The sequence below is a fragment of the Bradyrhizobium sp. CCGUVB14 genome (genome assembly GCF_024199935.1).
Lineage (GTDB): Bacteria > Pseudomonadota > Alphaproteobacteria > Rhizobiales > Xanthobacteraceae > Bradyrhizobium.
In genome coordinates, this window is the sequence record NZ_JANADS010000001.1 from 7,761,431 (window position 1) to 7,818,890 (window position 57,460).

General features: G+C 64.0%; 49 protein-coding genes (2 of these 49 cut by a window edge). 23 read left to right on the forward strand and 26 right to left on the reverse strand.

The genetic code is table 11. From position 1 onward, the window contains the following. Positions 1–448, forward strand: the 3' portion of a protein-coding gene (locus NLM32_RS36290) for a mandelate racemase/muconate lactonizing enzyme family protein (RefSeq protein WP_254133491.1). It extends 656 nt beyond the left edge of the window; only the last 448 of its 1,104 coding nucleotides appear in the window; its start codon lies off the left edge, out of view; the stop codon is at positions 446–448. 9 nt (positions 449–457) lie between these two features. On the opposite strand, the gene NLM32_RS36295 is transcribed toward NLM32_RS36290, so the two are convergent. Beyond that, the gene (locus NLM32_RS36295) at positions 458–808 is read right to left on the reverse strand and encodes a hypothetical protein (protein WP_254133492.1); all 351 of its coding nucleotides are present in this window, start codon (positions 806–808) and stop codon (positions 458–460) included. Between the two features lie 183 nt (positions 809–991). On the opposite strand from NLM32_RS36295, the gene NLM32_RS36300 reads away from it, so the two are divergent. Beyond that, on the forward strand, positions 992–1,216 hold the full coding sequence (locus NLM32_RS36300; protein WP_254133493.1) for a hypothetical protein: 225 nt from the start codon (positions 992–994) through the stop codon (positions 1,214–1,216). Between the two features lie 279 nt (positions 1,217–1,495). On the opposite strand, the gene NLM32_RS36305 is transcribed toward NLM32_RS36300, so the two are convergent. Next, entirely contained in the window at positions 1,496–2,152 is a 657-nt protein-coding gene (locus NLM32_RS36305) for a glutathione S-transferase family protein (protein ID WP_254133494.1), read from the reverse strand. Positions 2,153–2,272: 120 nt separating this feature from the next. On the opposite strand from NLM32_RS36305, the gene NLM32_RS36310 reads away from it, so the two are divergent. Continuing rightward, entirely contained in the window at positions 2,273–3,496 is a 1,224-nt protein-coding gene (locus NLM32_RS36310; RefSeq protein ID WP_254133495.1) for a polyhydroxyalkanoate depolymerase, read from the forward strand. 3 nt (positions 3,497–3,499) lie between these two features. On the opposite strand, the gene NLM32_RS36315 is transcribed toward NLM32_RS36310, so the two are convergent. The 8 genes from NLM32_RS36315 to NLM32_RS36350 form a co-directional block, all read right to left on the reverse strand. Beyond that, complete coding sequence (locus tag NLM32_RS36315) at positions 3,500–6,874, reverse strand: adenylate/guanylate cyclase domain-containing protein (protein ID WP_254133496.1); 3,375 nt, start codon at positions 6,872–6,874, stop codon at positions 3,500–3,502. A gap of 294 nt (positions 6,875–7,168) precedes the next feature. After that, a complete protein-coding gene (locus NLM32_RS36320; RefSeq protein ID WP_254133497.1) occupies positions 7,169–7,684 on the reverse strand; it encodes a hypothetical protein in 516 nt (171 codons plus the stop codon). A gap of 337 nt (positions 7,685–8,021) precedes the next feature. Continuing rightward, positions 8,022–9,890, reverse strand: coding sequence for an ABC transporter ATP-binding protein (locus tag NLM32_RS36325; protein WP_254133498.1), 1,869 nt, complete (start codon positions 9,888–9,890; stop codon positions 8,022–8,024). A gap of 9 nt (positions 9,891–9,899) precedes the next feature. Beyond that, positions 9,900–10,826 carry a glyoxylate/hydroxypyruvate reductase A gene (locus NLM32_RS36330; RefSeq protein WP_254133499.1) on the reverse strand — a complete coding sequence of 309 codons (927 nt, stop codon included), beginning with the start codon at positions 10,824–10,826 and terminating at the stop codon, positions 9,900–9,902. Positions 10,827–10,833: 7 nt separating this feature from the next. Beyond that, a complete protein-coding gene (locus NLM32_RS36335) occupies positions 10,834–12,162 on the reverse strand; it encodes an FAD-binding oxidoreductase (protein ID WP_254133500.1) in 1,329 nt (442 codons plus the stop codon). A 40-nt stretch (positions 12,163–12,202) separates the two neighbouring features. Then, the gene (locus NLM32_RS36340; protein WP_254133501.1) at positions 12,203–13,078 is read right to left on the reverse strand and encodes an ABC transporter permease; all 876 of its coding nucleotides are present in this window, start codon (positions 13,076–13,078) and stop codon (positions 12,203–12,205) included. A gap of 4 nt (positions 13,079–13,082) precedes the next feature. Continuing rightward, positions 13,083–14,033 (reverse strand): ABC transporter permease, encoded by a 951-nt coding sequence (locus tag NLM32_RS36345; protein WP_254133502.1) that lies wholly within the window; start codon positions 14,031–14,033, stop codon positions 13,083–13,085. A 27-nt stretch (positions 14,034–14,060) separates the two neighbouring features. After that, positions 14,061–15,752 (reverse strand): peptide ABC transporter substrate-binding protein, encoded by a 1,692-nt coding sequence (locus tag NLM32_RS36350; protein ID WP_254133503.1) that lies wholly within the window; start codon positions 15,750–15,752, stop codon positions 14,061–14,063. A gap of 201 nt (positions 15,753–15,953) precedes the next feature. Between NLM32_RS36350 and NLM32_RS36355 the strand changes: the two genes are divergently transcribed. Together NLM32_RS36355 and NLM32_RS36360 are read left to right on the forward strand one after the other, a co-directional pair. Continuing rightward, complete coding sequence (locus tag NLM32_RS36355) at positions 15,954–16,589, forward strand: cupin domain-containing protein (protein ID WP_254133504.1); 636 nt, start codon at positions 15,954–15,956, stop codon at positions 16,587–16,589. 136 nt (positions 16,590–16,725) lie between these two features. After that, positions 16,726–18,579, forward strand: a complete 1,854-nt coding sequence (locus NLM32_RS36360; protein ID WP_254135507.1) for an ATP-binding protein — start codon at positions 16,726–16,728, stop codon at positions 18,577–18,579. Positions 18,580–18,598: 19 nt separating this feature from the next. Here NLM32_RS36360 and NLM32_RS36365 read toward each other — a convergent pair whose 3' ends face one another. Then, positions 18,599–19,624 carry an AraC family transcriptional regulator gene (locus NLM32_RS36365; RefSeq protein ID WP_254135508.1) on the reverse strand — a complete coding sequence of 342 codons (1,026 nt, stop codon included), beginning with the start codon at positions 19,622–19,624 and terminating at the stop codon, positions 18,599–18,601. 185 nt (positions 19,625–19,809) lie between these two features. On the opposite strand from NLM32_RS36365, the gene NLM32_RS36370 reads away from it, so the two are divergent. Continuing rightward, complete coding sequence (locus NLM32_RS36370; RefSeq protein WP_063689614.1) at positions 19,810–20,259, forward strand: cupin domain-containing protein; 450 nt, start codon at positions 19,810–19,812, stop codon at positions 20,257–20,259. A gap of 108 nt (positions 20,260–20,367) precedes the next feature. Continuing rightward, positions 20,368–21,861, forward strand: coding sequence for an NAD(P)/FAD-dependent oxidoreductase (locus tag NLM32_RS36375; RefSeq protein WP_254133505.1), 1,494 nt, complete (start codon positions 20,368–20,370; stop codon positions 21,859–21,861). Here NLM32_RS36375 and NLM32_RS36380 read toward each other — a convergent pair. After that, on the reverse strand, positions 21,858–23,420 hold the full coding sequence (locus NLM32_RS36380; RefSeq protein WP_254195000.1) for a TadE/TadG family type IV pilus assembly protein: 1,563 nt from the start codon (positions 23,418–23,420) through the stop codon (positions 21,858–21,860). The two genes, NLM32_RS36375 and NLM32_RS36380, sit on opposite strands and share 4 nt — an antisense overlap. 323 nt (positions 23,421–23,743) lie before the next feature. Here NLM32_RS36380 and NLM32_RS36385 point away from each other — a divergent pair, with 323 nt between their 5' ends. After that, positions 23,744–24,817, forward strand: a complete 1,074-nt coding sequence (locus NLM32_RS36385; RefSeq protein WP_254133507.1) for a hypothetical protein — start codon at positions 23,744–23,746, stop codon at positions 24,815–24,817. Here NLM32_RS36385 and NLM32_RS36390 read toward each other — a convergent pair. Next, the gene (locus tag NLM32_RS36390; protein ID WP_254133508.1) at positions 24,814–26,184 is read right to left on the reverse strand and encodes a cytochrome-c peroxidase; all 1,371 of its coding nucleotides are present in this window, start codon (positions 26,182–26,184) and stop codon (positions 24,814–24,816) included. The two genes, NLM32_RS36385 and NLM32_RS36390, sit on opposite strands and share 4 nt — an antisense overlap. Positions 26,185–26,201: 17 nt before the next feature. Further along, positions 26,202–27,899, reverse strand: a complete 1,698-nt coding sequence (locus NLM32_RS36395; protein ID WP_254133509.1) for an alkaline phosphatase family protein — start codon at positions 27,897–27,899, stop codon at positions 26,202–26,204. A 232-nt stretch (positions 27,900–28,131) separates the two neighbouring features. Between NLM32_RS36395 and NLM32_RS36400 the strand changes: the two genes are divergently transcribed. Further along, on the forward strand, positions 28,132–29,307 hold the full coding sequence (locus NLM32_RS36400; RefSeq protein WP_254133510.1) for a YncE family protein: 1,176 nt from the start codon (positions 28,132–28,134) through the stop codon (positions 29,305–29,307). 4 nt (positions 29,308–29,311) lie between these two features. Here the strand turns inward: NLM32_RS36400 and NLM32_RS36405 are convergent, their stop codons facing one another. Both NLM32_RS36405 and NLM32_RS36410 read right to left on the reverse strand, forming a co-directional pair. Beyond that, complete coding sequence (locus NLM32_RS36405; RefSeq protein ID WP_254133511.1) at positions 29,312–30,565, reverse strand: S9 family peptidase; 1,254 nt, start codon at positions 30,563–30,565, stop codon at positions 29,312–29,314. Positions 30,566–30,605: 40 nt separating this feature from the next. Then, a complete protein-coding gene (locus NLM32_RS36410) occupies positions 30,606–31,397 on the reverse strand; it encodes an ABC transporter substrate-binding protein (RefSeq protein ID WP_254133512.1) in 792 nt (263 codons plus the stop codon). Positions 31,398–31,654: 257 nt separating this feature from the next. Here NLM32_RS36410 and NLM32_RS36415 point away from each other — a divergent pair, with 257 nt between their 5' ends. Then, the gene (locus NLM32_RS36415) at positions 31,655–32,848 is read left to right on the forward strand and encodes an efflux RND transporter periplasmic adaptor subunit (protein ID WP_254133513.1); all 1,194 of its coding nucleotides are present in this window, start codon (positions 31,655–31,657) and stop codon (positions 32,846–32,848) included. A 10-nt stretch (positions 32,849–32,858) separates the two neighbouring features. Next, complete coding sequence (locus tag NLM32_RS36420) at positions 32,859–36,017, forward strand: efflux RND transporter permease subunit (protein WP_254133514.1); 3,159 nt, start codon at positions 32,859–32,861, stop codon at positions 36,015–36,017. Between the two features lie 180 nt (positions 36,018–36,197). Here NLM32_RS36420 and NLM32_RS36425 read toward each other — a convergent pair whose 3' ends face one another. From NLM32_RS36425 to NLM32_RS36445, 5 genes are all read right to left on the reverse strand, one after another. Continuing rightward, entirely contained in the window at positions 36,198–38,465 is a 2,268-nt protein-coding gene (locus NLM32_RS36425; protein ID WP_254133515.1) for a cation:proton antiporter, read from the reverse strand. Positions 38,466–38,582: 117 nt separating this feature from the next. Then, complete coding sequence (locus NLM32_RS36430) at positions 38,583–38,927, reverse strand: hypothetical protein (RefSeq protein WP_254133516.1); 345 nt, start codon at positions 38,925–38,927, stop codon at positions 38,583–38,585. After that, complete coding sequence (locus NLM32_RS36435) at positions 38,927–39,592, reverse strand: imm11 family protein (RefSeq protein ID WP_254133517.1); 666 nt, start codon at positions 39,590–39,592, stop codon at positions 38,927–38,929. The genes NLM32_RS36430 and NLM32_RS36435 overlap by 1 nt, the downstream gene beginning before the upstream one ends. A gap of 746 nt (positions 39,593–40,338) precedes the next feature. Beyond that, positions 40,339–40,593, reverse strand: coding sequence for a hypothetical protein (locus NLM32_RS36440; RefSeq protein ID WP_254133518.1), 255 nt, complete (start codon positions 40,591–40,593; stop codon positions 40,339–40,341). Positions 40,594–40,916: 323 nt separating this feature from the next. After that, a complete protein-coding gene (locus tag NLM32_RS36445; RefSeq protein ID WP_254133519.1) occupies positions 40,917–42,089 on the reverse strand; it encodes an MFS transporter in 1,173 nt (390 codons plus the stop codon). A 51-nt stretch (positions 42,090–42,140) separates the two neighbouring features. Between NLM32_RS36445 and NLM32_RS36450 the strand changes: the two genes are divergently transcribed. The 4 genes from NLM32_RS36450 (at position 42,141) to NLM32_RS36465 (ending at position 47,484) form a co-directional block, all read left to right on the forward strand. Next, entirely contained in the window at positions 42,141–42,980 is an 840-nt protein-coding gene (locus NLM32_RS36450; protein WP_254133520.1) for a helix-turn-helix transcriptional regulator, read from the forward strand. 261 nt (positions 42,981–43,241) lie between these two features. Then, positions 43,242–44,591, forward strand: coding sequence for a malonyl-CoA decarboxylase (locus NLM32_RS36455; protein WP_254133521.1), 1,350 nt, complete (start codon positions 43,242–43,244; stop codon positions 44,589–44,591). Positions 44,592–44,848: 257 nt separating this feature from the next. After that, positions 44,849–46,288, forward strand: coding sequence for an MmgE/PrpD family protein (locus NLM32_RS36460; RefSeq protein ID WP_254133522.1), 1,440 nt, complete (start codon positions 44,849–44,851; stop codon positions 46,286–46,288). Between the two features lie 8 nt (positions 46,289–46,296). Continuing rightward, positions 46,297–47,484 carry a DUF418 domain-containing protein gene (locus NLM32_RS36465; RefSeq protein WP_254133523.1) on the forward strand — a complete coding sequence of 396 codons (1,188 nt, stop codon included), beginning with the start codon at positions 46,297–46,299 and terminating at the stop codon, positions 47,482–47,484. 125 nt (positions 47,485–47,609) lie between these two features. On the opposite strand, the gene tarD is transcribed toward NLM32_RS36465, so the two are convergent. The 5 genes from tarD to NLM32_RS36490 form a co-directional block, all read right to left on the reverse strand. Beyond that, a complete protein-coding gene (gene tarD, locus NLM32_RS36470; protein ID WP_254133524.1) occupies positions 47,610–48,779 on the reverse strand; it encodes a D(-)-tartrate dehydratase in 1,170 nt (389 codons plus the stop codon). 194 nt (positions 48,780–48,973) lie between these two features. Continuing rightward, positions 48,974–49,231 carry a DUF3297 family protein gene (locus NLM32_RS36475; RefSeq protein ID WP_254133525.1) on the reverse strand — a complete coding sequence of 86 codons (258 nt, stop codon included), beginning with the start codon at positions 49,229–49,231 and terminating at the stop codon, positions 48,974–48,976. Then, entirely contained in the window at positions 49,228–49,704 is a 477-nt protein-coding gene (locus tag NLM32_RS36480; RefSeq protein WP_254133526.1) for a glutathione peroxidase, read from the reverse strand. The genes NLM32_RS36475 and NLM32_RS36480 overlap by 4 nt, the downstream gene beginning before the upstream one ends. A 2-nt stretch (positions 49,705–49,706) precedes the next feature. Beyond that, positions 49,707–51,107: an amidase family protein gene (locus NLM32_RS36485; RefSeq protein ID WP_254133527.1), complete on the reverse strand. Its 1,401-nt coding sequence runs from the start codon at positions 51,105–51,107 to the stop codon at positions 49,707–49,709. Between the two features lie 80 nt (positions 51,108–51,187). Continuing rightward, positions 51,188–51,445: a DUF6894 family protein gene (locus NLM32_RS36490; protein WP_254133528.1), complete on the reverse strand. Its 258-nt coding sequence runs from the start codon at positions 51,443–51,445 to the stop codon at positions 51,188–51,190. Between the two features lie 247 nt (positions 51,446–51,692). Here NLM32_RS36490 and pqqA point away from each other — a divergent pair, with 247 nt between their 5' ends. The 8 genes from pqqA to NLM32_RS36530 all read left to right on the forward strand — a co-directional run. Further along, positions 51,693–51,773, forward strand: coding sequence for a pyrroloquinoline quinone precursor peptide PqqA (gene pqqA / locus NLM32_RS36495; protein ID WP_007595659.1), 81 nt, complete (start codon positions 51,693–51,695; stop codon positions 51,771–51,773). 118 nt (positions 51,774–51,891) lie between these two features. Next, on the forward strand, positions 51,892–52,821 hold the full coding sequence (gene pqqB / locus NLM32_RS36500; protein WP_254133529.1) for a pyrroloquinoline quinone biosynthesis protein PqqB: 930 nt from the start codon (positions 51,892–51,894) through the stop codon (positions 52,819–52,821). After that, entirely contained in the window at positions 52,818–53,597 is a 780-nt protein-coding gene (pqqC, locus tag NLM32_RS36505) for a pyrroloquinoline-quinone synthase PqqC (protein WP_254133530.1), read from the forward strand. Before pqqB ends, pqqC begins: the two co-directional genes overlap by 4 nt. An 11-nt stretch (positions 53,598–53,608) precedes the next feature. Next, a complete protein-coding gene (pqqD, locus tag NLM32_RS36510) occupies positions 53,609–53,920 on the forward strand; it encodes a pyrroloquinoline quinone biosynthesis peptide chaperone PqqD (protein WP_254133531.1) in 312 nt (103 codons plus the stop codon). Beyond that, a complete protein-coding gene (pqqE, locus tag NLM32_RS36515; RefSeq protein WP_254133532.1) occupies positions 53,917–55,110 on the forward strand; it encodes a pyrroloquinoline quinone biosynthesis protein PqqE in 1,194 nt (397 codons plus the stop codon). Before pqqD ends, pqqE begins: the two co-directional genes overlap by 4 nt. Further along, positions 55,100–56,086 carry a prolyl aminopeptidase gene (gene pip, locus NLM32_RS36520; RefSeq protein WP_254133533.1) on the forward strand — a complete coding sequence of 329 codons (987 nt, stop codon included), beginning with the start codon at positions 55,100–55,102 and terminating at the stop codon, positions 56,084–56,086. The genes pqqE and pip overlap by 11 nt, the downstream gene beginning before the upstream one ends. A 154-nt stretch (positions 56,087–56,240) precedes the next feature. Beyond that, the gene (locus NLM32_RS36525; protein ID WP_254133534.1) at positions 56,241–56,918 is read left to right on the forward strand and encodes a DUF4286 family protein; all 678 of its coding nucleotides are present in this window, start codon (positions 56,241–56,243) and stop codon (positions 56,916–56,918) included. A 240-nt stretch (positions 56,919–57,158) separates the two neighbouring features. Beyond that, positions 57,159–57,460: the 5' end (the start) of an FAD-dependent oxidoreductase gene (locus NLM32_RS36530; protein ID WP_254133535.1), read on the forward strand. Its footprint extends 1,498 nt past the window's final position; 302 of the gene's 1,800 nt are visible here — the first part of the coding sequence; the start codon lies at positions 57,159–57,161; its stop codon lies beyond the right edge, outside the window.

A 57,460-nucleotide genomic window follows, 5' to 3' on the forward strand; every position in this document is an offset into this window, starting at 1 on the left:
GGAGGAGCCGGTCTGGCCGCCGGAGGATTTTGCTGGGCTCGCCGAGGTCCGCAGCAAAGGTGGACTTGGCGTCGCGGCCGGCGAGAATGCCTGCACGGAATATCAATTCCGCCAGATGATGGATGCGGGTGCCGTGAGCCATGCGCAGCCGTCGGTGATCAAGGTCGGCGGCATCACGGAATTTCTGAAGGTTGCGCGGCTCGCCGATCAGCGCGGCGTCAAGATCGTCCCGCATTCCCCTTACTTTGGTCCGGGCCTGCTGGCGACCTTGCATCTGCTGGCGACGCGCGACGACGGGCTTGTCGAGATGTTCTATCTCAGGCGTGAGGCCTGCCTCTGGGGCGGCCGCGCCGATGTCGACACGACCGGACATGTCGCGGTACCAACGGGCCCGGGACTCGGCCTTGATCCCGATCGCGGCGTGATCGAGCGCTACCGCGTGGCGTGATCGCTGCCGCTACTTCGCAGCATCCTTCGGCGGCGGCGCGTCCTGCTTCTTCTTCAGATCCTCCGCCTGTTTCACTTGCGCCGCCTGCAGATCGCCGATGGTCTTCTGCAAGCCTGCAAGCGTCACCTTCAGCGTGTCGATCTGGCGGTTGGCAGCGTCGATCTTCTGTTGGTGATCGAGATTGAGCTTGCTGATGGTCTTCTGGAGGAAATCGACATTGCTCTGGAGACAACTGGTGCGCCGCTCCATCGTCTTCTCCACCGTGCAGATCTCGATGCCGGGCACGTCCTGCGCCAGCGCCGGCGTATGCGCGACGAGCGGTAACATGGCGAAACACACGGCAGCGATCCGGCACAGCATCCAGGTTCCTCTTCAAATTAATCACGGCAATGTGCGCCGATTGCGCGCGCCTTCCCGAAGCTACCACACTCGCACCGCATTCTCGCGATGAGCTTGGCTTGTTCCCTTGGACGGGGAGCGGTGAACCGCACGCGGAAGAAGTAGGCGCTCTTTCCGCGGCTTTGATTAGGGGAGATTTTTGGAATGGCAACGCGCGATAGACGTTTGGCAGAATTCGATGGCGCCGGAGAGCCACCACCTGGCCTGCCGGTCGAGGTGCTGTGTGAGGATCACAGCGGGACATATCAACTGCCGTTCGCCTGCCGCTATGTCGAGGGCCGCTGGCAGAATGACGCGGCCGGCGTCCCGGTGGAAGCCACCGTCATTGGTTGGCGCGTGCCGCGCGTGAAGCATTCCGGCGTGGCCTGACGGTTTGGTTCTGTCTCAAAATGCAACGGGGCCGCGCTCCGCCTTAACGAACGGAACGCGGCCCGAACGAATCACGTCCGAATCAGCCGTTTGACGCTGTACGCGGCTGTTCACGGCTAGATGTCGACAAGGCGCCGCCGGGGCGCACAATATCTGCGCGGTGCGAGATGCGCCCTCGCCAGATACCGGCCGCAAAAGTTAACGATGGCAAAGACATGGAGGTCGGCGAGACGCAGGCCGCCGCCGCCCCGGAAACAGGCAGGACCGTAGGCCGCCTGCCTAATATTCGACCTCGAGCTCCTCGATCTCGGCCGGCTCTTCCTGCGCCGCCGCGATCCATTCCCTCATCTCGGGCATCGCCATGATGGTATCGGCATAGGCCTTCAACCGTGGCTCGAGCTTGACGTCATAGGTGACGAAGCGCGTCACCACGGGCGCGTACATCGCATCCGCCATGGTGCGCGTCTCGCCGAACAGGAACGGGCCGCCGGATTTCTCCAGACAGTCGCGCCAGATCGACCAGACCCGGTCGATGTCGGCCTGCGCGCGCGACCAGATCTTGAAGCCGGGGAAGTGGCCCTTCAGATTGACCGGCAGCGAGGCGCGTAGCGTGGTGAAGCCCGAATGGATCTCGCCGCAGATCGAGCGGCAATGCGCGCGCTGGACGCGATCCGCCGGCAACAGGCCGGCGTCCGGCATCACCTCGTTGAGATATTCGGCAATGGCAAGCGTATCCCAGACCGTGGCGCCGTCGTGGCGCAGACAGGGCACCAGGATCGAGGACGACAGCAGCAGGATTTCGGCACGCGCCGAGGCGTCATCCGGTGCGGTGACGATCTCCTCGAAATCGAGCCCGGAGAACTTCGTCAGCAGCCAGCCACGCAGCGACCAGGACGAATAGTTCTTGCTGCTGATGGTCAGTGTCGCCTTCGCCATAGGGCCTTCCCTCACGTTTACGGCCAAAGGAGCAGCAAGCGACGTGCCAATTTGAGGGGCGGCCAGTGTCCGTCTGGCTCCGATATTGCATGGCAACATCGGAGAGGTGGGCGCTTCAGTATGATGTCGATGTATTATCAGGCTTTTCAGAACCAGATGGACCTGACGGCGCCGTGGCGGGCGGGCGCCTCGTCTGCGCTCAAATTCCTCGATCTGGTGCCGCAGGGCATGTCCGACAGGGTGGTCGGCCGGCTCTCGGCGGCGCTGGAGTTGATCTCCCGCTCCACCCTCACCTATCACCGCCCGGCCTACGGCATCGACAGCGTGATGATCGGCAATCGCGAGGTCGGCGTCACCGAGGAGATCGCCTATGCGACGCCGTTCGGCTCGCTGCTGCACTTCAAGAAGGACGGCGTGACCGAGCAGCCGCGCATGCTGCTGGTGGCGCCGATGTCCGGACATTTCGCCACGCTCCTGCGCGGCACCGTGAAGACGCTGCTGCAGGACCACGACGTCTACATCACCGACTGGCACAATCCGCGCGACATTCCGCGCAGCGAGGGCCGCTTCGGGCTCGACGACTACACCGAACACCTGATCGACTTCCTCGGACAGCTGGGTCCGCGCCCGCATATGGTGGCGATATGCCAGCCGTCAGTGTCGGCGCTCGCGGCCGCCGCGATCATGTGCGAGGGCAATCACCCGTCGCGGCCGGCGACGCTGACGCTGATGGCCGGGCCGATCGACACGCGGATCCAGCCGACCAAGGTCAACGACTTCGCCAAGAGCAAGCCGATCGAATGGTTCGAGCAGAACCTGATCAACTACGTCCCGGTGCAGTGCCGCGGCGCATTCCGGAAGGTCTATCCCGGCTTCGTGCAGCTCACCGCCTTCGTCTCGATGAACCTCGAGCGCCACATCAAGCAGCACATGGATCTCGCCAACCACATCGCCAAGGGCGAGAAGGAGAAAGCGGCAAGCATCAAGACCTTCTACGACGAATATTTTGCGGTGATGGATTTGCCCGCCGAGTTCTACATCGAGACCGTGCGCGACGTGTTCCAGGAGCACCTGCTGCCGCAAGGCAAGCTGATGCATCGCGGCCGCCCCGTCGACACCAAGGCCGTCAGCCGCATGGGGCTGATGACGGTCGAGGGCGAAAAGGACGACATCTGCTCGATCGGCCAGACGCTCGCCGCGCAAGACCTCTGCACCAGCGTGCGCGCCTATCGCAGGGTCCATCACATGCAGGCCGGTGTCGGCCATTACGGCGTCTTCTCGGGCAAGCGCTGGAATAACGAGATCTACCCGCTGCTGCGGGATTTCGTGCACGTGAATTCGTGACTATCATTCCCCGCCGCCAAGACGACCCGCCGCGGAAACGGCACGCGCCTCACGCTCCTGCGCAAGCAGCTCTTTCGCTTCCATCAATTCAGGAAGGTTGCGCTCGGCCTCGAACTCAGCGAACACCGGCGCGAGCACTTCATAGACCGCACCGGCTCGGCCGTTTGTCCTGTGCAGGCGGGCAAGTCCAAGCGCGCTGCGCAGCTCGAAGGTCTTCGTCCGCTGGTGTCGCGCGATTTCCAACGCTCGCCTGAGGTCGGCTTCGGCCCTGGATTCGTCTGAAGAATCCTGACGCCATAGCAGCTTTCCGCGGACACGATGCAGCTCGGCATCAAGCCAATGCTGGCCGGACTGTCCGGTCCGGGCGATCAGTTCGTTCAGGATGTCGAGCCCTGTTTCGACCTGGCCCATCTCCGCATTCGCCACGGCGACATGCAGCCCCCAGAACGGTTCGCAGAGGTAGCAATCGTTCTCGTGCAGCAAGGTCCAGCCGTGACGCATGTCCGCCAGTCCGGCCATTCGGTCGCCGGCGCGCCACTTGGCCAGTCCGTTCAGGTAGGTGCCCGCGGCCACATACAGCGGCATGGTGTGGTCGCGCGCGAGACCGAGCGCCAGGATCGTCTCGGTTTGCTGCAACATGCCCCCGCATACGCCGTCGAACACAGCGCGATGAACCAGCGCATTGGCCCGGGAAAGCGCCCGTTTTTCTCCCGACGCACCCACCGCTTCGGCGGCGAGCTCGCGCGCGCGTGCAGTGAGACCGAGCGGCCAGAGCACCAGGGCAAGAAATCTCATGATCACGAACGGCAGATCCAGTGTCGAAGCCCTGAATGTCGCCGGATCCGGTTCGGCAGCATAGATGGCCAGCGCCCGCTCAAGATGCGTTCGCGCGTTCAAATAGTCGCCGCCGAACCAGCAGGTGACGCCGCTCGTCCATTGGGCAACCACGGCCGCCACCGGCGAGTCCGGCCGTCGATCCGCGGCGCCCCTGATGGCGTCCACAAGCTCCCGCATCGGAGCGAATTCGCCGTGTGTCAGGCAGGCATTGAAGAGCCCCGAATGAACAGGCGCAAGTTCAACGGGATCATCGATGTCGGCTGCGAACCGGCGCGCACGCGTCCATGCCGCGATCGTTTCGGGAGCGCTGTGCCCGAGGCTGCCCCTCAGTGCGCGGCCGTACGAGATCTGCAGATGCAGCCTGGTCATCATCCGGCGGGGGTCATCCGGCAGCTCGTCGGCGGTCGCGACGGCCTTGCCGAGATGCGCGACCGCCTCGGAATAGGCAGAGCGTTTCAGCGCCTGCTGGCCCGCCTTGCGCCACCATTCGAGGGCTACCTCGCTCAGCCCCGCTTCGGTGAAGTGATGCGCCAGAACTTCCGGCTCGATCTCGGCGACGACCGGAAACTTCTCACGCAGGACCTCGCCAATTCTTGTGTGAAGCAGGTGCCGTTTGCTTTTGAGCAAACTCTCGTAGGCGGCCTCCTGAACGAGGGCGTGCTTGAAACTATAGCTTGCGTCGGGCGGAACCCCACGGCGAAGCAGCAGTTCGGCTTCTTCAAGTTGTCCCAGCGCGGCACTCAGCGTCAGATCATCGCGTCCCGCCACATACTTCATGAGCGCGTATGAGAAATCGCGGCCGATGGCGGCACCTATCTGCGCCACCTCCTTGACTGGAGCGAGCCGGTCGAGCCGCGCCATCAGCGAATCCTGCAGCGTAGCGGGAATTGCGAGCGGCGGGAGCGGACTATTCAGGCGATAGCGCCCGGCATCTTCGACCAGCAGGCCGGACTCCAGCACCATCTTGGTCAGTTCCTCGACGAACAGCGGGACACCATCCGTCCTGTCGATGATCTGCTTCATCATCTCGCGTGGCAGCTGGCGACCGACAACCACCTGTTCCACCAGCGCGCGCGTGTCCTGCCGATCGAGCCGGTCGAGACGCAGCAGGCCGACATTGGCAAGGCCCGACCAGGACGGCTCGAACTCAGGCCGGGATGTCATGAGCATGAGGATCGGCAGTGCCCTGATCCGATCGACCGCGAGATCGAACAGCTCAAGGGTCGTGGCATCGGCCCAATGCAAATCTTCGCAGATAATCAGCAGAGGCTGACCTCGCGCCAACCCCTCGAGCTGATCGAGAAGGGCGGCAAACGTCTGTCGCCTCTGCTGCGCCGGACTCAAGCCGAGGGGTGGGCAATGGTCGCCGGTCGGAAGCGAAAGCAACGCCGCAATGAGCGGTGTTGCCCGGGCGACCTGCTGGGTTCCAAGCGCCAGCATGGCCTCGAGCTTGCTGAACCTTTGTTCCGGCGTGTCGTGCGCGCGGATTCCGGCGGCGCGCTCGAGCTGTGCGACAAAGGGATGAAGCGCGCTGTTGGTATGATAAGGCGAACACTGATATCGCACGCGACGGTGCGTCCCCAACGAGGGACTTTCGGACAGCGTTGCGACGATGCGCGACTTGCCGATACCCGCCTCGCCGGAGATCAATACGATCTGGCCGTGACCTTGCCATGCGTCTCGCTGGCGCGAGAGAATGAATTCGATCTCATCCTTGCGGCCGACAAAGCCGATCGAGCGCGCGGCACGGACCGCCTCGAAACGGCTCTCGGATGCGGTCGCGCCTTCCACCGCCCACACTGCGACGGGTTCGCCTATCCCCTTGACTTCGCGGCGGCCAAGATTGCGAAACGTGAAGAGATCCCCAAGCAGCCGGCGGGTCGATGACGCAACGACGACCGCCCCGGGTTCCGCGAGGCTCTGAAGCCGAGCAGCGAGATTTGGCGTGTCGCCGACGGTCGCATGCTCCTCCGACGCATCTCCACTGATGAGGTCGCCCACCACCACGAGACCGGTCGCAACTGCAATCCGCAGCTCCACCCGTTCGCCGGCGCCTGTGTCGAGCTGGCGAATTGCGGCGATAATGTCGAGGCCCGCGCGCACCGCGCGCTCCGCATCGTCTTCGTGGGCGCGCGGATAGCCGAAATAGACGAGTATTCCGTCGCCGACGAACCTGGCTATGCTGCCGTCATAAGCCGCAATGACCCGCGCACATGCGGCGCGGTAGACCCGGATCACTTCCCACATATCCTCGGGATCGAGGCGCGCCGAGAGCTTGGTCGAGCCGACCAGATCGCAAAACATGACGGTGAGGTGGCGCCGCTCGGCGTCGTGAGGAGGAGCCGGCGATGCGATCAATGCGGCCGGATCGAGGTCGGCAATGGCTCGTTGCATCTTGCGGCGATGACCGAGCAGGACTCCGAGCTTGTCGAAGTCTTCGTCCATCAGCTCGGGGAGGACGCCAACGTCGATCCCGTTTTGGGCAAAACGCTCCGCGTATTGCCCAAGCCCCAGCTTCTCGAGCCACTCCGCAATCTGCATGGCTCACCCATCTTATGACTGGCGATTAGCAGAATTTTGGACCACGGCCGCGGCGAGACAATATCCCAACGCCACCATGATGGCACGTCTTGTTTGCCCTGCGAAAATTAGGTTACTCGTTACCGATGACGCTTCGGTCGGGACACGACCCGATGTGAACGGCCGCGCTACCAAACATCGCCGACACGCAGCGTTTGACAGCGGAGGTTGCGATGATTAGTCACGCCTCACTCCAGCTCTGAAGCCGACCGACTGCACCTGGTGCTCACATGCAATGCCAAGGAGACGTCTGCTTCATTGCTCGTTCGTCGGCGCCTCATGGCTGCGAGCCATCGTGCCCGCCGCAACCTGAAGCGAAGATCCGACCGCCCAGCAGACCGCAACAAAGCCTATCAGGGCGTCGGGTAGATTTTGATCAAGGACAAGAATGCTTACGGAAAGAGTTGCGGCAATCGCCGTGCCGAACGTTCCGGCCGCGCTCATGATTTCAGCCGGCTCAGAGCCGTTCCATTCTTCCGAGATGCTCGATTTCGGCCGCCGCGCGAGATTGCCGGACAAGTCAATTCCGACATAAAAGCTGAGAGTTCCGTAGAGCATCGTTATCAGCACGATCCAGCCGCTCTCAAACAGCCCATCTTTCTGACGCAACAGGGTCGCCCCCACATAGAGACCGCAAGAGGCTCCAACGGCCGCCAGCCCAATTCTTTCAAGGGTATGGGCAGACTTGATCAGGCTGGAACGGGCGATCCCGAGACCGCTGACGTACCTTGTGAGGGAAAATGCGGTCGAACTTGCACTGGTATTCTTCATTGGGGGCTCCTTATGAGCAATTGGCAGTCTACTGGCCGACCCGAATAGAATCTGCCGGGACGCGGTTCTCGATGCCCTTGATTCCAATGTCAGAAAGATCTGTGCTGAGTGATGGGGCTGACTTGCTCGCGAAGGCGAGAGCCAATCCGAGGCTGCGCGCACGCCGCTGCGCAGGCATTGCAACTCACCCGTGCCTGTCAGCCAGCTCCGGGTGCGGCAATTTCTTGCTGGAGTGATAGTTCAAATCGTGAGGGATGAACTATGAAGCGGTTCACAGATCACTGTTCTCTGCCGCGCCATCCAGTCACAATCTCCGGAGGACGTGCGAAGCTCGCAGTCAGCCCGACCACTCCTCGCCCCACGCCTGCACGACATGGCCGGGCGAGACTTCGCGATATTGTCGGATCGGCGGTTGATAGTCCGGTGCACGCACCGGGCTTCTGATTTCGTCGTTGGCCACTTCGCGCTTGCTGCCGCGGCGTGCGGGGTCGGGCACGGGAACGGCGGCCATCAGCCTCTTGGTGTAGGGATGCTGCGGGTTGCCGAACACCGCAGCGCGCGGACCTATCTCGACGATCTCGCCGAGATACATCACCGCGATGCGGTGGCTCATGCGCTCGACCACGGCGATATCGTGGGAGATGAAGAGATAGGCGAGCCCCATGCTGGCCTGAAGGTCGAGCATCAGATTGACGACCTGCGCCTTGACCGAGACATCGAGCGCGGAGACCGCCTCGTCCGCGACGATCAGCTTTGGCCCGAGCGCGAGCGCACGCGCGATACAGATGCGCTGGCGCTGCCCGCCGGAGAATTCATGCGGGAAGCGTGCGGCCATGTCGGCGGTGAGGCCGACGCGCACGAGCAGGTCGGCGACCTTGTCGCGCGCCTGCGACGCCGAGGCGAGGCCGTTGGCCAGCAGTGGCGCCGCGATCGCCGTTCCCGCCGACATCCGTGGATTGAGGCTCGCGAACGGATCCTGAAACACGATCTGCATGTGCTTGCGGAAATCGCGCAAGGTGCGACCGCTCATGGCGAGCACATCCTGGCCGTCGATCAGGACGGTGCCGGCATCCGGCTCGGTCAGCTTGAGGATCGATCGCCCCGTCGTCGACTTGCCGCAGCCGGATTCGCCAACCAGCGCCAGCGTCTCGCCGGCGCGCAAGGTGAACGAGATGTTCTCGACGGCATGAACGCGGCCGGAGACCTTGCCGAACAGACCCGCGCGGATCGGAAAGCGCGTGGTGAGGTTTGATACCTCGAGCAGCGGACGCTCCGCGCTCGACACCGTATCGGGCGTCTCCGCCGGTTCGTCCGAGGTGCCCGTGACCTTGTCGACGATGGGAAAGCGCATCGGCCGCGTCCGGCCGTCCATCGAGCCGAGCCGCGGCACGGCGGCGAGCAGTGCACGCGTATAGGGATGCGAGGGTGCGGCGAAGATGCGCGACGTCGCGTCGGTCTCGACAGCCTGTCCGCCATACATCACCACGGTACGATCCGCGATCTCGGCGACCACGCCCATATCGTGGGTAATGAAGAGGATCGACATCCCCTCCTCCTGCTGAAGCTCCTTCAGCAATTCCAGGATCTGCGCCTGGATGGTGACGTCGAGCGCCGTGGTCGGCTCGTCCGCTATCAGGAGTTTTGGCTTGCAGGCCAGCGCCATCGCGATCATCACGCGCTGGCGCATGCCACCGGAGAAACGATGCGGATGCTCGTGGAAGCGCGATTTTGCAGCGGGGATACGGACACGATCGAGCAGGCGGATGGTCTCGGCCTCGGCCGCCGCACGCGACAGGCCGCGATGCTGGATCAGCGCTTCCGCGATCTGGAATCCGATGGTGAGCACCGGATTGAGGCTGGTCATCGGCTCCTGGAAGATCATCGCGACATCGTTGCCGCGGATGTCCTTCATATCAGCTTCGGGCAGCGTCAGCAGATCGCGGCCGACCAAATTGATGCGACCTTCGATGCGGCCGCTCTCTTTTGGAATGAGCCGCATGATCGAGAGCGCGGTGACGCTCTTGCCCGAACCGGACTCACCGACGATCGCGACGGTCTCGCGTGGCGCGATATCGAAGGAGACGTTGCGAACGACCGGGATCCATTGCTGGTCGCGCAGGAAGGACGTAGTCAGGCCCGAGACCGACAGCACGGGCGCCAGCGCGCCGGCAACGATCTGATCGGGTCTGCTTGCGCCGATGCTCATGCAAGTATCCTAGTAGCCGCGATCGCGGTCGATACGCCCCGGTAGGGGCTCGCCGCGGCGGTGGCGTGCGATGGTGTCGAGCACGTAGTCGACCGCGGTTTCCGGCTTCGTCGTGCTGGCGATGTGCGGCGTGAGAAGAATACGCGGATGACTCCAGAACGGATGGCCCGCGGGCAGCGGCTCGGGCTCGGCGACGTCGAGCACGGCGGCCGACAGCACGCCGCCGTCCAGCGCCGCGACGAGGTCGGCCTCGACCAGATGGCCGCCCCGCCCGACATTGAGCAGCCGCGCGCCGCGCGGCAGACGCGCAAACAGATTTGCGTTCAGAATGCCGCGCGTCTCCGATGTCAGCGGCAGCAGGCAGACGAGGATGTCGGCCTGCCCCAGGAAATCCGGCAGGGCCTCCGCACCCGCATAACAGGTGACGCCCGCGATGCTGCGTGGCGAACGGTTCCAGCCGAGCAGCGGAAAGTCGAACGATTTGAGCCGGTCGAGCACGGCCTGGCCAAGCAGACCGAGCCCCATCACACCGACACGCCGTTCGCCCGTGTGCGTCACGGAGAGCTCGCGCCAGACTTGATCGCGCTGCTGGCCGATGAACTGCACGAGATCACGATGCAGCGCGAGCACCGACATGCAGGCATATTCGACCATGCGCTCGGTGATACCGGGTTCCATCATGCGGACCAGCGGGACATGCGGAGGTAGTTTCGTGATGTCGAACTGATCGACGCCGGCGCCGACCGAGAACACCAGCTCGAGATTGGGGAACGTCGCCGCAATATTGTCGGGCGGCTGCCAAGCCACCAGATAACGCACCGCCTGGGGATCGCCGATATCCGGCCAGACCCGGAACGGCACGTCCGGCGCGCGCTCGGCGAAGAAGCGGGCCCACTCCGCGCCGCGCGCCATGTTGGCCTTGTAGAGAACCGTCATGCCGCCCTCAGAATGGGCTGACCGGCGCGAGCCGCCGGCCGTCGATCATGCGCTTGTGGCTGTAGGCTGCGGGATCGACCAGCGGGGTCGCGCCGGTCACGATATCGGCGGCGAGCTTGCCGGCCGCAGGACCGATGCCGAAACCATGACCGGAGAAGCCGGTCGCGAGGAAGAAGCCGGGCAGCGCGTCGACCGGCGAGATCACGGGAATCGTGTCCGGCGTACAGTCGATGGTCCCGCCCCAGGCCTCCGCGATCTCGATGTCCTTGAGCTCCGGGTTTGCCTTGATCAGCGAGGCCAGCGCCGCAGTGACCAGTGACATATCAGGCTCGGGATCGCGCACACGCTCGGTCTCGAACGGCGACGGCTTGTCAAAGCTCCAGCTGGTGCCGCGCATGATCTGGTCGAAGAACGACTTGCCGAACGACAGTTTGAGCCCACCCTTGCGATGCTGATAGGTCGGCCAGAACGTGCGCGCGTAGCGGAACAGGTCGGGCGACAACTCCACCGTGCCGCGGTTGCGCAGCGCCAGCGTGAAGCCACCATCGAGACGGCGGCGGATGCAGTAGAGATCGGTGCCGAGCGCACCGGAGGTGATCTCAGGTGCCGGCGTGGTGCGGCATGCGGTGGCGTTGACGAGACCGATCGGCAACTCGATGCCGTGACGGCGGCAGAACAGCGACGACCACGCGCCACCCGACAGCAGCACCGCTTGCGTGCGAATGGTGCCCTTCTCGGTGACGACGGCGCTGACGCGTCCTCCTTGTGTCTCCAGCCCGCGCGCGGCGCAGCCCTGATGAATCGTGACGCCGTGCTTTCGCGCGGCCGTCGCCAGCGCAGGCACGGCCATCGACGGTTCGGCGCGGCCGTCGCTCGGCGTGTGCAGCCCGCCGACCCATTTGTCGGTATTGCCCGGCATGCGTTCGGCGACCTCGGCCGGGGTCAGCACGGTCGAATGCACCTGCATTTCGCGCGCGACCGCCGCCCAGCGCTCCCAGCTCGCGAGCTCGTCCTTGCTCTTCGTCAGGAACAGCACGCCGGTGCGGCGGAAGCCGGCATCGACGCCGGCGTCGTTCTGCATATCCTCCCACAGACGTAGCGCCTCGCGCGCCAGCGGAATTTCCTCACGCGCCCGGCCCTGCTGGCGGCACCAGCCCCAATTGCGGCTCGACTGCTCGCCGCCGACATGACCTTTCTCGACCAGAGCGACGGAGAGACCCTTCTTCGCCAGATGATAGGCCGCCGAGACGCCGATGACGCCGCCGCCGATGACGACGACGTCCGCCTGCGCCGGCAGGCGTTCGTCGCTGTTTATACGGTTGAGCGGCGGGGACATGATGCACTCCTGGAGATCAGTTCGGTCGAGAGCTTGCTCGTCATGAGATGTTCATTCGCGGATCGAGCGCGTCGCGCAGGCCGTCACCGAGGAAGTTGAAGCTCGTCACGGCGAGCGTGATGGCGACGCCCGGCGCGATCGCGAGCCACGGCGCGCTGGTGAGATAGATCTGCGCATTGTTGAGCATGTTGCCCAGGCTCGCGGCCGGCGGCTGGATGCCGTACCCGAGATAGCTGAGATAGGATTCCAGCAGGATCGCCTGGGCGACATTGAGCGTTGCCGCCACCAGGATCGGCGCGACCGCGTTGGGCACGAGCTCGCGGAACATGATCCGAAGGTTCGACGAGCCGAAGGCGAGCGCGGCCACCGCAAACTCGCGCTCCCTCAGCGAGCGCACCTGCGCCTCGACGACGCGCGCCACCAACATCCATGACGTCGCCGCGATCAACACGGCGGTCGTGACGAAACCGGGCTCGGTGAGCGCCGCCAACGCCAGCAGCAGGAAGATGGTGGGAAAGCACAGCACGGCGTCGACCAGCCGCATCAGCACCGCGCCGACGACGCCGCCATAGAAGCCGGCGAAGGCGCCGACGACGATGCCGACGGCCATCGCAATCACCATTGCAACGAAGCCGATCGACAACGAGACGCGCGCGCCCATCATCAGCCGCGCCAACACGTCGCGGCCGAGTTCATCGGTCCCGAGGATGTGCGCCCCCGAGAGCGGCGGGGCAAACCGTTTCATGATATCGATATAGGTGTCGTCGAACGGCAGCAGATAGGGACCGAACGCCGAGCCGAGCACCAGGACGAGAATGACGATCGCGCCCGCGAGCGCGAGCCGGTGGCGGCAGAAGCGTTGCCAGGCGCCCTGACCGGGGCCGGATTGAGCGGTGGACAAGACTGCGGTCGCCATCGCTTCAGCCCACCCGAATGCGCGGATCGACGACGGCATAGAGGATGTCGGCAACCAGCGAGCCGATCAGCACCATGACCGCAGAGAACATCAGGATGCCCATCACCACGGGATAGTCGCGATAGCCGATGGAATCCAGGAACAGCCGCCCCATGCCGGGCCAGGTGAACACGGTCTCGGCCACCAGCGCGCCGCCGAGCAGCGTCGGAAACTGCAACCCGCCCACCGTGATCATCGGCAGCAGCGCATTGCGCAATGCGTGCACCGTGAGAATCCGCCATTCCGGCATGCCCTTGGCTCGCGCGGTGCGGATGTAATCCTGGTTGATCACTTCAAGCATGGAGGAACGCATGAAGCGACTCCACATCGCGGTCTCGACCAGCCCCAGCACCATTGCCGGCGCGATCAGATGATGCAGCAGGTCGAGGAAGGAGCCATCGCCGACGGTCGCGCGGTTTCCGGCCGGCAGCCAGCCGAGCGTCACCGAAAACACATAGATGGTGACGAGGCCGAACCAGAACGTCGGGATCGACAGCGCGATCATGGCGCCAACGGTGGCGAGCGAGTCGAACAGCGAATATCGCCTCAGCGCGCCCAACATGCCGATCCAGCAACCGAGCAGCACCGCGATGATGGTCGCCGTCACCATCAGCTCAAGCGTCGCGCCAAGATGTGACGAAATCACCGACAGCACCGCCTCGCCGTCGCGATAGGACTTGCCCCAATCGCCTTTGAGCATGCGGCCGAACCAGTCGAGATACTGGATCGGCAGCGGGCGATCGAGCCCGAGCTGCCTGGTGACGCGGTCGAGATCCTCCTGCGTCATCTGCGCGGACACGGCGAATTGCGAGAGCGGACCGCCGGGCGCCAGATGCAAGAGGGCGAAACCGATCGCCGAGACGATCACCAGCAGCATGACCGCCTGTGCCAGGCGATTGGCGACGTAGCGAACCATCTCAGACGATCTCGCGAATGGAACGCATCAGGCCCAGTACCATTCGCGGATGTTCCAGCAATTGATCGAGGTGTTGATGTTGGGACGGAAACCCTGCAGCCCCTCCTTCACGCCCTCGACGATGTAGCCCTGGAACAGCGGCAGGATCGCGAGGTCGTTGCGGATGAGCTTTTGCAGGTCACCATAGGTGGTCTTGCGCTGCGCGAGATCGAATTGCTTGGCGCCTTGCGCGAGCAGACGATCAGCCTCGGCGTTCTGGTATTGATAGGTGTTGTAACCGCGGCCGCCCTTGGCAGGGATCGCGCCCGATCCGAACCGCGGCGTCACGTCGGGGTCGCTGCCCAGCATGAAATTCACGCCGACGATGACCGAATTGAACTTCGACTGCTGCCAGAAGTCGCCCCAGATCACGGCGGCCGGCATGTTGTTGACGCGCATGCTCGCGCCGATCGCGCGCCAGTCCTGGATCAGGAGCTGCTGGGTCTGCTCGCGCACGGCATTGCCGGACGTCGTCGAGTTGGTGAATTCGAGCTTGACGCCACCCTTCTCACGCACGCCGCCCGCGCCGCGCACCCAGCCGGCTGCATCGAGCAGCGCATTCGCCTTGGTCGGATCGTATTTGTGCTGCGGCAGGCCCTTCTGGAACGACCACGCCTCCTGCGGCACGAAGCTTTCGGTCTGCATCGGCAGGCCGTAGTTCAAGGCATCGATGATCGCCTGCTTGTTGATGGCGAGATAGAGCGCCTCGCGCACCGCGCGGTCGGCGAAGGGGCCGAACTCCAGATTCGGCGCGATGTGCTCCACCGAGGACGTCGACGAGACGAAGATCTTGCGCGCCTTCAGCGTCTTCGCCTCCTGCACGAAGTTCGGCAAAATGCCCTGCAGGCCGGTGTAATCGACCTGTCCGGTACGGAACTGGGTGTAGAGGACGGTGAGATCAGGGATGTACTTGAAGACCACGCGTTCGACGTAGGGTCCCTTGCCGTGATAGCCGGCATAGGCATTGAACTGAATGTGGTCGCCGGGCACGCGCTCGCCCCAGCGGAACGGTCCGGTGCCGACAGGCGCATTGTGGAACGGCGACGAATTCGGATCCGACACCTTCTCCAGAATGTGCTTGGGCACGATGAAGGTCAGCGACAGGATCGACATGTAGGGCGAATAGGGAGCCTCCATTCGCCAGTGGATCTCGTCGGGCGCGACGATCGTGATGTCCTTGACCAGGCTGTGGCCGACGCGGTTGCGGACACGGAAGTCGGGATTGTTGATCAGCTCGAGCGAGAACTTGACGTCGTCCGCCGTGAAGGCCGTGCCGTCGTGCCACTTCACGTCCTTGCGCAGCTTGATCTTCCAGGTCAGGCCGTCGGCCGAAAGGCCACCATTCTCGACCGTCGGGACTTCGCGCGCGAGATCGGGCACGAACTTGCCGTCGGGATCGATGAACCAGAGCGGCGAGAACACCTGCCACCAGACGCCCTGGTCGACTTCGATGCCGGGCATCAGCGGATGAAAGACGGTCGGCTCCTGCGACAGCGCCGCGATCACCTGCCCGCGCGGCTTGTCCGGCGGATTGCCCGGACGCTCGGTCTGCGCAAAGGCGCGACCTGCAAGCGTCCATCCCGCCGCGGCGCCGGCGCCGAGTTGAAAAAACTGTCGGCGATTTGGAATGCCGAGATGATGCAGTCCGCCAACGCCGAACTTGCCGGTGCTGTCTGCCATGACCAGTCTCCGTTCCCGCACGCGGCACCTCTCCCGCGCCCCGAGACCCGGCAAAGGGACAGGAGTGGGCTTTAGTGCTTCTAAATTTTTCGATCAAAAGTTCATCATGACTAAATACAGCTGTCAATCGCATTGCTAGGATGCGCGACCTTTTCACACCGCCGGCCATTCCGGCGGCAAGGTCATGCACGGGAGAGCGACATGGATGGTCGCGGCGACACCAACGGTCCGAAAGACGCCCCGACGATCGAGGCCGACGATGCGGTCGACCAGAGGCTCGGCGAGACCGTGCGGCTGCTGCGCCAGCGCGCCGGCCTATCGATCCAGGACGTCGCCAACAAGACCGGCCTCTCCAACGGCATGATCAGCCAGCTCGAACGAGCACGCGCCATGCCGTCGATCCGCACGCTGCGCCTGCTCAGCATCGCGCTCGAGGTGCCGATCTCCTATTTCTTCGAGACCAGCGATCCCGCCGCCGACGTGCAGCGCTACATCGTACGCAAGAACAACCGGCGCCTGCTGCGGCTCACCGCCAGCGGCGTCGTCAAGGAAGCGCTGACGCCGGAAGGCAAAGGCCAGCTCGAGCTCTACGAGCTCACGCTCAATCCCGGTGCCTCGTCCGGCACAGACTTCCTGCAGCACACCGGCGAGAAGGCCGGCTACGTCCTCTCCGGCAGCCTGCGGCTGTGGCTCGACAACCAGGCCCATGTGCTGGAAGCCGGCGACAGCTTTCGTTTTCCGAGCATCGTACCGCACATGTTCGACAACCCAACCCAGCAGGCCGCACGTGTGATCTGGGTCACGACGCTGCGCCAGACCGATTCGCCGGCAAGTTGACACAAAGCAACGGCTCGCCCCGATACTGACGGAAATTGCCCTCGACGCCGCCGCAGGGAGTCTGTAGCTCACATGGAGCCGGACTCATTTGACAGGGCGGACGCGAGGGTCCGCGGTGGAAGTCGTTGGTAAGACCATGAAACTCAGGGGGCTTCTGACACTCGCGATGGCCGCGCAGGTCGTCGTGACCGCCGCGGCTCTCCTCGTCTCGTATGCCGTGGCCGGCCCGGGGTTCGGCGTTGCGGAGATCGTTGCCCTGCTCGCAAGCGGCGCCGTCGCACTGCTGATCGCCCGGCTCTGCACGCGCACGATCGAGACGGCTCAGGACAAGCGCATTGCCGCGCAGCTGGCCGAGCAGGCGCAGGCGAGCGCGCAGATGACCCAGGCCGTCATCAAGACTGCGCTGGATGCTTTCGTCCAGACCGACGCGAACGGGATCATCCTGGAGTGGAGCATCCAGGCCGAGGCGCTGACCGGATGGACGCGCGAGGAGGCGCTCGGCACGGACGTCGTCAATCTCCTCATCGCCGAGCCGCTCCGCGACGGCTTCAGGCAACGCATGATGCGCCTTCTGCCGGAGCTCTCGCATACGCCGATCGGCATCCGCTTCGAGGCAACCCTGCTGCACCGGGAAGGCGACGAGATCCTGATCGAGGCGTCGAGCACCACGCTCCAGCTCGGCGGGCGCACCGTCATCAACAATTTCGTCAAGGACATCACCCAGAAGCGCGCCGCCGAGGAACAGCTGATCCAGGCGCAGAAGATGGAAGCGGTCGGCCAGCTCACCGGCGGCATCGCCCATGAATTCAACAACATGCTCACGGTGATCACCGGCACGATCGAGATCCTCGCCGATGCCGTGAAGGACAACCCGCCGCTCGCCACCATCACCAAGCTGATCAGCGAGGCCGCCGATCGCGGCGCCGCACTGACCTCGAGCCTGCTGTCCTTTGCACGCAAGCAGGCGCTGCAGCCGGCCGATATCGACGTCAACGACCTGCTCGAAGAGCTCGCCAAGCTGATGCTGGCGACCTTCGACAAGAAGATCGAGATCGTGAAGAGGCTCGACGGCACCATCTGGCTCGCCTTCGCCGACCGCGGGCAGCTCTCCTCGGCGCTGCTCAACCTCGCGATCAACGCCCGTGACGCAATGCCTGAAGGCGGCAGGCTGACGCTGACGACGCGCAACGTGGTGTTCGGCGTGCGCGAGGCCGTCGCGGTCGGCGCCGGCTATGCCGGCGACTATGTCGAGATCCAGATTGCCGACACCGGCACGGGCATTCCGCAGGCGATCCTCGAACGCATCTTCGATCCGTTCTTCTCGACCAAGGAGGTCGGCAAGGGCACGGGCCTCGGGCTCAGCATGGTGTTCGGCTTCGTCAAGCAGTCGGGCGGCGGCATCAAGGTCAGATCGGAAGAAGGCGGCGGCACGACATTCACGATCTACCTGCCGAAGGCCGAGACCAGCGTGCTTCGCCCGACCGGCTATGACGAGCGCAAGATCGTGGGCGGGACGGAGACCATCCTGTGCGTCGAGGACGACCGCGATGTCCGTCACTACGTCACGGTCCAGCTCGAAAGCCTCGGCTACAAGGTCATTCCGGCCACCAACGCAGCCGACGCCCTCGCCATCGCGGCGGAGGGGACGTCCTTCGATCTGCTCTTCACCGATATCGTGATGGCGGGCGCCTTGAACGGACGGGAGCTCGCCGACGAGATGGTGGCTGCGCGCCCCTCCTTGCGGGTGCTGTTCACGTCGGGTTATGCCCACGACTCCCCGCATGGGCTGGGACAGGCCACCATGGGTGCGCCGCTTCTGACAAAACCCTACCGCAAGGCCGAGCTCGCCCGCATGCTGCGCCGCTCGCTCGATACCGCCGTCGATGCGGCAGGCGACCCGATCCCGACGCCCTATTCGGTGCAGGCCGAGGTCGAAGGGTTCTTGCGCAAGCAGGAGACCGACGAGAGCGCGACGCGATCGCGAAAATGAACCTTGCCGGCGCCGCTCGCTAGCTCATCCGCCGTCGCAGCGTTGCCGACGGCGTCTCGCCGAATTTTTCACGGTACGCTCCGGCCATGCGGCCGAGATGCGTGAAGCCGAGATCGAAAGCGATGTCGGTGATGGAAACGTCTGGCGAAGACTGCGCGAGCCTCGCATGAAGACCGGCAAGACGCATATCGAGCAGCATCTCCGAAATCGACACGCCGAAATGACGGCGGAAGCCGAGCTGGAGCGCGCGGATGCCGATGCCGGATGCGTCCGCAAGCTGCGCGAGATCGAGCGGCTCGCCGGCATTTTCCGCAAGATGGTCCCGTGCGGCGCGAAGTGCGCGCGGCAGGCGCTCGGCCTGTCCTGAGAACGTCCTGATCGCATCCGACAGACCATGCCGCTGGCCATTGAGGAGGCGATCGAGCAGCACCTCGCGCCAATCAGCCATCGCAACTGGGGAAAGCCGGCCGGACCGTCCGAGCCGCTCGGCGAGCCTCATCAGCTCGGCAAGGCTCGTTTGCAGCTGGCGGCCGGACGGCGCGTTCAGGTCGATCACGGGATCGAACTCGACCGCGCCGGCCGCCCTGCCCGACAGCGCCGCGGCGCGCTGCTCAACCATGCGACGGTCCAGCAGCAAAATCGCTTGCGCACAGTCGCGCCACGTCATCCGGGTCGGGACCGTCGGCGACAGCAGCGACGCCGTCCGATCCGGCGCGGCGTCGAAGCCGCCGGCCCCCGCACAAATGTGGGCGGTGCCCGTGAGCGGGATCTGGACCAGGAAGAAGCGGTCGAGGCACCCCGGATCGATGCTGACAGTCCCACCATAGGCAACGTAGTTGATGGAAAAGCCGTCGAACGCCGCGCAATTGTGCCGCGCCGAAAATCCGGAAGCGCGGGCCTGCGCCGGCTTGAGATCGTGCGGACAGAAGATGCGCCCGATCTGCTCGGCCGCCTCGTCGACATCATCGGTGGTGACGCGAGCGAAGCCCGCCAGCCGTTCGGCTACGGGCGTTGTCGTGCTCATTTCCTGCACGGCTGCGGACATCATCGACCACGCTTCGCGTCACGGAATTGCTTTAAGCCTATAATAGTTCCGCGGACGCGAAAAGGGCCGCGTCGCAAAATCGTCGTGCTGCATGGCAACAGCCGCGACGGATTCGTTTAGCGGATAGACAGCCGCCCGGGCGTGGCCGAAGCTCCATCCTGGCCGGAATCCAACAGGAGGCGAGCATGACTGCACTCGAAAAGGGCATTACCGCAAACGGTACAGGCTATGGCGGCAAGACCTGGAACATCCTGGGTCAGGTCTACTTCCCCAAGGCCGTCACCGACTCCACTTTCGCGTTCGAGACCAACAGCGATCCCGGCCAGTTCGTGCCGGTGCACATCCACCCGACCCAGGACGAGTTCATCCTGGTGCAGGAAGGGACCCTCGATCTCAAGCTCGACGGCAAATGGGTCAAGGCCCATGCCGGTGATCTCGTGCGCATGCCACGCGGCATTCCGCACGGCTATTTCAACAAGTCCGACAAGCCGTGCCGCGCGTTGTTCTGGGTCTCGCCGATGCAGAAGCTGGAGGCGCTGTTCAACCAGCTCCACAATCTGACCGACCCTGCCGAGGTCGTGCGCATCTCGGCGCTGCATGAGGTCGACTTCCTGCCGCCCGAGGCCAACGACTAGGCGTCAGGCGCTCCTCGTCCACTTTCATCCGCTTGCTGGTCCGCCGGCCGCGCCTTGCGGCCGAACGAGATCGCTTGCGCGCGAAACCCATTGATTGCGAGCCATCCCATGGTCAGCCCAAAGCATGTCTGCGTGATCGGCGCCGGCGTCTCCGGCCTCGCCACCGCAAAAGCGTTCTCCGCCCGCGGCCACCGCGTCACCATCGTCGAGCGTAGCGCCGATCTCGGCGGCGTCTGGGAGCCGGCGCGCTCCTATCCGGAGGTGCAGACGCAAAGCCCCAAGGATCTCTACCGCTACACGGATCGCGCCATGCCGGACTCCTATCCGGAATGGCCGACCGGGCCGCAGGTCCACGCCTACCTCGCCGACTACGCGAAAAGCTTCGGTCTCGACCGCATGCTGCGCCTCAACACTGGCGTGGCCGGCATGGCGCGGCGCACTGACGGCAGACCGGGCTGGACGCTCGCGCTGGCGGGCAAGGACGGCGCCACCACGAACGAGGATTTCGATTTCGTCGCGGTGTGCACCGGGCAGTTCAACGAGCCGCGCGAGCTGCATTGCCCCGGCGAGGACGGCTTTCTGGCGCAGGGCGGACAGATCCTGCACTCGTCGAAATACAGCGATCCCAGGCTGGCCAAGGGACGTCGCGTCGTCGTGCTCGGCGGATCGAAGTCGGCGACCGACATCGCGGTGAACGCAGTGAAATCAGGCGCGCGCGAGGTTACCATCGTGATGCGCGAGCCGGTCTGGCGCATCCCCTATTTCATCGGGGGGCTCGTGAACTTCAAGCGCATCCTCTACGTCCGCGCGCAGGAGGAGATGTTTCCGGGCTGGGGCATCGGCGCGATGTCGCAGCTGGCGTACCGCATCGCCGCGCCCCTGATCTGGGCAAACTGGCGCGGGCTCGAGAGCCTGTTGAAGGCGCAGCTCAAGCTCAACAAGTGCAGGATGGTGCCGAAGGAGCGGATCGAGGATGGCGTCAACTGCTCGGTACCGATCGCAACACCCGGCTTCTACCCGATGGTCGCCGATGGCCGGATCAAGGCCGTGTTCGGCAGCTTCGACCACTACGAAGGCGACACCATCGTGATGAGCGGCGGCGAGCGCATCAGCGCCCACATCGCCGTGCTCGCGATCGGCTACAAGCTCGGCGTACCCTTCCTGCCGGATGCCTATCAGCAAAAGCTGGTCGATGCGGACGGGCAGTACCGGCTCTACCGCCTGATCGCGAACCCTGACCTGCCCGACCTCGGCTTCGTCGGCTTCAACTCGTCGTTCTGCACCGTGCTCTGCGCCGATCTCGCCGCGAACTGGCTGGTGCGCTATGCCGACGGGCAACTCGCCAGGCAGCCGACGGCGCAGCAGATGCGCGACAACATCGAGATGATGCTGCACTTCAAGCGCGTGGAGCGGCCGGCCGCCGGCGTTTATGGCGGCTTGTGCGTCGCGCCTTATCACTATCGCCATTTCGACGAGCTGATGGCCGACATCGGCACCAAGACGCAGAAGCGCGGCGGGCTCGCCGGACACTTCCTGCCGCCCGACGCAGGCGCCTACGCAAAATTCCTGTCATCGGCGCCGGAGTACCGGGCGGCGGGCTAATTGGTGATGCGGGCTTCCTGCACCGCATGATTGAACATCGCGTTCAACGCCGCCGTGATGTCGGCCGGCGTGTTCGCGGTGTAGAAGAAGCCCGGCGAGGCGCAGTTCTGCAGGCTCGCCGGAATGTTCGGGATGTTCCAGTTGGCATAGTCGTCCTCGTCTCCGGCGAAGGACGTGTTGACCGGATTGATCTTCTGATAGGGAATGTAGAGCACGGAGATGATGACGCCGCGGTTCTTCAGCGGCGTACACGACGTGGCCGGATCAATCGTCGTGGCATGGTTGCTTCCCGACCATGAGCCGTTCGGAACGCCCTTCACCTGCGGATCCTGCGCACCATCGGTCACGAGGAAGACATAGGGCAGCGTGTTGTTCCACGCACTGCCGTCGCCCACGCTCGTGATCAACGTGTTCACGCTCGACAGCGCCGTGTCGATATGCGTGCCACCCGACCCGAGATTCGTATTCATGTTGGTATCAAGCAAGGTCGCGAGGTTCGCGGCCGCATAGTTGATCGTCGAGGAATTGGTCGTCGACCCGTTGATGCTGCTGGTCAGCGGGAAGTACGAATAGAGATAGCGGATGAAGGGATAGAGACCGATGCGGAACTGGTTAGCCACTTTCTCGGTATTGTTCGCCGTAACGAACAGCTGATTCACCGCGTAACCGACAGCGTCCAGCCGCAACTGAATGCAGGAATCGGTTCCGTCAGTCGGACAGTTCGCCACCGTCGCGAGGTTGGAGTAGAGCGAGTTCGGCAATCCAGAGACGATCGACGACGGCAACTGAACCCCCATGGGGTTGCTGGTCTTTGTCTGCAGCAGGCCTCTGTACCCGCTCTGGCTGACGCGCGAGATCGCATAGCCCAGGCAGTAATTGTTGGTGGGATAGCCCTGCGTCCCCGAATCCGTGCAGGCGCTGTTCTGCGGCGAGAAATGGCAGGCCAGCGTGCAGCCCGTCGGGTATTGCCGGTAGTTGTCGGGATTGATCGACTGCATGCGCTGGGCTTCCGCCGTGGTCGAGGGCAGACCCATCGAGCCCGAGACATCCAGCGTCAGGTAGAAGTCGAGATACAGCGGCAGCGTGGTGGTCGAGGACGAGCTGCCGGTCACGGTCAGCTTCCTGTAGCCGAGAAGCTGCATGAAGGTGACAGGCACATCCGCGCTGAACTGCACGTTCGAGACGAGCTTGTTACCGGTCTTGGTGACCGTGCTTGTCACACCGAGATTGGTGTAGCTGCCGGAGAACGTCGCAGCATTTCCGTTGAAGACGTTGTTCGCTTCCGTGACGCCGGCGCCAACGGATCCATTCGACGTCATCGCCATCGCCGCGTTGTAGCCGGCCGAGTTCACCGAGATCGACGCCACGCCCGCCGAATCCGCCGAACCCTGCAGCTTGGCCTTGATGCGCGTTGCCATGCTGTAGTCGATGGCGCATCCGATCGAGGCGATCAGCGGCACCAGTGCGATCGCAAACATGGCGGCAACGTTGCCTCTGGAGTCGCGCTTCAATCGCGAGACGAGTCGGGCTACATGGTGGATCGTTCCGGGAATTGCCATTGCCAAGCCCTCGCCCGACTCTTTGTTTGATCAATCACTAGGAGGAATTTCTGGAAGCGAAACCGACGCCAGGAAGCAGCGCACGGGTCGCGCATCGCTCCTGATGAGACGGAGCATTCTGCAGATGCCGCGCTACTTAATCGTAAAGTTCTCTTGCGAATCGCAGGTGCGTTTTGTCAGCTTCCTGTCAGCCTGACGGATTGATCCGTTTTTCTACGGAGTTTCGGCGCAACGCGGACCGATCAGGAGTTGCGCCTCGCCAAGCTGCACCTTGATGCTTACGCTCGCAGCAGCGAACGAATCGACCGACCCGGGAGCCCGCGATGCGACCACAACGCCACGCAGCCGCGGCCATCGCGGCGCTCACCCTCTTCCTCGCAACGCCTGTCACCGGCCAAGCGCAAACGCCCACGGCAACGCAATCAGACGCCCAAGCCGCCTACGATCGCGCGCTCGGCGATTTCAAATCGATCCTTGGCGAGCGCCGCCGCCAGATCGAGGCGAAGCAGCCGCTGCCCAACCTGCCCGGCCAGGCCTTGTATCTTGCGCGCGTCGCAATGATCAGCGCTTACAAGGATCTCACCGACGCCGTGCCGTCGCGGATCGGCAAGCCGAACAAGTTCGGGATTCCGCCAGCCTATTTCGATGCCGCGATCGAGCCGCTGGTCGACGAATACGCTGACATCTTCGAGGTCATGGAGGCGCCGCCCGCGAACGCACAGAACTCGGCAACGCCGTTCAAGGACGTCATCGATCTCGGCGCTGCGATTGCGCGTGCCAAGGGGCTTTCGCCTGCGGACGCCAGCGCAGCCGGCCTCATCAGTCTGGGGCTGTTCTATGCCGAGACCAACGGCAAGCAGAACGTCCGCAATGCGCGCTCGAACACCTACATGGGCAGCCTGCAGACCGGCCCGTCCGAGGACCGCAACGGCCAGCGCAAATGGGAGGCCATCAAGGGCACGATCGCGGCCGCCGATCCCGCATTGAACGCGCGCGACGACAAGGAAGAGGCGCGGTCCCGCGGCACTGATCGCCGCTTCAACCACTGGACCAATGTGCGCGACGGCCTCATGAACGCGCATGCGGAGCTGTTTGCCGAAATCCCGGCGATCGTGAAGACGTTGCCCGATCCGATCGAGCAGATGAAGCTGTTCGAACTGATCCAGATCATCCCGACCCCGACGCGCTCGGCACTGAGGTCGGGCGACCTGCTGAACTACCGGGTGTCAGACCCCACCATCATGAAGCACCTGCGCAACAACAGCATCTTCGCCTTCGGCAGGACCGACCGCGCGCGAAGTTCGGCCAGCTTCCGCGAGATTCTGGGCGCGATGTGGCTGTTCAAGCGGAAGTTCGACAAGGCGATGGTGAAATACGCGGAGATCAGGCCGCGCTAGGGGCGCGCTGTGCCGGACACACCCTGGTTCTCCGCCTTGTAGCCGTCCGTCAGCGTCTTCAGGAAGGCGATGATGTCGGTCATGTCCTGATCCGTCATTGCCGGCTTGTCGCCGAGGTGACGATCGAAAGGCGGATCCGTCACGTCGACATTGGCGTGATATTTTTGCGGAATGTCGTCGTATTTCTGCACCGTGCCGTCGGCCGCGCGCCGAAACACTTTCTCCGGATTGGTGTCGCGGAAATTATAGAAATCCATCACCTGCTCGAGGGTGGAGAAGACGCCGTTGTGGAAGAAGGCGTGACGCGTCGCGGTGTTGCGCAGCGTCGGCGTCAGGAACATGCCGCAATACTGCGTCTGCTCGGAAATGTCGGTCCGATGCGGACCGCAGACGCCGAGATCGAAATAGTCGGAATCCTTGTTGCCCGCGAGCGCGGCATTCCGTGGCGCACCGAGCGCCTCATATTGGTGATCGGTAAACATCGGCGGCAAGCCATCGCGGGTCGGCGCCGAGGTATGGCAGCCGGCGCAGTTCGCCTTGTCGGGGTCGTTGAACAATTGCAGGCCGCGCAATTCGCCCTCGGACAACCGCGCCTTGCCCTCGAGCCAATAGTCGTACTTGCTGGTGTAGGGATGGAAGCTCGGCTCTTCGACCTGGTAGCGCGCAACCGCGAACATCGCCTCCGCAATCAGCAGCCGCTGGTTTCTCAGCACGCCGGCGCCGAACAGCTCGACGAAGCGGCTGGCATAGGGCGCACGGCGCAGCTTGTCGGCCACGATCTCCGCGCTGCCGCCATCCATCTCGTTGGCGTCGAGCAGCGGAAACAGCGCCTGGTCCTGCAACGTGTCGGCGCGGCCGTCCCAGAACAGGCCGCCCTGCGGCACGATATTCGCCGATGCGCCGGAACCACCCGCAGTCTTGGTCGTGCGCGCGGCCTGCTGGCCCAGTGCGGCCATCTGCGCGAGGGGGATGATGTTGTCGTCGTCGCCCTTGTCGGGGCCGATGCTGAAATTCGGCTGGCGATCGAGATAGGTCAGCGACGGCACTGCGCGTGCGCCTTGCCGCGACAGATTGGCACCGCCGAGCATCACCGGGCCGTCATTGGGCGGGCCGTAGGCGTGATCCGGACTGTGACAGGATGCGCAGGACAGCGAGCCGGATGACGACAGCGAGGCGTCGTAGAAGATCTCTTTGCCGAGCAGGGCCATCGCGGACAACGGGGCGACGGGCGGACGCATCAAGCGAACCGGGTTCGGATTCGTCCCCGGCTGGTTTGCCTCTGCAAGTCCTTGCGTCCCGGCCGCAAAGACGGCGCCGGCCAGAGCGAGCAGGCCGGCGCCGAGGAGCCACAAAGTGCGGCTGTTCATTATGATGTCCCGCTGGACTAGTGGTGGTGGTGCTCGTCGGGCGGGCTGACCATCACCGTACCCGAGGTCGGATCGAGGAACAGCGCGTCGGTGCGGAAATCATGGCTGTGATCCTGGTCGAAGTCGAACAGGTCCATGATCGATCCGGTGGTGGCGTCGAAGGAACCGCCGCCCAGACGCTTGCCATGCAGCCAGTTGTCTTCGATGAAACGAACCACTGAAGCCTGAGTCGTGTAGGTGTGGCTGACATAGTTGGTCTTGGCATAGGGCGAGACCACGATCAGGGGCACGCGGGTGCCCGGGCCACAGCGACCGTTGACCGGCTTGCCGCTGAGACCGTTCGGCGCCGGCTGCTTGTTGGCGCCGAGGCCGCACAGGCCCGGACCGTTCACCTGGTCGGCGGTCGAGTCATAAGAGGCGGTCTTCGGCGGCATGTACTGATGGTCATACCAGCCGTCCGAATCGTCATAGGTGATGATGACGGCAGTCTCGCGCCATTCCGGCTGCTTCTGCAGGAAGTTGATCAGCTCGACATTGCCGGCCTGCTCGTCGAGCGGGTCGGAGTTGCCGGCGTGACCGTCCTGGAAGGCAGGCATCTTGACGTAGGAGACGGCCGGGAAATTGCCGGCCTTGATCGCGGCATAGAGGTCTTCGAGGTCGTAGTTGTGGTTGGCTGGATCGACCTTGCCGTTGAAGTCATGGGTATGGCCGATCGCATGGACCGAGCTCGGCCGCGCATGGGTCGGATTGGCCGTGGACGCATGATACTGGAAGAAGGCGTGGTGCGGGATGTAGTCGACGATGGTGCCGTTGACGTTGGTCGAGAACGTGCTGCGGGCGCAACCGGTGGTGCCGTTGGCGTTCTTGAGGGTCAGGTCGAAGCCGCCCATGAAGCTGCCCCAGCTGATGCGCTCATCAGTGAGCAGGTTGCCGATGTTCTTGCCGCCCATCAGCATGGTGCTGGTCGTGCTCGAGCAGGCATCGTTGCCGGGATCGGTGTCGCCGGTCAGGGTGAGGCCGCCCTGGCCGTCCGCGATCGACGCCGTGGTGCCGATGACCGGCTGCACGCCGTTGGTCTGGCCGCCGACGACTTCCAGCATGCCCGGCGTCGACGGACCGAAAGTGTCGGTCCAGTTGTTGTCGCTCATGGCGAAGTGCTGGGCGTAGTTCCAGAATGCGGTGGTGGTGTTGCCGTCGAAATAGCCCATCACCTGGCCGTTGGTGCCGAACGCGCCGGCACCGCCGGCGGTGCCGCGGCCGGTGAATTTCGGGAACAGGTCTTCCTTGCCGTTGTCGACGGCCTGCTGCTCGGGCGTATAAGCGTGGTTCTGCGAGCGCGTGTTGGCCTGGGTGCGGTCGAGGCGGAACGGGTCCGTCGCGCCGGTGCCATTGGCCGGATTGTTGTTCGGGTTGTTCACCAGCAGATTGGCGTTGGCGAGGTTGTTGACCCGGGGCGTATGCGGCTTCGGCACGAACGGGATCGAGCCCGAGGGATTGGCCGCGTTCGGATAGGTCGCGAAATAATGGTCGAACGAGCGGTTCTCGTTGAAGATGATCACGAGATGCTTGATCGGGGTTTCCGTATGAATCTCATGCGGATGGCGATGATCGCGGTCGTGATCGCGACCAAAATCTTCTGCGAGCACCGGAACGCTGCACGCAAGAGTCGTCGCGGCCGCGAACATCGCAGCCGTCGTCAAAAATTTGGATTTCATTTTTGTTCGCCCTGAAGGAATGACGGGGCAACCCTAGCGATCACATTTGACAGAGCTGTGTCAGTTTGACGCAAGAGACACTTTGCGCAGTTGTTGGGACAAAGAAATTCACAGGCCCGCGCATCGGCGATTATTCCCCGCCTGGAATAAAAAATTGCCGCGCCGGAATTGTTGCGAACCCGCTTTGGTTGCATTTAGCTTTGTCGAACAAAAACAATCCTGCGGGGGAAACATGAGAGCCGCTCGTCGCACGCGCCTGGGCCGTGTTGCATCTACCATCGCCGCAAGCGCTGTCACTGGCCTGGCGAGTTTCCCCGTCCATGCCGAAATCCTCGTCACGGCCAATGACGGCAAGATGGTGCTGGAGAACGGCAACGCCGTGGTGCGCAAGCAGCCTCTGCCCGACACGGTCAGCATCATCGATTTCACAGATGGGATGCTCAAACTTCTGGCTGAAGTGCCGGCTCCCGCAAGCGTCGTCGGCCCGCCGCCGAGCGTCGCGGTCGCGCCCGATGGTTCCTTTGCGCTGGTCACGGGCGCGATGAAGGTCGACCCGACGGATGCGACCAAGACGGTGCCGGACGACAAGCTCAGCGTGATCGACCTGAAATCCCCACAGCCAAAAGTGCTGGCGACACTGCAGGCCGGCGCCGGTGCGGCCGGCGTGTCGATCAACCGTACAACGACCCTCGCGCTGGTCGCGAACCGGAGCGAAGGCACGGTCTCGGTCTTCACCATCAGCGGCAGCACGCTGACGCCGGCGGGCAAGATCCCGCTCGGGGACGCGAAATCAGGTCCGAGCCACGCCGTCTTCTCCCATGACGGCACGACCGCGCTGGTCACCCGCGACGGCGACAGCCGGACCTCGCTTTTGACGGTGGACGGCAACAAGGTCGAGTACGCCAAGCGCGACCTCTATTCCGGCGTACGCCCCTACGACATCGATCTCACCGGGAGCGCCACCGCCATCATCGGCAATGTCGGAGCCAGCGGCGGCGACGCCGATACGATCAGTGTGATCGACATGAATGCGAAGCCGATCCGCGTCGTCACCACGGTCAGCGTGGGGCAGACCCCCGAGGGCGTGAAGATGTCGCCGGACGGCAGTTACGTCGCCGTCACCGTCATGAACGGCTCGAACAAGCCTTCCGCCTCGCCCTTCTTCAACGATTTCGGCCTGCTGAAGGTCTACAAGATCTCCGGCACCGAGCTTGCACCGGTGGCGGAAGCGAAGATCGGCCATTGGTGCCAGGGCATGGTGTGGTCGAAGGACTCCAAGTTTGTCGTGACCCAGTGCATGGTCGAGAGCGAGCTGATCGCGTTCACGTTCGATGGCAAGGCGCTGACCAAGACATCGACGCTCAAGATGCAGGTGAGTCCCGCCGGCATCCGCACGGCCGAGCCGTAAGGGCTCATCGATCGAGCGAGATGAGATACTGGTCGGCGACTGCACGCCAGCGATCGGGATAAAGCCGCAGCAAATGGCCGTCGCCGGGGATGCCGTGCAACAGCTCAAAGCGCGCATTGCCGCCGGCGGCGGCGAATGCCTGCTGATACTCGCGGATCAGATCTTCCTTGTAGAGGCGATCGTTGTCGGCATAGAGCCAGAGCTGCTTGACGTTGACGCCCGCGCCGCGGCCGGCGCTCGCGTAATATGGCGTGGTCACCGGTCCGTACGGGTACCAGCCGCCGCAGAAGTTCACCACGCCCATCACCTCGCTCGGCTTGAGGCCCGCATAGTGCATGGCGAGGAAGCCGCCGCGCGACTGGCCGGCGAGCAGCACCTTGCCCGGCTTGACACCAGGAAGCGCGCGGCCATACGCGATCGCGGATGCGAGATCCTCGACGGCCTCAGCGACACCGGCCGAAACATCGATCAGGCTGCCGTCGTGATCGCGTCCGAACGTTTCCTCGCCGTTGATACCCTCGGAGCTGCCGCGTCCGCGGCGCATCAGCGCCAGCACCGCGAATCCGTTGTCACGCAGCCAATGCGCTTCGGTCGAGAAAGACCAGGATCTCAGCTGATTGCGACCGACGTCGGATCCATGGGTGAAGATCGCGAGCGGTGCGGGCCCCGGCCCCGTCGGCGGATAGAACGTGCCCTCGAGCGTGATCGGCCGTGTGCCATCAGGCGTGCGGACCGTGAGATGTGGAATCCGGACACGCTCGCCGGGCCACGGCCAGTCGTTTGGCCGATCGCCTGCAGCAAGACGCGTCGGATCGGTGCGGACCAGCGCGCCGGAGGTGACGACGCCATTCTTGAGCGTGGCCGTCAGGTACAATCGGTCGGGGCCATCGAAGGCATAACGGAAGATGCGGAACCCCGTCATGGTCAGCACGCCGTCCACGACCGTCGCCTGGTCGCGCCACCATTCGCGATTCATGCTGTTGAAGGCCGAGTCCGACCGGGCAAAGACGAGATCTGCATGTCCGTCAGCCCGGACGCGCTCGACCACGAGAATGTGCCGGTCGTCTTGCCAGGTCCCGATCCATGCGCCCTGGAATCGGGCGATCTCAGGCGGTACGTCGGATGCCGGCGGCTCCATGTCGAACCGCGGCGGCAACGGGACGACGGTCTCAGGATCGACCGTCAGAGGTTGGGCCTGGGCACTCTGCATCATCAAGACCAGCGACACCATCGCGGCTGCAATCCAACGTCCAAGCATGTGCGCCCAGTCGAAACTCGATGTGGCCGAAGGGATGGATCTATTCGGTGCGGATCGGCGAGTCCTTCAGGCCGTTATCATCATAGGCCTTGCGCAAGGTGCCGTTCGTCACGGCCTCGGTCATGAACTTGGTGACGAACGCCAAGGCCTGACTGTGGCCGAGCGGGACCGCTACGGCTGTCACCGTCTTCTTGAACGTTTCGTCCAGCACCCTGGTCCCCGGAAGCTTCTGCGCCATCTTGTTGAGTTGATCGCGCGAGAGCGCGAAGGCATCGACCTCGCCGGATTTCAGCAGGCCAAAGATTTCGTCATAGGTCTGATAACCCGTAACCTTCGCGTTCTTCAGATGCGCAACGGCGCCGCGCATCGTGGTGGTGGCGTTGACAGCCGCGACCTTGATGCCGGGCTGGTCGAGCGTGGCGAAATTGGTGACGCTCGAACCGGCCTTGACGATATAGGTGGCGTCGGCGACTTCGTAGATCGGGCCGAACATCATCCTGGTCTCGCGTTCGGGATCTTTCGGCAACCAGGTGACGTCCCAGCTGCCCTTGCCGGCCGCGTCGGTGATCTGCCCGGAATTCTGGTACACGACATATTCGACGGGGATGCCGATTTGCGCCGCCATGTCCTTGCCGAGATCGACGGGTACGCCCGCATAGCCGGCTTCAGTCTTGGTCGACCAGAACGCGCCGCCCGCCGGGCTGATCGCGATCGCGACCCGCAGCTTGCCGGTCGGCGCGATCTCGTCTTTCAGGCCGTCGGCTAGCGCGGGCATGGCGACCACGGCGGCAAGAGCGAGGCCGGCCCAGGCCGACCGGAATGGCGTTGGCATGTCATTGTCTCCTCGCGTTTCTTCTTGTGCTGTCCATGTGCCTGTTTCTGTCCGCCGCCTCGCGCCGGTCGCGCGGCCTTTGACACAATTCTGGTCGATCATGCGCTCGGTGAAAAGCGATTTGTCATGACAAACCTGTCAAAGGCCACGCCGCTGTTTGCAGTGCAAGGGCTGTGACTGCCATGGCTATGGTGTTCCACGGCCGGTCATTTGTTGCTAGCCTGCCGCACCGACAGACAATCATCGGAGGCCACCGAATGACCTCAGCGTATCCCGCCCATTCCGCACCATCTCATGCTGCGTGGAGGCATATCGGGCGGGCCCTGGCCGCCACGGCGGCCGTGATTGCGCTGGCCGGCTGCGAGGACAAGAACACTTTCGTGGCGCCACCGCCGCCGAAGGTGGACGTCGCGACGCCGATCCAACGTGCGGTCACGCGCTATGTCGAGGCCACCGGCAACACCGCGCCGATCAAGAGCGTCGATCTCGTCGCCCGCGTGCAAGGATTCCTGCAATCGATCGACTACACCGACGGCACCTTCGTCAAGCAGGGCACCCAGCTGTTCACGATCGAGCCGGAGACCTACAAGCTGAAGCTCGACCAGGCGCAGGCGGCCGAGGCCGGTGCGCAGGCCTCGCTCAAGCAGGCTGAAGCCGATTTCAAGCGGCAGGTCGATCTCGTTCAGCGCCAGGCGGTCTCGCAGGCCACCCTCGACACGTCGACGTCGACCCGAGACAACGCCCAGGCCAGTCTCCAGCAGGCCCAGGCCAACACCAGGATCGCCGAGCTCAACTACAGTTACACCAAGGTGAGCGCGCCGTTCGACGGCATCGTCAGCGCACATCTGGTCTCGATCGGCGAGCTTGTCGGCGCCTCCTCGCCAACCCAGCTCGCCACCATCGTCGCGATGGACCCGATCTGGGTGAACTTCACGGTCAACGAGCAGGACGTCCTGCGGATCCGCGCCGAAGCGCAGCGACGGGGGCTGACGGTCGCCGACCTCAAGCAATTGCCGGTCCTGGTGGGCCTCCAGACCGAGACCGGCTATCCGCATGAAGGCCACCTCGACTACGTCTCGCCGACCCTCAATACGTCGACGGGCACGCTCGCGGTGCGCGGCGTCGTGCCCAACGACAAGCGGGTGCTGCTGCCCGGCTATTTCGTCCGCGTCCGCGTGCCCTTCGACCAGGACAAGAACGCCCTCCTCGTCCCCGACACCTCGCTCGGCAGCGACCAGAGCGGGCGCTATCTGCTGGTGGTCAACAAGGACAATGTGGTCGAGCAGCGCAAGGTGCAGATCGGCGCCGCCGACAACGGCCTGCGCGTGATCGAGAGCGGCCTGAAGCCGGACGACCGCGTGGTCATTTCCGGACTTCTGCGCGTGATCCCGGGCCAGAAGATCGACCCGCAGCAGACCAAGATCGAGCAGCCGCAGGCCTCGAACCAGTGAGGCGCCTGTCATGATCTCAAAATTCTTCATCGAGCGGCCGGTCCTCTCGAACGTCATCGCGCTCCTGATGATCCTGATCGGCGGCGTCGCGCTGTTCAACCTCGCGATCGCGCAATATCCGGACGTGGTGCCGCCGACGGTGCAGGTGACCACGCGCTATCCCGGCGCCAGCGCCAAGACCGTGATCGACACGGTTGCCCTGCCGATCGAGCAGCAGGTCAACGGCGTCGAGGACATGCTCTACATGCAGTCCTACAGCGGCTCCGACGGCACCTATACGCTGACGGTGACCTTCAAGATCGGCACCGACCTCAACTTCGCGCAGGTGCTGGTGCAGAACCGCGTCTCCAGCGCGCTGTCGCAACTGCCGTCGTCCGTGCAGAACCAGGGCGTCACCGTCCAGAAGAAGTCGACCTCGATTCTGCTGTTCGTGACGCTGACCTCACCGGACTCCCGGTTCGACAGCCTCTACCTGAGCAACTACGCCACTATCAATCTGCGCGACGAGCTGTCACGTTTGCCCGGCGTCGGCAACGTCACGGTGTTCGGGGCCGGCCAGTATTCGATGCGGATCTGGCTCGATCCGAACAAGCTGCAGGCGCGCGCATTGGTGCCGCAGGACGTGATCCAGGCGATCCAGCAGCAGAGCCAACAGGTCTCGGCCGGCCAGGTCGGCGCACCGCCGACGCCGCCGGGACAGGCGTTCCAATACACGCTCAATGTCAACGGAAGGCTCGACGACACCACGCAGTTCGAGAACATCATCGTCAAGACCGGCACGAGCGGCGACGTCACGCGCGTGCGCGACGTCGGCTGGGTCGAACTGGGTGCGCAGACCTACAGCCAGATCTTCTCGCTCAACAAGCAGCCCGCCACCGGCATCGGCGTGTTCCAGTCGCCCGGCGCCAACGCGCTCGAGGTCGAGCAGGCCGTCGAGAGGAAGATGACGGAGCTCGCCAAGCGCTTCCCGGAAGGCATCAAATACGACACGCCGTTCGATACCACCAAGTTCGTCAACGCCTCGGTGCACGAGGTTTACATGACGCTGATCGAGGCCGGCCTGCTGGTGCTGGTCGTGATCCTGGTGTTCCTGCAGGACTGGCGCGCGATGCTGGTGCCGGCGACGACCGTGCCGGTGACCATCATCGGCGCCTTCGCCGCGATGGCAGCGCTCGGCTTCACCATCAACATGTCGACGCTGTTTGCGATCGTTCTCGCGATCGGCATCGTCGTCGACGACGCCATCGTCGTGGTGGAAGGTGCGGCCCACAATATCGAGCAGGGCATGAACGGCCACGACGCCGCGATCAAGGCGATGGACCAGCTGTTCGCGCCGATTGTCGGCATCACGCTGGTGCTGATCTCGGTGTTCCTGCCGGCCTCTTTCCTCGCCGGCCTCACGGGACGCATCTATTCGCAATTCGCGCTGGTGATCGCGGCGACCGCGCTTTTGTCTGCCATCAACGCGGCGACGCTGAAGCCGACGCAATGCGCGCTCTGGCTACGGCCGGCGGTGCCGCCGGAGCAGCGCAATTTCTTCTACCGCGGCTTCAACGCCGTCTACGACCGCGTCGAACGAGGCTACACTCGACTGATCGCCTTCCTGGTCGGACACGCCACGGCGTCGGTGGCGGTCGCATTGGTCCTGATCGGGATCGGCGGCTACGGCCTGTCGCGGGTGCCGACCGGCTTCCTTCCGATCGAGGACCAGGGCTATCTGATCGCCGCCGTGCAGCTGCCGGACGGCGCCTCGCTGGAGCGAACCCAGAAGGTGCTCGACCGGGCCGCCGATATCATCAAGGACACGCCGGGCGTCGCCCAGGTGATCACCATTGCCGGCATCTCCGCGCTCGACAGCAGCGCGAGCCTCGCCAATGCCGGCGTCGCCTACATCATCCTGAAGGACTGGGATGCGCGCAAAGGCCCCGGTGAGGATTTGCGCTCGCTGGTCTACGGCCTGAACGACAAGGTCGGGACCATCATGGAGGCGCGTACGCTGGTGCTGCCGCCGCCGCCCATTCAAGGCATCGGCAACGCCGCCGGCTTCTCGATGCAGGTCGAGCTGCGCGACGGCAACAGCGATTTCGCAAAGCTGCAGGCCATCACCGGCGCGATGGTCAGTAACGCCCAGAGCCAGAGCGCGCTGCAGCGCGTCTCCTCCTCGTTCCGCTCGGCGGTCCCGCAATTCAATGTCGAGATCGACCGCGTCAAGACGCAGACCTTGCACGTGACCACGGACGCGGTATTCGCGGCGCTGTCGACCTATCTGGGCTCGTCCTACGTCAACCAGTTCAACAAGTTCGGTCGCGTGTTCCAGGTCTACACGCAGGCCGATCCGGCGTTCCGCGTCACCGAGCGCGACATCGCCAACATGCAGGTGCGCAACCAGAACGGCGACATGATCCCGATCGGCACGGTCGCCACCATCACGCCGGTGACGGGACCGTCGCTGATCAGCCTCTACAATCTCTATCCGTCCTCGACCATCGTCGGCCTGCCGGCGCAGGGTTATTCATCCGGCCAGTCGCTGAAGCTGATGGAAGAGATCGGCGACAAGACGCTCCCGCCGGGCACCGGCTTTGAATGGACGGCGATGTCCTATCAGGAGAAGGCGGTCGGTAACCAAATCTACTGGGTGTTCGGGCTCGCCATGCTGCTGGTCTATCTCGTGCTCGCCGGCCAGTACGAGAGCTGGTACTCGCCGATCTCGGTGATCCTCGCGGTGCCGCTGTCGCTGATCGGGCCGATGCTGGTCCTCAACGGCCTGAACATCGACAACAACCTGTATTGCCAGATCGGCCTGATCCTGCTGATCGCGCTGTCGGCCAAGAACGCGATCCTGATCGTCGAGGTCGGGCTCGAGCTGCACGGCCGCGACGGCAAGCCGGTACTGGAATCCGCGATCGAGGCGGCGCGCGCCCGCTTCCGCCCGATCCTGATGACGTCGTTTGCCTTCATCCTCGGCATGGTACCGCTGGTGATCGCGACCGGCGCCGGCGCCAGCGCGCGCAAGTCGATCGGCATCACGGCGTTCTCGGGCATGCTGGCCTCGACCTGCCTCGCGGTGCTGTTCGTGCCGACCTTCTTCGTGGTGGTGCAGCGCTTCGAGAACTGGCTCGGGTCGCGGAAGGCGACGAAGGCGCAGCCGGCGGCGAAGGTGAAGTCCTAGGGCGGCTTCGACGACAACGCGAAAACAACCCCATGCACAGTAGGGATGGGGTTGAAACGGCGCGAGACAATTCGGTATCACCGAAATTGCTTGCTCCGTCGGGCAAAACACCGGCATAGTGGCATCGTCGGCGGTGCGGGTGACCTGCGTTGCCCCTCCCCTCCGTCACTGCAGGCGCAGCTAATCTTTCTCGCTTGGCGCCCGGCGCGCCTCGCCGCTCGACACCAGAAGCACCGAGACCTTCGACTGCCGCAGCACGGCGTCGGCGACGCCGCCGAAGGAGAGATGATCGGCCTGAATTCGGTCGACGCCCATGACGACGAGATCGACGTCGGTGGTGTCGATTTCGCGGAGGATCGCAGCCTCCGGCGCCCGGTTCACGCGCAGCGTGGTCGTGATGTCGACATCGTAGCGGGCGGCGAGATCGCTCGCGTCCTTCAGGATGCCCGCCTCCTGGCTGAGACCGCGAGACGCACCGCGCTGCGCGCCCTTGTCCCGCGTCGTCGCGACATAGATCACCCGCATCGAGCCTGATCCGGCTTGCGTCAATGCGACCGCGACCTCGGCGCCGCGCCTTGAGACGCTGCTGCCGGAGACCGGGACGAGGATGTTGAGTCCTTCGGGCATCGGCTGCTTCAAATGCTTGCCCTTGGCTGCTGCGATCGCGAGCGGCCCCTCGAATTTTGCGGCGATGTCCTCGATCTTGCGGTCGAAGCGGTCCTTGCTCGCGGCGACCTTGTCGACACCGACGACGAGAAGATCAAAGCCCTTGCGCGCCTCATCCGCAATCGTCTCGCCGAGCTCGGCGCGACGCGCACGGGTCACGACATCGACGCTGCCGGCATCGCCGTCGCCATGGGCGGACACCGTTTCGGCCGCCTTCTTCACGACGGCTTCGTGGCTCTCCTCTTCGTCGCGGATCTTTTCCTGGTCCTTGGCGCGTTTGCCGATATGCAGCACGGTGATCGGCAGGCCGCGCATGCCGGCGATCAGGCCCATGATGTGCGACGCGAAGGTGGCGTTGACGCTCTCGTCGACGGCCAGCAAGGGGCGTTCGAGATTGGCGACGAAGCCGCGTTTCTCGAACTCCTCGCGCTCGAGCCGGTCCTTCTCGTCCTTGTTCATCGGCAGCTTCGCCAGCGCCGCGCGCAGCATCGGCGGCATCGCCATCGTGGTCACGATCGCCATGGTGACGATCATCGTGAACAGGTTCTGGCTGAGCACGCCGATCGAGAGACCGATGGTGGCGATGATCACCTCGGTCGAGCCGCGCGCATTCATGCCGCTCGCGAGCGCCAGCGACTCCCCCGTGCTCAGCCCGCCCAATGTGCCGCCGACAAAGGCACCGCCGAACTTGCCGACGCTGGCGATCACGACCAGCAATCCGGTGAGCATCAAAAGACCGGGATCGCGCAGCACCGACAGGTCGGCGCTGAGGCCGGCGAGGCCGAAAAACACCGGCATGAAGAAGCTGGAGATCAGCCCGCGCAGGCGCTCATCGATCTGCCGCGTCAGGATCGGCGACTCCCCGACCAGGATGCCGGCGACGAAGGCGCCGAGCACGGTGTGGACGCCGATCGCATGCGTGATCAGCGCCATCACTCCCATCAACAACAGGATCACCGTGATGACCGCCGCCGTGCTGACGAGATTGTCGTTGGCCCAGCGGATCAGGTGAAACACCAGCCGCCGGCCGATGGTGAAGCTGACGGCGAGGAAGGCAAGCGTCCCCAGCACCGCCTTCGCCACCGAGGCGACGTCCAGCGTGCCCTGCGAGGCCAGGCTGAAGATGACCGCGATGATGATCCAGCCGATGGTGTCGTCGATTACGGCGGTCGCGACGATGATCTGGCCGACATTGCGGCGCATGAAGTTCATCTCGCGCACGACCACGGCAACGATCTTCACGGAGGAGATCGACAGCGCCGTGCCCATGAACAGCGAGGCGACCAGGCGCTGCTCGGGCTTCGGCAGCAGCGCATCCGGCAGGAACGCACCGAGCGCAAAGCCGCAGGCAAAGGGCACCAGGATTCCGGCGATCGAGATCGCGATCGCAGCCTTGCCGACCTTCCTGACCAGCTTGAGATCGGTCTCCATGCCTGTGAGCAACAGCAACAGCAGAATGCCGACCTGCGCGATGCCGTCGAGCATCGCCTTCTGCTCCGGCGTCTTGGGAAAGATCGTGGCTTGCGCCTCCGGCCAGATCCAGCCGAACAGCGACGGCCCGAGGATGATGCCGGCGAGCAACTCGCCGATTACCGAGGGCTGGCCGATGCGCTGCATGATCTCGCCGAGACCGCGACCCACGGCAATCAGCAGCACGATCTGCGTCACCAGCAGGAATTCGGAAGGCCCCGCTGATTTGCCGCCCTCGGCGCTGGCGGCCATGGTGGTGAGGACAAGCGCCGCGGGGGCAAGGCCAACCGGTCGGAGCAGGCTCCACTGCATGCAGGCGTCTTCCCCCGTTTGGGATTCCGGCGAAGTGCCGGGACCACAGGGGATAGAACCCGCGGGAGGTGGACGGGGTTCCCGTCTTGCAGACGGGGGCGAGAGGGCGAAAACGAGTTAAGCGAAACGACCATGCACCGCAGAGACGCGGCTAATCAAATCGAGAAGTCCGCTTCGCTCCCGATAGCGACCACCCTTGCCGGCCCAGCAAATGACGCGAAGGGCCATTAACGGACTTGCCTCCTCGACGCGTTTGGGCTTGGTCCGCGGCAGGCGCACCCCTGCGTCGTTTCTGGCAGCGGGATGAGATTCTGGGTCGTTGAACCCTAACGACCCCATGACCACACTGAACCAGTTGTTGGCGAATTCCGGCGCGAATGACTGCGCGTTTTGAAAACCCGTTGGATTCTTTCCTAGGTTCCCAACGATGGGAAGCAGGTTTTGCGGTTTAACGTCCGACATCAGATGGTCTCCATACCTTGTTCGGACAAATCAAGCCCCGTCAAATCGGATGCCTTCAGTGCGGCGGCAAGCTCATCAGAAATCCACGGGCCGTTGCCCGTTAACAAGTATTTGTCCCGCCAGATATGGAGGGAGCCGATCTGCGCGCGATTGAACACAAGTTGCGATTGCGTATCCTGCGTCAGATGAGCAGGAATAAGATGTGGTTGGCCCCTCGCCACCAAATCGTACACTGGTATCCAGTAGGCTCCATAATCATGACGTATGAAAACCATCGTCGTCTTGTCGTGATCTAGGCTGTCAATTCGATTGCAAACGATCAGGAAATACCGTGTTTCCAGCAGTTGTTTAGCTTTGTTATAATATTCTGCCGGAAAAAACTGGTGCGTGTTGGGTTCGAATTGTTCGATGATCGCTTTCGCGCGTTCAGAGACATTGACACACCAGGAATCATGGAAATCGGGAATTTTGTATCTTGCGTTTCCCCACCGCATCTTTGTCGGCATGTGTTCGGCATGAACCGGGCGCCCGCTGGTCATGCCCCCCGGCAACGTGCCCCCATCCGGTGTCCGGTCGATGACGTCGACTTTTTGGAAATCGCCATCAAGTGGTTGCGCGCCAATATTGTAAAGATAAGGCGTCTTGATACCGAGAGCCCAAACCATCACGCTTTCCTTTTACCTGCGGACGCGGAATGGCGATGTCGCCGGCCATGAAGCCGCACGCCAAAAGCACCCGGTCCGGTCTTTCATAGGCGAGCCAGGAGTTCTGTTTATTGTGCTCTATACTGCCAAGACATTGCGGATGGTAATAGCAGCTTAGTATCAAGCAACCTTCTACCAAAGAACGAACTTGCGAGAAGTCGACTCACCAGATTTGCGGGTGGGAGCCGGGCGAGCCGGCTTTGGGTCATTCACGACGGTTTTTGCCGGCAGTGGCGAGGTCCGGTCTACCAATTAGGTTAGGACATGACGGCGCGCCCGCCGAACCGACGCTAAGGGTCATAAGCTGACCTCGGCAGCACGCTGGATCTGGATCAAAATGGCTGTTCACTCGCCAAGGTACTTTTAGCGGCCAGGATCAAACTCGTGCCACCTCGTCGCGAAGCGACTTCATCCGACGACGATACTCGTCCGAGGATGCGTTGAGTGACAGACCACTCCGACCCAACCGTACGGCCGAAAAAAGTAACGAAAGAACGACTGCGAGTAGACCCGTAAGGAGAATGTCCCTCGCGCTTGCCCCCATCAAATACCGAGCCAAGACGACCCCAAGCAAGACTTGTAATGCACTCGTCAGAATGTACGGCAAGCGATTCATTGAGCGGCCCGATTTCTGAGGTCGAGCAACGATTGGCACAACCTGGAGCGAAACGTCCATCCGAGAGCTTGCGGCAAACAGGCAATGCGTATCAACTTGAAGCGGTATCGTCATCGAGGGGAACTCGGTACACCTCGTTACGGAGGCGGCGATACTCGCCCGTCGATATGCCGAGTGGCAGCCCTTTCCAACGAAAGAAGCCGGCGCAAATAACTGTCGCAAAAACGGCTCCGAACAGTGCGTTTGAGAGCATTTCGCAACCGGATTGCCCCTGCAGCAAGTTCGACAGAAAGGTGCCGAACACAGCTAATGAGACGAGGGTCAGAAGGTGAGGCACGCGATCCATTCAGCGGCTCCGCTTCGCTGGTTGCGTGGTAAGTATGGCACAACCTCCAACCAACTGTCCATCCGCGACCCCTGCGGCGCTGGCCATTAAGGTTGAATCTCAGTTTTTGGGGCAAAATGCGCCGCAGCTCCTCCGGATCGTGATTTCCGCTCTACCCCGAGCAGCCGACCTGATATTGAGTATGACCATCGGCAGACCAAAAACCGACTTGATTCAGAACCGGTTTACTTGGGCTTGGGGACTGGACTGGGGTCATGGATTTAGCAGCGGCGATTGAAGCCGCGCCACGGGACGCTGTGCGGGAGCTTGCGTAGCAAGCCCCCTCACGCCGCCGCCGGCGTCCGGATCTCGCGCGGGAGGATGATCGCCGCCGCAATCGCCAGCAGGCACAGGCCCGCAAACGCGTGCAGCATGGTGACAAAACCGCCCTGCTCGTAGAGCCAGGCGACCAGGCCCACCGAGGCGCCCGCCGCGGTGAAGCCGATGAAATAGCGCACGGCATAAGCGCGCGAGCGCCATTCCTCGCTGGTGTATTTGCCGACCATGGCGTCATTCACCGTGACCTGTCCGAATGCGCCCATGACGATGCCGATCGACACCAATATCAGCGGCAGATTGGACAGGCTGGCTGCGAGATAGAGGAACGGCGCCAGCATGAAGGACAGCGGCAAGGCCACCGTCTTCAGCGAATAACGATCCAGCAGACGGCCGATCGTGTACTGCGTCATGGCGCCGAACACGTAGACGCAGGCCGCGATGACGCCGAGCAGCGCCGGGCTCTTGGTCAGGTCCGCCAGCCGCTCCGCGAACAGTTTCGGCAGCGCGACGGTGACGGCGTTGAAGGTGGTGGAGATCGCGATCACCACGATCAGGAGTGACAGCACCACGCGCCACATATCCTGCTTGGCGACGCGCGCTTGCGCGGCCGCCTGCTTCGACCCCTTGCGGTCCTCATGCACGACCAGTATCGCAAAGGCGATGCCGATCAGGATGGTGACGATGCCGGGGACGATGAAGGCGAAACGCCAGCCGAGATACTGGCCGATCACGCCGGTGACAAGCGCGGACGAGGCAACGCCGAGATTGCCCCAGACGCCGTTGATGCCCATCTCGCGGCCGAGCCGCTCGGCATAGGACACGATCATCGCGGTGCCGACGGGATGATAGATCGAGGCGAAGATGCCGATCGCGAGCAGCGCGGCGCCGAGTTGCACGGGGGTCTGCACAAAGCCGACCGAGATCATGGAAGCGCCGATGCCGATGAAGAAGATCAGCATCATGTGGCGGCGGCTCCAGCGGTCCCCGAGCCAGCCCGTCAGCAGCGAGCCGGCGCCGAAGGCGATGAAACCGGGGGTCGCATAGGGAAGCAGTTCCGAATAGGCCATGCCGAGCGCCGGCCCCATGATGATCACGGCGGCGGCGAAGATCAGCATCGCATAATGATCGATGAAATGACCGGCGTTGACGAAACTGATGACCCGGCTGGGGCTGTTCATTCGGAATCCTCTCCTGCTCCGAAATGAGTTATATGTCTGTTACATGACGGGATGCTGCCAATGACTGTCTTGGAGACGCCAGTTTTGGAAACGCCAATTTTGGAAACGCCAATCCTGAGGGAGGTCCAGGGCAACCACCGCTCCACCGCGGGCGTGCACCTGGTCGCGCGCGACTATCCCAGGGGTATGCGGATCGATCTGCACATGCACCGCGAGTCGCAACTGATCTATGCCGCCAAGGGCACGATGCAGGTGAACACGCCCGGGGGGCGCTGGCTGGTGCCGCCGGACCGCGCGGTCTGGGTGCCGGCCGGGCTCGAACACGCCATCGACCTGCTCGCCGACATCGAGATGCGCACGCTGTATTTCGACCTCGCTTGGCTCAAACGCGAGCAGCGCTACGAAGGACTGACGAGGGAATTCGTGGTGCGGGTGTCGCCGCTGCTCAACCAGGCGATCCTCGCGCTGTTCGATGCGCGCAACACCGAGGAGCGCACCGAGCTGCTGGTGCGCCTGGTGATGCTGGAATTGCACCAGGCGGAGGATTCCGCGACCTTCGTGCCGCTGCCGCACGAGCCGCGCTGCCGGCGCGCCGCGATGATCGTGCTCGACGATCCCACCGGCCTGCACGACATCGACACGCTGGCACGCGAGGTCGGAACGTCCGCGCGCACGCTGTCGCGGCTGTTCTCCGCGGAGACGCAGCTGAGCTTCAAGAGCTGGTGCCAGCGCGCCAGGATTGCGGCGGCGATTCAACGGCTATCGACAGATGCCAACGTATCGGTGAAGCAGCTCGCCACCCAGCTCGGCTATGCCAGCGTGCCGGCTTTTTCGGCAGCGTTCCGCCAGGTGACCGGGCGGACGCCGACGGAGTTCGCGGGGAAGGTGTGAGGCTCGCCGTCATTGCGAGCGCGTCTCTCCCCACATCATTGCGAGGAGCTCAGCGACGAAGCAATCCAGAGTCCGTCCACGGAGAGACTCTGGATTGCTTCGCTACGCTCGCAATGACGGCGTGCAAGGCGGCTGGACAGCCCTGTCGGAGACGCATGGTACCCCCAAAGATACAAAATGCCGCCGCTTGATTGTGATCGGCTTCCGCCTAAATCCCGTGTAAGCTTCCGCACCGCACAAACCCGGTTTCGAAAGGCCCAGATGGCTAACGCCTTCTTCTCCGACCTGCTTGCTACCATTTCCGAGCGCGGCCGCACGCTGTTGCGCCGCGATTCTGCCGATACCAAGCAGGATGCCGACGGACTGATCGAGCTCTGCGGCGCGCTGCTGTCGGGCCGGGGCGAGGCCTCGGGCACAGCCATGGCGCGCGAGGTGCTCGATCTCTACGGGGAGCTGGATGCGACGGGACGCCGCGCCTTTTTCGACGCGCTGGTGCGCGATTTCGGCCCGGACCGGGAACGGCTGACCAAGGCGATCGAGAAGTGGAGCGCCGAGCCGACCGATGAAGACGCGAGCTCGCTGCACTTCGCCTCGGAACCGCGGCGGCAGGAGCTGATTCGCCGCCTCAACCGCGCGCCGGGCGGGACCGGCGATCTCGTCGCCATGCGTGCCGACCTGCTCGGCATGATGAACGGACACACCGATCTCGCCGCGCTCGACCGCGACGTCTCGCATCTTCTTTCTTCGTGGTTCAACAGGGGGTTTCTCGTGCTGCGCCGGATTGACTGGTCGACTCCGGCCAACATCCTCGAAAAGATCATCCGCTATGAAGCCGTGCACGAGATCAGCGACTGGGACGATCTGCGCCGGCGCATCGACCCGGTCGATCGCCGCTGCTACGCGTTCTTCCATCCAGCAATGGTCGACGAGCCCCTGATCTTCGTCGAGGTCGCGCTGACCGAGACCATTCCCGGCGCGATCGCGCCGCTGCTGGCCGTCGATCGGCAGTACCTTCCGATCGAGAAGGCGCGCACCGCCGTGTTTTATTCGATCTCGAACACCCAACGTGGCCTTGGCGGCATCTCCTTCGGCAGCTTCCTGATCAAGCAGGTGGTCGAGGAGCTGCGCCGCGAAACGCCGAAACTCGACACCTTCGTGACGCTGTCGCCGGTGCCGGGCTTCATGCCATGGGTGAAGCAGGACAAGGACCTGCCGTTGTCGGAGGAGGACCGCGAGATCCTGAAGCGCCTCGACGATCCCAAATGGTATGAGAATCCCGAGACCACCGCGCAGCTGCGCGGCGTGATCGAGCCGCTCGCCGCCCACTACTTCCTGAAGGCGCGCACGCCGAAGAACCGCTTGATCGACTCCGTCGCCCGCTTTCATCTCGGCAACGGCGCCCGGCTCGAGCGCATCAACTGGCTCGGCGACCTCTCGCCTAAGGGCGTGCGCGAGTCCGCCAGCGTCATGGTGAACTACCTCTACCGCCTCGACGATATCGAGAAGAACCACGAAGCCTACGCCAATGACGGCGAGGTCGTGGCATCGAGCGCGGTGAAGAAGCTGCTCAAGGGCGAAGGACGCAGGCTGCTGGATATGCGGCTGTCGTAGGGGGCTGAGGCGTTGCAACACAGACGGCGTCATCGCCCGGCTTGACCGGGCGATCCAGTATTCCAGAGGGCGGCGTTGAAGAGCTCGCTCCCACCACATCCGCCGCGGCGTACTGGATGCCCCGGTCAAGCCGGGGCATGACAGCGAAGTATTTGGCTCGGCCCTAAGAAGCCGCGAATGGCGCCCGCCGACTGGACACCCGGCCGTCCCAAGCGCTATCCGTTTCACCGGAATTCCTGCACCAAAGACGGGACACCATGAAACGACGCGACTTTCTCAGGCTGACAACCACCGGACTCGCCCTCGCGCCCGCACGCGGTTTCGCGGAAGGCCCCCTCACGAGTCCGGAAATGACGGCGCTGTGCGACTACATGGGCGCCGCCAAAACGCGGGCCCTTCCACCTGATGTGGTCGAACAGGCAAAACATCACATCCTCGACTCGCTGGCATCGATGATCTCGGGATCGGAGCTGCCGCCCGGCCAGGCGGCACAGCGCTATATCCGCGCCAATGCCACGCAGGGCTCTTCGACTGTGGCCGGCACTGCGATGACGGCATCGCCGGTCGAGGCCGCGCTCGCCAATGGCGTGATGGCGCATGCCGACGAGACCGATGATTCCCACAGCCCGTCGCGTTCGCATCCGGGCTGCTCGGTCATCCCCGCAGCCCTTGCGCTCGGCGAGCATCTCGGCATCGAGGGCGGGCATTTCCTGCGCGCGGTGACGCTCGGCTACGATGTCGGCACGCGCGTGGTGGTGGCGATGGGCGGGGCCGATTTCAGCTATGACAGCCTGCTCAGCACGCACAGCATCTCCGGCACGTTCTGCGCCTCCGCGGCAGCCGCCTGTGTCGCCGGCTTCGACGCGCAGCGGATGCGCTGGGTGCTTGATTATGCCGCGCAACAATCCTCCGGCTTCATCGTGTGGCGTCGCGATGTCGACCATATCGAGAAAGGTTTTGTGTTTGCCGGCATGCCGGCGCGCAACGGCGTCACCTCGGCGCTGCTGGTGCGCTCGGACTGGAACGGCGTCGACGATGTGTTCTCGGGGCCGGACAATTACTTCCAGGCTCATGCGCCAAAGGCCACGCTCGGCAAGCTCGTGGACAAGCTCGGCGAGCGCTACGAGATCGCGGGCACCGACATCAAGAAGTGGACGGTGGGCTCGCCGATCCAGGGCCCGCTCGATGCGATCTACGCCATCCGCGGCAAGCACGCGTTCGAGGCCGAAGAGGTCAGCCACGTGACGGTGCGCCTCGCGCCGCCGGTCGCGGAGATCGTGGACAATCGCGACATCCCCGACATCTGCCTGCAGCACATGGTCGCCGTGATGCTGCTCGACAAGACCGCGTCGTTCCACGCCGCACACGACAAGCCGCGCATGCAGGATGCAGCCGTCCTGCAGATGCGGGCCAAGGTGAACCTGGTGCGCGACGAGGAGCTCGCAAAACTGTTGCCGGTGCGCGTCGCCGTGGTCGAGATCGAGCTTGCCGACGGAAGCAAGCTCTCCGAGCGTGTCACCGCCGTGCGCGGCACCCCGCGCAACCCGATGACGCGCGAAGAGGTCATCGACAAGGCGCGCGACCTGATCGCGCCGGTGGTGGGGCGGGACAAGTCGGAGCAATTGGTGAAGTCGGTCTATGAGATCGAGGCGGTGACCGATATAAGGAGCTTGCGGTCACTCATCCAACGCACCTGAATTCTCCCATGACGTCCAACAGCGCCGCGGTCCCCAGGCCGACGCCCCCCGCGGAGCGGATCGATGCCATCGACGTGCTGCGGGGCATCGCCCTGTTCGGCGTCATGGCCATCAACCTGGTGATGGAATTTCGCGTTTCGATCTTCGACCAGTTTCTCGGCCCCAGGATGCTGGCCTCGCCAGTCGATCGCGCCATCGAGACGATCCTGACGGAGGCCGTCGAACTCAAGGCATTCGCGCTGTTTTCGCTGCTGTTCGGCGCAGGGCTCGCCATTCAATTCGACCGCCTCGCAAGCAGTGAGCGCCGCACTGTGCTGCTCGTCCGCCGGCTCGCGGTGCTGTTGGTGTTCGGCGTCATTCATCTGTGCCTGATCTGGAACGGCGACATCCTCACCGAATATGCGCTGGCCGGGTTCATCGTGCTGCCGTTCCTGTTCGGTCCGCGCTGGCTGCTGACGCTTGCCGCGCTGCTGTCCCTCGCGCTGTATCTGGCCATGCAGGCCTTTCCGCCGGTTGGATTGTTTCCGAGCCGGGCCGCGATCTGGCAGGACGTCATGGACGCCAACCGCATCTATGCGACGGGCGGCTTCCTCGACGTGCTGGCGTTTCGCCTGCGCGAAATTCCCCTCATCGCCTCCCTGCACGCCTTCGTCTTCCTGCGCACGATCGGGCTGTTTCTCGTCGGCGCGCTCGCCTGGCGCAGCCGCATCGTGCAAAATCCCCGCGGCCTGTTCGCCGTCGCGCTCCCTGCGATCGGCCTCGGCGCGGGCCTGCTTTATCGCGGCATCGAGCCGCTCGGCACCATCCTGCTGGCGCTGGGCTATGGCGCCGCCATCCTCTTCACGGCAAGTTTCGAGCGCGGCAAGAAGCTGCTCGGCTGGGCCGCACCGCTCGGCCGAATGGCCTTCACCAACTACGTCGCACAATCCGTCATCTTCGGCTGGATCTTCTACGGCTATGGCCTCGGCCAGTTCGGCCGGCTCGGCATCACCCCGGCGCTTGCCATCGGCATCATCGTCTACGCCGGACAGTTGCGCTTCAGCACATGGTGGCTGCGCCACTACCGCTACGGCCCGCTCGAATGGCTATGGCGATCGTTGATGTATGGGGTTCGGCAGCCGATGGTGGTGGCGGATACCACGATGCGAACTCAACTGTCGTCCCGGACAAGCGAAGCGCAGATCCGGGACCCATAACCACAGGATTGGATCTGGCGAAGACTCGGGGTGACCAGCGGGCCCCATAACCACTCCCTGGGGTTATAGGTCCCCGCGTTCGCGGGGACGACACTGAGTGCGTGGTACGACCGTCGTCGCCAACGCTACTCCGCCAGCGCCTTCATCTCCTTGTAGAGATCGGACTTGCCTTCGAAGCCGATGCCGGGGAGATCGGGCATGGTGATGTGGCCGTTCTCGACGCGGACGCCGTCGGGGAAGCCGCCATAGGGCTGGAACAGGTCGGGGTAGCTTTCGTTGCCGCCGAGGCCCAGGCCGGCTGCAATGTTGAGCGACATCTGATGGCCGCCGTGCGGGATGCAGCGGCCGGGGGACCAGCCGTAAGTCTTCAACACTTCCAGCGTGCGCTGGTATTCGCACAGGCCGTAGGACAGCGCGCAGTCGAACTGCAGCCAGTCGCGGTCGGGGCGCATGCCGCCGTAGCGGATCAAATTGCGGGCGTCCTGGTGGCTGAAGAGATTCTCGCCTGTCGCCATCGGGCCCGGATAGAACTCGGCAAGCGCTGCCTGCAGCGCGTAGTCGAGGGGATCGCCGACCTCCTCGTACCAGAACAAGGGATAATCGCGCAGCATCTTGGCGTAGGCGATGCCGGTCTCGAGGTTGAAGCGGCCGTTGGCGTCGACGGCGAGCTGCGCGTCCTTGCCGATCTCTTTCAGCACCGCCTCGATGCGGGTGCGGTCTTCGTCGATGTCGGCGCCGCCGATCTTCATCTTCACGACGTTGTAGCCGCGATCGAGATAGCCGCGCATCTCAGCCCGCAGCATCGAGAGGTCCTTGCCGGGATAGTAATAGCCGCCGGCGGCGTAGACGAACACGCGCGGATTGGCTGTCAGGCCGTGACGTTCGGCGAGCAGGCGAAACAGCGGCTTGCCCGCGATCTTGGCAACAGCATCCCACACCGCCATGTCGATGGTGCCGACCGCGACCGAGCGCTCGCCATGGCCGCCCGGCTTCTCATTGGTCATCATCGCGGCCCAGACCTTGTCGGGGTCGAGATTGTCACCGGCAGCGTTGAGCAGCGACTTCGGGTCGGCCTCGGTGATGCGCGCGGCGAAACGCTCGCGGATCAGGCCGCCCTGCCCGTAGCGGCCGTTGGAATTGAAGCCGTAGCCGACCACACGCTTGCCGTCGCGCACCACGTCGGTGACGACGGCGACGAGGCTCGTGGTCATCTTGGTGAAGTCGATATAGGCGTTGCGGATCGGGGACGAGATCGGTTTTGTAATCTCGCGGACGTCGACGATGCGGACGGACATGGGGTGGCCTCGGTGGTCAAGAGAGACTTCGTGACTGCCTGCCCGTCATCCTGAGGTGCGAGTGGCGCGATGCACTAGCATCGCGCCGGGAGCCTCGAAGGATGAACGGCCGAGCTGCAGCCGGGCCGTCGCCCTTCGAGGCTCGCCGAAGAGGCGAGCACCTCAGGGTGACGGTGATGCATTTGACGCTACGCTTACTTCTTGTCCCGGAAATACGGCTCGACCGGACCATGCACCTTGATGGTCAGCGGGTTACCGTAGCGGTCCTTGGCATTCCCCGCGGTGACGCGGACCCAGCCTTCGCTGATGCAGTACTCCTCGACATTGGTCTTCTCGATGCCCTTGAAGCGGATGCCGACGTCGCGCTGGAGGATGTCGGCGTTGTAATAGGGGCTGTTGGGGTCGACCGACAGGCGGTCCGGAAATTCGTCGCTCATGATTGTCTCGCTCATAACAGGGTCTCGATCTTCTGCCGCAATCCTTCCGGCCGCGCGGTCGGCGCGTAGCGCGCGATCACGTGGCCGGCACGGTCCACCAGGAATTTGGTGAAATTCCATTTGATGGAGGCGCCCAACAGGCCGGATTGCTGGCGTTTCAGGTACTCATACAAGGGATGCGCGTGGGCGCCGTTGACGTCGATCTTCTCGAACAGCGGAAACGTGACGTCGTAATTGGTCGAACAGAACGACTGGATCTCGGCGGCCTGCCCCGGCTCCTGCGCGCCGAACTGGTTGCAGGGAAAGCCGAGCACCGAGAAGCCGCGCGGCGAGAGATCGCGATGCAGATCCTCCAGCCCGCGATATTGCGGCGTGAAGCCGCATTTGCTCGCGGTGTTGACGATCAGGAGCACCTGCCCCTCGAACTGGCGCAGGGCGACCTCGTCGCCGGCAAGCGAATTGGCCTTGAAATCGTAGATCGCGGACATCGCTAACCCACGGGGTCGATCGGCGAGGCCGGCACGCCGCCCGCCTCGATCGCTTCGCCGGCGAGCAGACACAGATCCTCGCGATAGCGGCCGGAGACGATGTGCACGCCGACCGGCGTCTTGCCGACGAGGCCGGTCGAGACCACGAGGCCCGGCAGGCCCATGAACGGCGTCGCGATCTGCGGCAGCTGCGCCTCCCAGACGCGCTCGAAGGAGGCCGCATCCTTGCGGTCGAGATGATCGGGGAACGGCAGCTCGCCGGAGACCGGGGTCAGCACCACGGCGTATTTTTCGAAGAACAGCATCCAGTCGCGGGTCAGCGTGGCCCGGCGGGTCAGCGCCTGCGCGTAGTTGGCCTGGTCCATCGGCGTGACCTTGGCGCGGTTGCCGCGCAGGCAGGCCAGTGCGCCGGGATCGCCCTCGCGCTCCGCCATTTCGAGCTGCGCCTCATAGGCATCGCCGAGCCAGAGTTTTCGCTGCCACTCGACGGCTTCGCGCATCGGCGGGGTGTTCTCGATGACCTCGACGGTCCAGCCGGCGCGCTCGAGGCGCTTGCCGGCGTCGGTCACGGCCGCCTTCACCTCCGGCGTGGTGGCGAGGCCATCCGGGTTGAGGCAGATCGCGGCGCGCTTCTCGCGCACCTCGCCTTCCAGCGGCACCGGCACATACCAGGGATCGCGCGCGTCGCGCGCCGACATCGCGGCAAGCGAGATGCGCAAATCATTCACCGTGCGGGCCAGCGGGCCCGACACGGCCATGATCTGCGGGCCGATCGGACGTTCCGGCAGCGCCGGATTGAAAGCGGGGATGCGGCCGAGCGTCGGGCGCAGGCCATGCACGCCGCAGGCATAGGCGGGATAGCGGATCGAGCCGGCGATGTCGGTGCCATGGGCGATATGGCCGATGCCGGCCGCGACCGCCGAGCCGGCGCCGCCGGACGAGCCGCCCGGGGTCAGCGCGGCATCGCGCGGGTTCTTGGTGTCGCCGTGGACGAGATTGGTGGTGAACCAGCGATAGGAGAAAGCCGGGCAATTGGTGCGCCCAAGGAGAACCGCGCCGGATTTGCGGAAGTTGGCGACCACCGGGTTGTCCTCGCGCGCGATCAGGTCGCGCTGGAGCTTCAGGCCGTTGGTGGTGGCGAAGCCCTCCTGGTCGACATTGGCCTTGATGGTGACGGGCACGCCGGCCAGCACGCCGGGGTCCTCGCCCCGCGCGATGGCGGCATCGACGGCGTCGGCCTGCTTGAGCACGTCCTCGGGCCGGTGGTCGATCACGGCGTTGAGCTTTGGATTGACGGCGTCCAGGCGATCGAGGCCGGCCTTGGCCGCCTCCCGGGCGGACACCTTCCTGGATTTGACGAGGGTGGCGAGGTCGGCGGCCGACAGGCGCCAGAGATCTTGCATGACGTGCTCCGTGTGACCGGCGTCTTTTAGCGCCGGGAACGCAGCAAAGCCATGCGGATTTCGCAGGGAGGAAGAGCGGGTTAGTGCCGCGTCGCCGACTGGTCAGGCATGTCCAGCAACGCCTCGGTAAACGGGAATTCCAGCACGATCTCGCCTTCGACGTCGGTGACCTCGATCACCGCCTCCATCAGCGCCGGCTGGGCGCCTTCGGATTTCACCACCTCCAGGATCATCTGGCGGGCGACCTCCCAGGCGCGATCGGGATTGCGCAGATCCTCGCCGTCGGGGTCCACGATCAATTCATCGCCGATACGGGTGTTGAAGAAGTATTTGGGCATCACGGGATCCAGCTAGAGGCGCCTGTATCGGATTGAAAGCTGCACCGCACTCACAACTGCTTTATCAGGACAGGGTTCGCGACCGAATGCGCCGGGCGCAAGGCAGCGTCACGAGAAGTGATGTTCCACCACGAATTTTCGCGGCGCAACATGGCTTTCTCGGGAAAATTTCACTGGCGAACTTTTGCGCCCGCAGTAACTTACCCCCGGGCGTAAACGTCCGAAATCGCGAAAATGGAGAGCCAAAATGGCCTGGAAAGCCCCCAAGATCGTCGAAGTGCCCTGCGGCATGGAAATCAACATGTATGTGAGCGCCACCCGCAAGTAAGCGGTTGGTGAGTACGCGTTTTGCGCAGGTGGGTCTGCCGGTCATGATCGGTTTCCGGATGATGGAAACTGTGTTGGCCTAGGATCCACCTGGCGACGTTGCTTCCAGGAGACGGATCATGCTTCGCGTCGTCGTCCTGGGCGCCGGGGCTGGCGGCGGAGTCCCGCAATGGAATTGCGGGTGTGAGGGCTGCCGGGCGGCCCGTGCTGGCGGACATGAGCTTTATCGAACCCAGGCCTCGGTTGCCTTCAGCGGCGACGGCGAGCACTGGTTCCTGATCAACGCCTCCCCCGATCTTCGCCAGCAATTGAATGCCACGCCGCAGCTGCATCCCAAGGCAGGCAGCCTGCGCCATACGCCTGTCGCAGGCGTGATACTGACCAACAGCGAAGTCGATGCGGTCGCGGGCCTGCTCTCGATGCGCGAGGGCTCGCCCTTCACGGTCTATGCACATGAGAAGGTGCTGGCGATCCTGGCCAGCAACAGCATCTTCAACGTGCTGAACGAGAAGAACGTCAAGCGCCAGCCGATCGGGATCAGCGAGCCCTTTGAGCCGCGATTGCCCGACGGCGCGCGCTCAGGACTCGAGGTGCTGCCGTTCGCCGTACCCGGCAAATCGGCATGGTATCTCGAAGGCAAGGCGCATCCCGGCGGCGAAAGCGGCGACGGCGATACGCTGGGGCTGAAGGTCACCGACAAGTCGACCGGCAAGTGCTTCTACTTCATCGCCGCCTGCGCCGAGGTCACCGATGCGCTCAAGGCCGAGATCGACGGTGCCGCGCTGGTGTTCTTCGACGGCACGGTCTGGCAGGATGACGAGATGATCAGGGCCGGGCTCGGCCACAAGACCGGCAAGAGCATGGGCCATGTCGCGATGTCCGGTCACGATGGCGCGATCGCGCGGCTGGCCGATCTCAATATCGACAGGAAGATGTTTCTGCATATCAACAACTCGAACCCGGCGCTGCTGCCGGCCTCGCCTGAACGCAAGACGGCTGAGGCCGCGGGCTGGCAGATACCCGCCGACGGAACGGAGATCGTGCTGTGAATGCCGCGTCCATGACTGGGATGACTGCGCTGTCGGTCGGCAAGGACATCAAGCTCAACTCGGCCGAGGAGCTGGAAGCGACGCTGCGCCACATCGGGGCGACGCGCTATCACAGCCTGCATCCGTTCCATAAGCTCCTGCACGGCGGCAAGCTCAACAAGGGACAGGTGCAGGCCTGGGCGCTGAACCGCTACTATTACCAGAGCACGATTCCGATCAAGGACGCGGTGGTGATCTCGCGCTTCCGCGACCGCGCCACGCGGCTGGAATGGCGCCACCGCATCGAGGATCATGACGGCGATATCGGCTCCGAGGGCGGCATCGAGCGTTGGCTCAAGCTGACCACCGGCCTCGGCCTCGACCCGGCTTACGTGGAATCGACCGAAGGCATCCTGCCGGCGACGCGCTTCGCGGTGGAGGCTTACGTCCACTACTGCCGCGAGAAGTCGCCACTGGAGGCGATCGCCTCCTCGCTCACCGAGCTATTCGCCCCGAACCTGCATGAGGAGCGCATCTCCGGGATGCTGGAGCACTACGACTTCGTCAATCCCGACATCATGAGCTATTTCAAGCGCCGCCTGGCGCAGGCGCCGCGCGATGCCGGCTTTGCGCTCGATTACGTCAAGGCGCACGCCACGACGCCGGAGCAGCGCGCGCAGGTCTGCAATGCGCTGATCTTCAAGACCAACGTGCTGTGGGTGCAGCTCGATGCGCTCCAGCACGCCTATGTCGAAGGCAACATTCCGCCGGGCGCGTTCGTGCCCAAGGCGAGCTAGGGACAACAGCCATGGCCGGGCCGCGGAACATCAGCGTCAGCGAGGCAAGCCGCCCCGTGCTGCCGCGGCATGCCAAGCTGAAATACGACGAGACGCGAAAGGTCTGGGTGATCCTGGCGCCGGAACGCGTGCTGGCGCCGGATGAGATCGCGGTCGAGGTCTTGCAGCTCTGCGACGGCAAGCGCAGTGTCGGCGACGTGTCCGACCAGCTGGCGGCGAAATACGCTGCGCCGCGCGAGGCGATCCTCGCCGACGTCATCGTCATGCTGCAGGATCTCGCCGACAAGGGCTTTCTCACCGAGGCCCGGGAGAAGACGCCATGAGCGATGTGCTCCCGACCATCCCGCCTGACGCCAGCGACAGCCTCGCGGTGCTGGAGAAGACCCGCTCGACGGCGGAGGCGTTCGGCATTCCGCTCGCCGTGCTGCTCGAGATTACCCATCGCTGCCCGCTGCAATGTCCGTACTGTTCCAACCCGGTCGAGCTCGACCGCTCGGGCAAGGAGCTGACCACCGAGGAATGGAAGAAGGTGCTGAGCGAGCTCGCCGAGATCGGCGTGCTGCAGGTGCATTTCTCCGGCGGCGAGCCGACCGCGCGGAAGGATCTGGTCGAGCTGGTCAAGCATGCCAGCGACGTCGGGCTCTACACCAACCTCATCACCTCGGCCGTGCTGCTGACGCGCGAGCGGCTCGGCGAGCTTGCCGATGCCGGGCTCTGCCACGTGCAGATCTCCTTCCAGGGCATCGAAGAGGGGCTCGCCGACCGCGTCGCCGGCTACAAGGGCGGCCACCGCAAGAAGCTCGAAGTGGCAAAATGGACCCGCGAGCTCGATTTGCCGCTCACCGTGAATGCGGTGATGCACCGGCAGAATTTGCATCAGCTTCCCGACATCATCCAGATGTCGATCGATCTCGACGCCGACCGGCTCGAGGTCGCCAACGTTCAGTATTACGGCTGGGCGTTGAAGAACCGCGCTGCACTGATGCCGACGGTGGCGCAGCTCGACGAATGCACGCGCATCGTCGAGGAGGCGCGAGAACGGCTGAAAGGCACGCTCGCGATCGACTATGTCGTGCCGGATTACTACGCGCTGCGGCCGAAGAAGTGCATGGGCGGCTGGGGCCGGCAGTTCTTCAACATCTCGCCCGCCGGCAAGGTGCTGCCCTGCCACGCCGCCGAGAGCATCACCGGGCTCGACTTCGAGTCGGTGCGCTCCAATCATTCGATCGCCTGGATCTGGCAGAACTCCGACGCCTTCAACCGCTATCGCGGCACCGGCTGGATGAAGGAGCCGTGCAAGACCTGCGAATTCCGCGAGATCGATTTCGGCGGCTGCCGCTGCCAGGCCTTTGCGCTGACGGGCGATGCCGCCAACACCGACCCGGCTTGCGCGCTGTCGCCGCTGCACGAGACCATCTTCAAGCAGGCCGAGCGCGAGGCCGAGGGCGAAACCAATCGCTTCCTCTATCGCAATTTTGCCGGCGGCACTCTGGAATCCGGGAATGACGCCTGACGCCGACGCGGCCGCATCGGCCAGACGTGCCGATCCCTTTGCGCCGCTGACTTCCGAGATGGTGGATGTCGGCGATGGCCACGAGCTCCATGTCGAGAGCGTCGGCCGCGCCGACGGCATCCCCGCCATCTATCTGCATGGCGGGCCGGGCAGCGGCTGCCAGCCGGATCATCGCCGGCTCTTTGATCCCGAGCGCATGCATGCCGTGCTGTTCGACCAGCGCGGCTGTGGCCGCAGCCGTCCGAAGGGCTCGCGCGAGCACAACACGACGGCGCATCTGATCGCGGACATGGAGAAGATCCGCGAAAGGTTCGGCATCACGCGCTGGATGGTGGTCGGCGGCTCCTGGGGTGCAACGCTGGCGCTGGCGTATGCGGAGGCCCATCCCGAGCGCGTCTCCGGCATTGCGCTGCGCGCGACCTTCCTGGGCACGCAGGCAGAGGTCGAGACCGCCTTCACCTCGCGGCTGGCGCAGTTCTATCCAGCGCTGCACGAGGATTTTCTGAGTGTTCTGCCGCCGGAGGAACGCGCGCAGCCGGTGCAAGCCTATTATCGCCGCATCCTCGATGCCGATCCGGCCGTGCACGGACCTGCCTCGCGGGCCTGGCATGACACCGAACGCGCCCTGTCGGAGCACAAGCCGGCCAAGACACGCATCGACCTTGCCTCGCTCAACGTCTGGCGCACGCTGCCGGCGACGCCGTTCATGGAGGCGCATTATTTCGTCAACAATTCCTTCATGAGCGAAGACCAGTTGTTGCGAAACGCTCCCCGGCTCGCCGGCATTCCCGGCATCATCGTGCAAGGACGCTACGACCTGTTGTGCCCTCCTGAGACATCTCAGGCGCTCTCGAAAGTTTGGCCGGGTTCCGAGGTCAGGATCGTGGAAGAAGCCGGACATTCGCTCTATGATGCCGGCGTGCGGGACGCGGTCATGAAGTCGATCGCCGACCTCGCGTCTAAGATGCCACGCTAGAGATCTAGACCCTCATCCTGAGGAGCGCTCCGATGGAGTGCGTCTCGAAGGATGAAAGGCCGCGATGCGACAGCGGGGCCTTCATGGTTCGAGACGCCACTTCGTGGCTCCTCACCATGAGGGTCTGGGTTCGCATGGGAAGGACAACAAGAAAATGCCGCTCGCCGGGACAGGCATGCTGCTGACGTCGATGAACATCGACGCCGCAGATGAAGCCGATTTCAATCGCTGGTACGATCGCGAGCATCTGGAAGAACGCGTTGCGATCGAGGGCTTTCTGGAAGCGCGGCGCTACGTCGCGCACGCCGCCAATCCCAAATATCTCTCGCTGTATTCGACCGCGACGCTCGACGTGCTCGACAGTCCCGCCTACCGGACGCGCCTGGCCAACCAGACCGAATGGTCGCGGCGGACCATGGCGCATTTCATGAACATGCTGCGCGTGGTCGCGCGCATCACCATCAGCAAGGGCACCGGCCGCGGCGCTGCGCTCGGTCTGGTGCGGTTGCGCCCCACCGCTGACAATGCCGGGGCGTGGCGTGATGCACTGCAAGAAAAGCTAGTGCCGCAAGACCGCGAAGGCATCATCTCGATGCACCTGCTCGAGACCGAGCCGGAATTGTCGGGCGCGACCGGCGATATTCCAGCGGTGCGCCACGAAGGCGCACGCGACTGGTTCGTGCTGATCGACGGCACGCGTGTCGGCGCGGTCTCGGCGGTCATCGCCGAGCGCTTCACCGGACCAGCCGCCGCGCCCTTCCCGCTGCCCGTCTCCGTCGGCACCTACAGCCTGATGTGGGACCTCGCGAAGAGCGATATCGCGAGCAGCTAAAGCGTCATCCGCATCGCAATATATTGCACCGCCGCATTGGTCGCCCGCGCGGGGTTAATGCTGTGTGCGCGCAGCTCCCATGAAAGGCGGTGATCGCGAAAATTTGCCGTTGTACTTGGGAACGGTTCTAATAAGCTAACCCAATGACGTCATTCAGAAACCAGATCGCCGCGCGTTAAGCGTCGACAAGCTCAAAGAAAAGGCCGCCGGGTCTTTGAGCCTGCGCGGACGAGGGTAGGAATGAAACCGACCGATATCGCGGCCCCCGACTACTTTCACAAGGTAGTCGATTGCCAGTGGGCCTGTCCTGCGCACACCCCGGTTCCCGAATACATCCGATTGATTGCACAAGGCCGCTACAGCGACGCCTACATGATCAATTGGAAATCGAACGTGTTTCCCGGAATCCTGGGACGCACCTGCGATCGCCCATGCGAGCCGGCGTGCCGCCGCGGACGCGTCGAGGAAACGCCGGTGGCGATCTGCCGCCTCAAGCGCGTCGCCGCCGACTTCAAGGACGACATCAAGCAGCGCCTGCCGCA

What these genes read in the sequence shown, in the direction of transcription:
- NLM32_RS36295 (WP_254133492.1), bottom strand. Translation starts at nt 808, where the DNA reads ATGCTGTGCCGGATCGCTGCCGTGTGTTTCGCCATGTTACCGCTCGTC.
- NLM32_RS36300 (WP_254133493.1), top strand. Translation starts at nt 992, where the DNA reads ATGGCAACGCGCGATAGACGTTTGGCAGAATTCGATGGCGCCGGAGAG.
- NLM32_RS36305 (WP_254133494.1), bottom strand. Translation starts at nt 2,152, where the DNA reads ATGGCGAAGGCGACACTGACCATCAGCAGCAAGAACTATTCGTCCTGG.
- NLM32_RS36310 (WP_254133495.1), top strand. Translation starts at nt 2,273, where the DNA reads ATGATGTCGATGTATTATCAGGCTTTTCAGAACCAGATGGACCTGACG.
- NLM32_RS36315 (WP_254133496.1), bottom strand. Translation starts at nt 6,874, where the DNA reads ATGCAGATTGCGGAGTGGCTCGAGAAGCTGGGGCTTGGGCAATACGCG.
- NLM32_RS36320 (WP_254133497.1), bottom strand. Translation starts at nt 7,684, where the DNA reads ATGAAGAATACCAGTGCAAGTTCGACCGCATTTTCCCTCACAAGGTAC.
- NLM32_RS36325 (WP_254133498.1), bottom strand. Translation starts at nt 9,890, where the DNA reads ATGAGCATCGGCGCAAGCAGACCCGATCAGATCGTTGCCGGCGCGCTG.
- NLM32_RS36330 (WP_254133499.1), bottom strand. Translation starts at nt 10,826, where the DNA reads ATGACGGTTCTCTACAAGGCCAACATGGCGCGCGGCGCGGAGTGGGCC.
- NLM32_RS36335 (WP_254133500.1), bottom strand. Translation starts at nt 12,162, where the DNA reads ATGTCCCCGCCGCTCAACCGTATAAACAGCGACGAACGCCTGCCGGCG.
- NLM32_RS36340 (WP_254133501.1), bottom strand. Translation starts at nt 13,078, where the DNA reads ATGGCGACCGCAGTCTTGTCCACCGCTCAATCCGGCCCCGGTCAGGGC.
- NLM32_RS36345 (WP_254133502.1), bottom strand. Translation starts at nt 14,033, where the DNA reads ATGGTTCGCTACGTCGCCAATCGCCTGGCACAGGCGGTCATGCTGCTG.
- NLM32_RS36350 (WP_254133503.1), bottom strand. Translation starts at nt 15,752, where the DNA reads ATGGCAGACAGCACCGGCAAGTTCGGCGTTGGCGGACTGCATCATCTC.
- NLM32_RS36355 (WP_254133504.1), top strand. Translation starts at nt 15,954, where the DNA reads ATGGATGGTCGCGGCGACACCAACGGTCCGAAAGACGCCCCGACGATC.
- NLM32_RS36360 (WP_254135507.1), top strand. Translation starts at nt 16,726, where the DNA reads ATGAAACTCAGGGGGCTTCTGACACTCGCGATGGCCGCGCAGGTCGTC.
- NLM32_RS36365 (WP_254135508.1), bottom strand. Translation starts at nt 19,624, where the DNA reads ATGTCCGCAGCCGTGCAGGAAATGAGCACGACAACGCCCGTAGCCGAA.
- NLM32_RS36370 (WP_063689614.1), top strand. Translation starts at nt 19,810, where the DNA reads ATGACTGCACTCGAAAAGGGCATTACCGCAAACGGTACAGGCTATGGC.
- NLM32_RS36375 (WP_254133505.1), top strand. Translation starts at nt 20,368, where the DNA reads ATGGTCAGCCCAAAGCATGTCTGCGTGATCGGCGCCGGCGTCTCCGGC.
- NLM32_RS36380 (WP_254195000.1), bottom strand. Translation starts at nt 23,420, where the DNA reads ATGGCAATTCCCGGAACGATCCACCATGTAGCCCGACTCGTCTCGCGA.
- NLM32_RS36385 (WP_254133507.1), top strand. Translation starts at nt 23,744, where the DNA reads ATGCGACCACAACGCCACGCAGCCGCGGCCATCGCGGCGCTCACCCTC.
- NLM32_RS36390 (WP_254133508.1), bottom strand. Translation starts at nt 26,184, where the DNA reads ATGAACAGCCGCACTTTGTGGCTCCTCGGCGCCGGCCTGCTCGCTCTG.
- NLM32_RS36395 (WP_254133509.1), bottom strand. Translation starts at nt 27,899, where the DNA reads ATGAAATCCAAATTTTTGACGACGGCTGCGATGTTCGCGGCCGCGACG.
- NLM32_RS36400 (WP_254133510.1), top strand. Translation starts at nt 28,132, where the DNA reads ATGAGAGCCGCTCGTCGCACGCGCCTGGGCCGTGTTGCATCTACCATC.
- NLM32_RS36405 (WP_254133511.1), bottom strand. Translation starts at nt 30,565, where the DNA reads ATGCTTGGACGTTGGATTGCAGCCGCGATGGTGTCGCTGGTCTTGATG.
- NLM32_RS36410 (WP_254133512.1), bottom strand. Translation starts at nt 31,397, where the DNA reads ATGCCAACGCCATTCCGGTCGGCCTGGGCCGGCCTCGCTCTTGCCGCC.
- NLM32_RS36415 (WP_254133513.1), top strand. Translation starts at nt 31,655, where the DNA reads ATGACCTCAGCGTATCCCGCCCATTCCGCACCATCTCATGCTGCGTGG.
- NLM32_RS36420 (WP_254133514.1), top strand. Translation starts at nt 32,859, where the DNA reads ATGATCTCAAAATTCTTCATCGAGCGGCCGGTCCTCTCGAACGTCATC.
- NLM32_RS36425 (WP_254133515.1), bottom strand. Translation starts at nt 38,465, where the DNA reads ATGCAGTGGAGCCTGCTCCGACCGGTTGGCCTTGCCCCCGCGGCGCTT.
- NLM32_RS36430 (WP_254133516.1), bottom strand. Translation starts at nt 38,927, where the DNA reads ATGTCGGACGTTAAACCGCAAAACCTGCTTCCCATCGTTGGGAACCTA.
- NLM32_RS36435 (WP_254133517.1), bottom strand. Translation starts at nt 39,592, where the DNA reads ATGGTTTGGGCTCTCGGTATCAAGACGCCTTATCTTTACAATATTGGC.
- NLM32_RS36440 (WP_254133518.1), bottom strand. Translation starts at nt 40,593, where the DNA reads ATGGATCGCGTGCCTCACCTTCTGACCCTCGTCTCATTAGCTGTGTTC.
- NLM32_RS36445 (WP_254133519.1), bottom strand. Translation starts at nt 42,089, where the DNA reads ATGAACAGCCCCAGCCGGGTCATCAGTTTCGTCAACGCCGGTCATTTC.
- NLM32_RS36450 (WP_254133520.1), top strand. Translation starts at nt 42,141, where the DNA reads ATGCTGCCAATGACTGTCTTGGAGACGCCAGTTTTGGAAACGCCAATT.
- NLM32_RS36455 (WP_254133521.1), top strand. Translation starts at nt 43,242, where the DNA reads ATGGCTAACGCCTTCTTCTCCGACCTGCTTGCTACCATTTCCGAGCGC.
- NLM32_RS36460 (WP_254133522.1), top strand. Translation starts at nt 44,849, where the DNA reads ATGAAACGACGCGACTTTCTCAGGCTGACAACCACCGGACTCGCCCTC.
- NLM32_RS36465 (WP_254133523.1), top strand. Translation starts at nt 46,297, where the DNA reads ATGACGTCCAACAGCGCCGCGGTCCCCAGGCCGACGCCCCCCGCGGAG.
- tarD (WP_254133524.1), bottom strand. Translation starts at nt 48,779, where the DNA reads ATGTCCGTCCGCATCGTCGACGTCCGCGAGATTACAAAACCGATCTCG.
- NLM32_RS36475 (WP_254133525.1), bottom strand. Translation starts at nt 49,231, where the DNA reads ATGAGCGAGACAATCATGAGCGACGAATTTCCGGACCGCCTGTCGGTC.
- NLM32_RS36480 (WP_254133526.1), bottom strand. Translation starts at nt 49,704, where the DNA reads ATGTCCGCGATCTACGATTTCAAGGCCAATTCGCTTGCCGGCGACGAG.
- NLM32_RS36485 (WP_254133527.1), bottom strand. Translation starts at nt 51,107, where the DNA reads ATGCAAGATCTCTGGCGCCTGTCGGCCGCCGACCTCGCCACCCTCGTC.
- NLM32_RS36490 (WP_254133528.1), bottom strand. Translation starts at nt 51,445, where the DNA reads ATGCCCAAATACTTCTTCAACACCCGTATCGGCGATGAATTGATCGTG.
- pqqA (WP_007595659.1), top strand. Translation starts at nt 51,693, where the DNA reads ATGGCCTGGAAAGCCCCCAAGATCGTCGAAGTGCCCTGCGGCATGGAA.
- pqqB (WP_254133529.1), top strand. Translation starts at nt 51,892, where the DNA reads ATGCTTCGCGTCGTCGTCCTGGGCGCCGGGGCTGGCGGCGGAGTCCCG.
- pqqD (WP_254133531.1), top strand. Translation starts at nt 53,609, where the DNA reads ATGGCCGGGCCGCGGAACATCAGCGTCAGCGAGGCAAGCCGCCCCGTG.
- pqqE (WP_254133532.1), top strand. Translation starts at nt 53,917, where the DNA reads ATGAGCGATGTGCTCCCGACCATCCCGCCTGACGCCAGCGACAGCCTC.
- pip (WP_254133533.1), top strand. Translation starts at nt 55,100, where the DNA reads ATGACGCCTGACGCCGACGCGGCCGCATCGGCCAGACGTGCCGATCCC.
- NLM32_RS36525 (WP_254133534.1), top strand. Translation starts at nt 56,241, where the DNA reads ATGCCGCTCGCCGGGACAGGCATGCTGCTGACGTCGATGAACATCGAC.